Source organism: Salipiger sp. PrR007 (assembly GCF_010499845.1).
GTDB lineage: Bacteria > Pseudomonadota > Alphaproteobacteria > Rhodobacterales > Rhodobacteraceae > Salipiger > Salipiger pacificus_A.
Genome location: NZ_JAAGOZ010000024.1, coordinates 1 through 57,281, shown reverse-complemented (window position 1 = coordinate 57,281; position 57,281 = coordinate 1). Strand labels below are relative to the sequence as shown.

At 67.0% G+C, this 57,281-nt stretch carries 47 protein-coding genes and 2 pseudogenes (1 of these 49 running past the window's edge); 26 read left to right on the top strand and 23 right to left on the bottom strand.

The features are described from left to right. Window positions 1-458: the end of a tripartite tricarboxylate transporter permease gene (locus G0Q01_RS11760; RefSeq protein ID WP_108970380.1), read on the top strand. 1,048 nt of this gene lie to the left of the window's left edge; the window shows 458 of its 1,506 coding nt (coding positions 1,049-1,506); its start codon lies beyond the left edge, outside the window; its stop codon occupies window positions 456-458. Window positions 459-850: 392 nt separating this feature from the next. After that, entirely contained in the window at window positions 851-1,963 is a 1,113-nt protein-coding gene (locus G0Q01_RS11755) for a zinc-binding dehydrogenase (protein ID WP_164195853.1), read from the top strand. A gap of 213 nt (window positions 1,964-2,176) precedes the next feature. Here G0Q01_RS11755 and G0Q01_RS11750 read toward each other — a convergent pair whose 3' ends face one another. Next, a complete protein-coding gene (locus tag G0Q01_RS11750) occupies window positions 2,177-3,466 on the bottom strand; it encodes an O-acetylhomoserine aminocarboxypropyltransferase/cysteine synthase family protein (protein WP_164213389.1) in 1,290 nt (429 codons plus the stop codon). Between the two features lie 263 nt (window positions 3,467-3,729). Between G0Q01_RS11750 and G0Q01_RS11745 the strand changes: the two genes are divergently transcribed. The 4 genes from G0Q01_RS11745 (at window position 3,730) to G0Q01_RS11730 (ending at window position 8,371) form a co-directional block, all read left to right on the top strand. Further along, window positions 3,730-4,188 carry a (2Fe-2S)-binding protein gene (locus G0Q01_RS11745; RefSeq protein WP_108970377.1) on the top strand — a complete coding sequence of 153 codons (459 nt, stop codon included), beginning with the start codon at window positions 3,730-3,732 and terminating at the stop codon, window positions 4,186-4,188. Window positions 4,189-4,192: 4 nt separating this feature from the next. Further along, window positions 4,193-6,367: a xanthine dehydrogenase family protein molybdopterin-binding subunit gene (locus tag G0Q01_RS11740; protein WP_164195849.1), complete on the top strand. Its 2,175-nt coding sequence runs from the start codon at window positions 4,193-4,195 to the stop codon at window positions 6,365-6,367. A gap of 3 nt (window positions 6,368-6,370) precedes the next feature. After that, window positions 6,371-6,988 (top strand): Isoquinoline 1-oxidoreductase subunit, encoded by a 618-nt coding sequence (locus G0Q01_RS11735; protein WP_164213388.1) that lies wholly within the window; start codon window positions 6,371-6,373, stop codon window positions 6,986-6,988. Between the two features lie 366 nt (window positions 6,989-7,354). Then, window positions 7,355-8,371 carry a phosphatase PAP2 family protein gene (locus tag G0Q01_RS11730; RefSeq protein WP_164195845.1) on the top strand — a complete coding sequence of 339 codons (1,017 nt, stop codon included), beginning with the start codon at window positions 7,355-7,357 and terminating at the stop codon, window positions 8,369-8,371. Window positions 8,372-8,545: 174 nt separating this feature from the next. Here G0Q01_RS11730 and G0Q01_RS11725 read toward each other — a convergent pair whose 3' ends face one another. The 5 genes from G0Q01_RS11725 to coxB are packed head-to-tail and all read right to left on the bottom strand — an operon-like array spanning window position 8,546 to window position 14,167. Then, window positions 8,546-9,655, bottom strand: coding sequence for a c-type cytochrome (locus tag G0Q01_RS11725; RefSeq protein WP_235940081.1), 1,110 nt, complete (start codon window positions 9,653-9,655; stop codon window positions 8,546-8,548). Beyond that, window positions 9,652-10,230: a cytochrome c oxidase assembly protein gene (locus G0Q01_RS11720; RefSeq protein ID WP_164195843.1), complete on the bottom strand. Its 579-nt coding sequence runs from the start codon at window positions 10,228-10,230 to the stop codon at window positions 9,652-9,654. The genes G0Q01_RS11725 and G0Q01_RS11720 overlap by 4 nt, the downstream gene beginning before the upstream one ends. Further along, complete coding sequence (locus G0Q01_RS11715; RefSeq protein ID WP_164195840.1) at window positions 10,224-10,637, bottom strand: hypothetical protein; 414 nt, start codon at window positions 10,635-10,637, stop codon at window positions 10,224-10,226. The genes G0Q01_RS11720 and G0Q01_RS11715 overlap by 7 nt, the downstream gene beginning before the upstream one ends. Beyond that, on the bottom strand, window positions 10,637-13,192 hold the full coding sequence (ctaD, locus tag G0Q01_RS11710) for a cytochrome c oxidase subunit I (protein WP_164213387.1): 2,556 nt from the start codon (window positions 13,190-13,192) through the stop codon (window positions 10,637-10,639). The genes G0Q01_RS11715 and ctaD overlap by 1 nt, the downstream gene beginning before the upstream one ends. 15 nt (window positions 13,193-13,207) lie before the next feature. Beyond that, a complete protein-coding gene (gene coxB / locus G0Q01_RS11705) occupies window positions 13,208-14,167 on the bottom strand; it encodes a cytochrome c oxidase subunit II (protein ID WP_164195836.1) in 960 nt (319 codons plus the stop codon). Window positions 14,168-14,390: 223 nt separating this feature from the next. Here coxB and wrbA point away from each other — a divergent pair, with 223 nt between their 5' ends. After that, the gene (gene wrbA, locus G0Q01_RS11700; protein WP_108970369.1) at window positions 14,391-14,984 is read left to right on the top strand and encodes an NAD(P)H:quinone oxidoreductase type IV; all 594 of its coding nucleotides are present in this window, start codon (window positions 14,391-14,393) and stop codon (window positions 14,982-14,984) included. A 172-nt stretch (window positions 14,985-15,156) separates the two neighbouring features. On the opposite strand, the gene G0Q01_RS11695 is transcribed toward wrbA, so the two are convergent. The 3 genes from G0Q01_RS11695 to G0Q01_RS11685 are packed head-to-tail and all read right to left on the bottom strand — an operon-like array spanning window position 15,157 to window position 17,661. After that, window positions 15,157-15,258 carry a DUF2474 family protein gene (locus G0Q01_RS11695; RefSeq protein ID WP_108970368.1) on the bottom strand — a complete coding sequence of 34 codons (102 nt, stop codon included), beginning with the start codon at window positions 15,256-15,258 and terminating at the stop codon, window positions 15,157-15,159. Beyond that, window positions 15,258-16,265 (bottom strand): cytochrome d ubiquinol oxidase subunit II, encoded by a 1,008-nt coding sequence (gene cydB, locus G0Q01_RS11690; RefSeq protein ID WP_164195834.1) that lies wholly within the window; start codon window positions 16,263-16,265, stop codon window positions 15,258-15,260. Before cydB ends, G0Q01_RS11695 begins: the two co-directional genes overlap by 1 nt. Before the next feature lies 1 nt (window position 16,266). After that, window positions 16,267-17,661 carry a cytochrome ubiquinol oxidase subunit I gene (locus G0Q01_RS11685; RefSeq protein WP_164195832.1) on the bottom strand — a complete coding sequence of 465 codons (1,395 nt, stop codon included), beginning with the start codon at window positions 17,659-17,661 and terminating at the stop codon, window positions 16,267-16,269. A gap of 252 nt (window positions 17,662-17,913) precedes the next feature. On the opposite strand from G0Q01_RS11685, the gene G0Q01_RS11680 reads away from it, so the two are divergent. Beyond that, window positions 17,914-20,217, top strand: coding sequence for an FdhF/YdeP family oxidoreductase (locus G0Q01_RS11680; RefSeq protein WP_164213386.1), 2,304 nt, complete (start codon window positions 17,914-17,916; stop codon window positions 20,215-20,217). Beyond that, on the top strand, window positions 20,214-21,020 hold the full coding sequence (fdhD, locus tag G0Q01_RS11675) for a formate dehydrogenase accessory sulfurtransferase FdhD (RefSeq protein WP_164195827.1): 807 nt from the start codon (window positions 20,214-20,216) through the stop codon (window positions 21,018-21,020). Before G0Q01_RS11680 ends, fdhD begins: the two co-directional genes overlap by 4 nt. Before the next feature lie 23 nt (window positions 21,021-21,043). Here fdhD and G0Q01_RS11670 read toward each other — a convergent pair whose 3' ends face one another. After that, complete coding sequence (locus G0Q01_RS11670; RefSeq protein ID WP_164195825.1) at window positions 21,044-21,742, bottom strand: TetR/AcrR family transcriptional regulator; 699 nt, start codon at window positions 21,740-21,742, stop codon at window positions 21,044-21,046. Between the two features lie 107 nt (window positions 21,743-21,849). On the opposite strand from G0Q01_RS11670, the gene G0Q01_RS11665 reads away from it, so the two are divergent. Together G0Q01_RS11665 and G0Q01_RS11660 are read left to right on the top strand one after the other, a co-directional pair. Beyond that, window positions 21,850-23,028 (top strand): efflux RND transporter periplasmic adaptor subunit, encoded by a 1,179-nt coding sequence (locus tag G0Q01_RS11665; protein ID WP_164195822.1) that lies wholly within the window; start codon window positions 21,850-21,852, stop codon window positions 23,026-23,028. Next, window positions 23,025-26,153 carry an efflux RND transporter permease subunit gene (locus tag G0Q01_RS11660; protein ID WP_164213385.1) on the top strand — a complete coding sequence of 1,043 codons (3,129 nt, stop codon included), beginning with the start codon at window positions 23,025-23,027 and terminating at the stop codon, window positions 26,151-26,153. The genes G0Q01_RS11665 and G0Q01_RS11660 overlap by 4 nt, the downstream gene beginning before the upstream one ends. Before the next feature lie 98 nt (window positions 26,154-26,251). On the opposite strand, the gene G0Q01_RS11655 is transcribed toward G0Q01_RS11660, so the two are convergent. Further along, window positions 26,252-26,491 carry a hypothetical protein gene (locus G0Q01_RS11655; RefSeq protein ID WP_164195818.1) on the bottom strand — a complete coding sequence of 80 codons (240 nt, stop codon included), beginning with the start codon at window positions 26,489-26,491 and terminating at the stop codon, window positions 26,252-26,254. 208 nt (window positions 26,492-26,699) lie between these two features. Next, window positions 26,700-27,023, bottom strand: coding sequence for a hypothetical protein (locus G0Q01_RS11650; RefSeq protein WP_164195816.1), 324 nt, complete (start codon window positions 27,021-27,023; stop codon window positions 26,700-26,702). Window positions 27,024-27,100: 77 nt separating this feature from the next. Here G0Q01_RS11650 and G0Q01_RS11645 point away from each other — a divergent pair. Next, window positions 27,101-27,280, top strand: a pseudogene (locus G0Q01_RS11645) (CBS domain-containing protein); the annotation flags it as partial. A gap of 35 nt (window positions 27,281-27,315) precedes the next feature. Here the strand turns inward: G0Q01_RS11645 and G0Q01_RS11640 are convergent. Further along, window positions 27,316-27,786, bottom strand: coding sequence for an Lrp/AsnC family transcriptional regulator (locus G0Q01_RS11640; RefSeq protein ID WP_164195814.1), 471 nt, complete (start codon window positions 27,784-27,786; stop codon window positions 27,316-27,318). Window positions 27,787-27,913: 127 nt separating this feature from the next. On the opposite strand from G0Q01_RS11640, the gene G0Q01_RS11635 reads away from it, so the two are divergent. The 6 genes from G0Q01_RS11635 (at window position 27,914) to murJ (ending at window position 33,929) form a co-directional block, all read left to right on the top strand. Continuing rightward, complete coding sequence (locus tag G0Q01_RS11635; protein ID WP_108970357.1) at window positions 27,914-28,366, top strand: Rrf2 family transcriptional regulator; 453 nt, start codon at window positions 27,914-27,916, stop codon at window positions 28,364-28,366. A 422-nt stretch (window positions 28,367-28,788) separates the two neighbouring features. Further along, a complete protein-coding gene (locus G0Q01_RS11630; protein WP_164195811.1) occupies window positions 28,789-29,811 on the top strand; it encodes a sulfate ABC transporter substrate-binding protein in 1,023 nt (340 codons plus the stop codon). Continuing rightward, a complete protein-coding gene (cysT, locus tag G0Q01_RS11625; RefSeq protein WP_164195809.1) occupies window positions 29,808-30,644 on the top strand; it encodes a sulfate ABC transporter permease subunit CysT in 837 nt (278 codons plus the stop codon). Before G0Q01_RS11630 ends, cysT begins: the two co-directional genes overlap by 4 nt. Beyond that, on the top strand, window positions 30,637-31,509 hold the full coding sequence (gene cysW, locus G0Q01_RS11620; RefSeq protein WP_164195807.1) for a sulfate ABC transporter permease subunit CysW: 873 nt from the start codon (window positions 30,637-30,639) through the stop codon (window positions 31,507-31,509). Before cysT ends, cysW begins: the two co-directional genes overlap by 8 nt. 12 nt (window positions 31,510-31,521) lie before the next feature. Beyond that, complete coding sequence (locus G0Q01_RS11615) at window positions 31,522-32,301, top strand: sulfate/molybdate ABC transporter ATP-binding protein (protein ID WP_164195804.1); 780 nt, start codon at window positions 31,522-31,524, stop codon at window positions 32,299-32,301. A 104-nt stretch (window positions 32,302-32,405) separates the two neighbouring features. Continuing rightward, on the top strand, window positions 32,406-33,929 hold the full coding sequence (murJ, locus tag G0Q01_RS11610; RefSeq protein ID WP_164195802.1) for a murein biosynthesis integral membrane protein MurJ: 1,524 nt from the start codon (window positions 32,406-32,408) through the stop codon (window positions 33,927-33,929). A gap of 390 nt (window positions 33,930-34,319) precedes the next feature. On the opposite strand, the gene G0Q01_RS11605 is transcribed toward murJ, so the two are convergent. After that, window positions 34,320-35,279, bottom strand: coding sequence for a LysR family transcriptional regulator (locus G0Q01_RS11605; protein WP_203594990.1), 960 nt, complete (start codon window positions 35,277-35,279; stop codon window positions 34,320-34,322). Window positions 35,280-35,373: 94 nt separating this feature from the next. Here G0Q01_RS11605 and G0Q01_RS11600 point away from each other — a divergent pair, with 94 nt between their 5' ends. Beyond that, window positions 35,374-36,894 carry an aldehyde dehydrogenase family protein gene (locus G0Q01_RS11600; protein WP_164195800.1) on the top strand — a complete coding sequence of 507 codons (1,521 nt, stop codon included), beginning with the start codon at window positions 35,374-35,376 and terminating at the stop codon, window positions 36,892-36,894. 45 nt (window positions 36,895-36,939) lie between these two features. Here G0Q01_RS11600 and G0Q01_RS11595 read toward each other — a convergent pair whose 3' ends face one another. The 6 genes from G0Q01_RS11595 to G0Q01_RS11570 form a co-directional block, all read right to left on the bottom strand. After that, entirely contained in the window at window positions 36,940-38,223 is a 1,284-nt protein-coding gene (locus G0Q01_RS11595; RefSeq protein ID WP_164195798.1) for an FAD-binding oxidoreductase, read from the bottom strand. Between the two features lie 178 nt (window positions 38,224-38,401). Continuing rightward, window positions 38,402-40,114: a type I secretion protein gene (locus G0Q01_RS11590; protein WP_164195795.1), complete on the bottom strand. Its 1,713-nt coding sequence runs from the start codon at window positions 40,112-40,114 to the stop codon at window positions 38,402-38,404. A 397-nt stretch (window positions 40,115-40,511) separates the two neighbouring features. Further along, entirely contained in the window at window positions 40,512-41,609 is a 1,098-nt protein-coding gene (locus G0Q01_RS11585) for an ABC transporter ATP-binding protein (protein ID WP_108970348.1), read from the bottom strand. Window positions 41,610-41,614: 5 nt separating this feature from the next. Then, window positions 41,615-42,523 carry a carbohydrate ABC transporter permease gene (locus G0Q01_RS11580; RefSeq protein ID WP_164195793.1) on the bottom strand — a complete coding sequence of 303 codons (909 nt, stop codon included), beginning with the start codon at window positions 42,521-42,523 and terminating at the stop codon, window positions 41,615-41,617. Next, window positions 42,516-43,388 carry a carbohydrate ABC transporter permease gene (locus tag G0Q01_RS11575; RefSeq protein ID WP_095883539.1) on the bottom strand — a complete coding sequence of 291 codons (873 nt, stop codon included), beginning with the start codon at window positions 43,386-43,388 and terminating at the stop codon, window positions 42,516-42,518. The genes G0Q01_RS11580 and G0Q01_RS11575 overlap by 8 nt, the downstream gene beginning before the upstream one ends. A gap of 90 nt (window positions 43,389-43,478) precedes the next feature. Further along, window positions 43,479-44,723: an ABC transporter substrate-binding protein gene (locus tag G0Q01_RS11570; RefSeq protein ID WP_164195791.1), complete on the bottom strand. Its 1,245-nt coding sequence runs from the start codon at window positions 44,721-44,723 to the stop codon at window positions 43,479-43,481. A 213-nt stretch (window positions 44,724-44,936) separates the two neighbouring features. On the opposite strand from G0Q01_RS11570, the gene G0Q01_RS11565 reads away from it, so the two are divergent. From G0Q01_RS11565 to G0Q01_RS11535, 7 genes are all read left to right on the top strand, one after another. Then, the gene (locus G0Q01_RS11565) at window positions 44,937-45,671 is read left to right on the top strand and encodes a response regulator transcription factor (RefSeq protein WP_164195789.1); all 735 of its coding nucleotides are present in this window, start codon (window positions 44,937-44,939) and stop codon (window positions 45,669-45,671) included. Then, window positions 45,668-47,122 (top strand): HAMP domain-containing sensor histidine kinase, encoded by a 1,455-nt coding sequence (locus G0Q01_RS11560; RefSeq protein WP_164213384.1) that lies wholly within the window; start codon window positions 45,668-45,670, stop codon window positions 47,120-47,122. The genes G0Q01_RS11565 and G0Q01_RS11560 overlap by 4 nt, the downstream gene beginning before the upstream one ends. A 125-nt stretch (window positions 47,123-47,247) precedes the next feature. After that, window positions 47,248-47,589, top strand: coding sequence for a hypothetical protein (locus tag G0Q01_RS11555; protein WP_193989103.1), 342 nt, complete (start codon window positions 47,248-47,250; stop codon window positions 47,587-47,589). Then, window positions 47,586-49,787: a pyrroloquinoline quinone-dependent dehydrogenase gene (locus tag G0Q01_RS11550; protein ID WP_203594988.1), complete on the top strand. Its 2,202-nt coding sequence runs from the start codon at window positions 47,586-47,588 to the stop codon at window positions 49,785-49,787. The genes G0Q01_RS11555 and G0Q01_RS11550 overlap by 4 nt, the downstream gene beginning before the upstream one ends. 130 nt (window positions 49,788-49,917) lie before the next feature. Continuing rightward, window positions 49,918-51,006: a patatin-like phospholipase family protein gene (locus G0Q01_RS11545; protein ID WP_164213383.1), complete on the top strand. Its 1,089-nt coding sequence runs from the start codon at window positions 49,918-49,920 to the stop codon at window positions 51,004-51,006. A 205-nt stretch (window positions 51,007-51,211) separates the two neighbouring features. Further along, on the top strand, window positions 51,212-52,753 hold the full coding sequence (locus G0Q01_RS11540; RefSeq protein ID WP_164213382.1) for a phospholipase D family protein: 1,542 nt from the start codon (window positions 51,212-51,214) through the stop codon (window positions 52,751-52,753). 87 nt (window positions 52,754-52,840) lie between these two features. Continuing rightward, the gene (locus G0Q01_RS11535) at window positions 52,841-53,674 is read left to right on the top strand and encodes a 3-keto-5-aminohexanoate cleavage protein (RefSeq protein WP_164195781.1); all 834 of its coding nucleotides are present in this window, start codon (window positions 52,841-52,843) and stop codon (window positions 53,672-53,674) included. 4 nt (window positions 53,675-53,678) lie between these two features. On the opposite strand, the gene G0Q01_RS11530 is transcribed toward G0Q01_RS11535, so the two are convergent. The 3 genes and pseudogenes from G0Q01_RS11530 to G0Q01_RS27185 all read right to left on the bottom strand — a co-directional run. Next, a complete protein-coding gene (locus G0Q01_RS11530) occupies window positions 53,679-55,355 on the bottom strand; it encodes a BCCT family transporter (RefSeq protein ID WP_108970341.1) in 1,677 nt (558 codons plus the stop codon). Between the two features lie 159 nt (window positions 55,356-55,514). Further along, a complete protein-coding gene (locus tag G0Q01_RS11525) occupies window positions 55,515-56,978 on the bottom strand; it encodes an aldehyde dehydrogenase (RefSeq protein ID WP_164195780.1) in 1,464 nt (487 codons plus the stop codon). 221 nt (window positions 56,979-57,199) lie between these two features. After that, window positions 57,200-57,280 (bottom strand): annotated as a pseudogene (locus G0Q01_RS27185) (LysR family transcriptional regulator); the annotation flags it as partial. Between the last annotated feature and the right edge of the window lies 1 nt (window position 57,281).

The following is a 57,281-nucleotide window of genomic DNA, read 5'->3' as shown; positions in this document are numbered from 1 at the left end:
GCGACAACCCCGATGTCGTCTTCGGCTTCATGTGGCAGTTCCTGTTCGGCGCCATCCTGCTGGTGCTGCTCGGCGGCTCGCTGGCAACCAACAGCTTCGCGCGCCTGCTGAATCTGCCGCGACCGCTGCTCGGCTCGATCATCATCGTCCTCATGCTGATCGGCGTCTACTCGATCCACGGCCGCATGTTCGATGTCTACCTGATGCTGGGCTTCGGGGCCGTGGGCTGGGTCATGGACAAGCTGAAGTTCCCGCTGCCGCCGGTGGTGCTCGGCCTCATCCTTGGCGGCTTCGCCGAAGAGAACCTGCGCCTCGCCCTGCGGATCGGCCGCGGTGACTGGATGGTGCTGTTCAGCAACGTGACCAGCCTTGTCATCGTCGCCCTCACCGTCGCCGTCATCGTGGGACCGATCCTGAAGAAGAAGCTTGCGAAGTCCAAGACGCGAGACGCGACCTGACATCCACACGCGACAGAGACTCTGTGTCGAGGAGATACAGGTGAACCCCGGAACGAAGAGCGCACTACGTGGCGGCGCATCCGGCCACCCTCGCCCCTGAACAGGTCGCCGGGGCTCTGTGACACGAATTTGCGCAGGGTGGCGCTAACTGCCACCCTGCGCAACAAGCGATGCACCTCCTGGCCAAAGGAGGGGCTCGACCAATGAAGCACCCTGTTGTCACGGCGCTTGCCGCGCGCGTCCGCACCACCGCTGCAGCACGGGCCGCCGACTTGCCCGGAACCCGTTCCAGTCGTTCTGAGTAAGCAGATTGAGGCGGATGCAGAATTTTGGATGCGTCGGATTTGGCCCTATATCCACACCAGTCGATGAAACGCGAAGGAAGTCCGATCATGGCCACCACCGGAAAACAGCTGTTCACCACGCTTGAGGCGGACGGCACGCTCACCGTCGCGCTCGAGGACGTGTCGTTTGCCGACCTCACCCAAAACCAGGTGCTGGTGCGCATGGAAGCCGCGCCGATCAACCCCTCGGACCTCGCCATTCTCGTCGGCGGCGCCGACATGGAAAACGCAGATTACACGCCCGGCAAATTCGTGGCTCGGATGCCCGAGGCGGTGAATGCCGCGTCAAAGGCCCGTCACGGATTGAAACTGCCCGCTGGCAATGAAGGCGCCGGCACGGTCATCGCCGCTGGCGACAGTGATGCCGCGCAGGCGCTGATGGGGCAGCGCGTGTCCTGCGTGCCGGGCAACGCCTACAGCCAATATTGCCTCGCCGACGCGGACATGTGCCTCCCGCTGGGTGACCATACCGCCGAAGAGGGCGCCAGCGCCTTCGTCAATCCGATGACCGCGCTCGGCTTTGTGGAGACCGCCAGGGCCGACGGACAGAACGCCATCCTGCACACAGTCGGTGCCTCGAACCTTGGCCAGATGCTGACGCGCATTTGCGCAGAGGACGGCCTCGGGCTGGTGAACATCGTGCGAAAGAGCGATCAGGTGGAGCTGCTGAAGGGGCTTGGCGCCGAGCATGTGGTCAACTCCTCCGAGGAGGACTTCATGGACCGGCTGGCCGACGCCATTCGTGCGACGGGCGCCTTTTACGGCTTCGATCCCGTGGGCGGCGGCACGATGGTCGATACGGCCTTCCGGGCGATGGAGCGCGTCGCAAGGGAGCAGATGGCCGAGTATTCACGCTACGGATCGAACCAGCCGAAACGCATGTTCATCTACGGCCGCCTCGACACCAGCCCCACTGTCCTGACACCCAGCTACGGGTTCGGCTGGACGCTGTCGGGCTGGCTGCTGTTCCCGTTCCTGCAGTCGGTCGGGCCCGAGACCGTGGGCCGGATGCGTCAGCGCGTGCGTGACGACCTGACCGGCACCTTTGCGAGCAGCTACAAATCTCGGGTCACGCTTGAGGAAATGCTCACCAAGGATGCTGTGCTCGACTACCGCGAGATGCGCACGGGAGAGAAATATCTCGTCACGCCCTGGGCCTGACACATGAGCAAGAGCGGCGGCGCCCGGCAAAGGGCGGCGCCACAGGAGGTTACAGAAGGCCAAGCACATTCTTGGCCGCAACCTCCGACGATGCCGGTTCTGGCCGGGCACCAGACGGTCATTGGCGACGGCATGAGACTGCCGCTTGCCGATGGCGTCGAAGTGGGCCCCGAACTCGCGAAGCTTCGAGCTCGCTCCGACCTCAACAGGTCTTCACGCCGTCGCCGCAGCCAGCCCCTGGTCAAGATCGGCGATGATATCCGCGACATCTTCGATGCCGATCGAGATGCGCACCACATTCGGCGCGGCCCCGGCCTGCACCTGCTGCTCTTCCTCGAGCTGCCGGTGGGTCGTCGAGGCCGGGTGGATGATCAGGCTGCGCGTATCACCGAGGTTGGCGACGTGGCTGAACAGTTTCAAGCTGTCCACCAGTCTGACGCAGGCGTCGTAGCCGCCCTTGATCGCCACGGTGAACAATGCCCCGGCGCCCTTGGGCACGACGCGCTGTGCCCGATCATGCCAGGGGGAGGAGGGCAACCCTGCATAGGTCACCGCCTCGACGCGCGGATCCTTTTCGAGCCATTCCGCCACCGCCTGCGCGTTCTTCACATGACGCTCCATGCGCAGGCCGAGGGTCTCGATCCCCATCAGCGTGTAATGCGCGCCCTGCGGGTTCATCGTCATGCCGAGGTCGCGCAGCCCCACCGCGATGGAATGGAAGGTGAAGGCCATCGGCCCGAGCGCGGCGTGGAAGGTCAGCCCGTGATAGGCCGGCTCGGGCTGCGACAGCGAGGGGAACTTGTCAGAGGCCGACCAGTCGAACTTGCCCGAGTCCACCACGATGCCGCCGGTGACCGTGCCGTTGCCGGTCAAGTACTTGGTGGCCGAGTGCACGACCAGCGTCGCGCCGTGCTCGATCGGCTTGCAGAGCCACGGGGTGGCGGTGGTATTGTCGACAATGAGCGGGATGCCCGCCTCGTCCGCGATCTTGGCCATGGCCCCGAGGTCGGTGACGTAGCCGCCCGGGTTTGCGATCGTCTCGCAGAAAAGCGCGCGGGTGTTCTCGTCGATCGCGGCCTTCACCGCCTCCAGATCGTCGGTGTCGACAAATGTCGCGGACCAGCCAAAACGCCGGATCGTCTGGCTGAACTGCGTGATGGTGCCGCCGTAGAGTCGCGAGGACGAGACGATGTTGCAGCCCGGCGCCATCAGCGGGAAGAGCGCCATGATCTGCGCCGCGTGGCCCGAAGAGCAAGCGATGCCGCCGGCACCGCCCTCGAGCGCGGTGACCCGGTTCGCCAGCGCCGAGACAGTGGGATTGGTCAGCCGCGAGTAGATGTAGCCGACCTCTTCGAGGTTGAAGAGCCGGGCCGCATGATCCGCATCGCGGAATACGTAAGACGTGCCTTGGTAGATCGGCACCTGCCGCGCGCCGGTGGCGGCATCGGGCTCGGTGCCGGCATGCACGGCCAGCGTGTCGAAGCCGGGGGTCTTGTCTGTCATGGATTCACTCCTCCTTACCTCGCGGCACGTTAGGCAAGCCGCACGCCGGCTGCAATGACCCGAGCGGCGCGCCGCCCCGATCTCGGGTGCGGGCGGTTGCGCCGAGACCTCCTGGGTCGGCGACGTCCATCGCGACACGAGGTCCGCGGGCGAGCGACACGAGGATTTCGGCGACCCAGACATCGACACAGCGCATTGCGGCGCTATCTCCCCCTCCACAAACCACGCGCCACGCTACGCATGCGCAGCCAGGGAGGGAAGCCATGGTTTCGTTCGAACTCAACGGAAAAGATGTGTCCGTCGACGTGCCGGAGGAGACACCGCTCCTCTGGGTACTGCGCGATGAGTTGCAGATGACAGGCACCAAGTTTGGCTGCGGCATCGCCCAATGCGGGGCCTGCACGGTGATGATGAATGGCATGACCCGCAGGTCTTGCGTGACCCCTGTCTCCATGGTCGACGGTGCCTCGGTGACCACGATCGAAGGTATCGACGGCCCAGAAGCCGAGGCCGTGCAGGCAGCGTGGGAAGGGCTCGACGTGCCGCAATGCGGCTGGTGCCAGTCGGGACAGGTGATGAGCGCCACCGCGCTCCTACGCGAAGTGCCCAAACCCAGCGACGAGGACATCGACAACGCGATGGCCGGCAACATCTGCCGCTGTGCCACCTACGTCCGCATCCGCAAGGCGATCCATGACGCCGCGGACAAGCTGGAGGGATGAGACGATGACACAGGTGCTTTCCCGCCGCAGTTTCCTGGCCTCGTCCGCGGGGCTGGTGATCGGCATGACCCTGCCCCTTGCGGCCCGCGCACAGTCCGGGGCGGCCGCGGCCTTTCAGTCCGGGGCGACCGACGAAGCGAGCTTCGCCCCCAACGCCTTCGTGCGCGTCGCGCCCGATGACACCGTGACGGTGATCATCAAGCACATCGAGTTCGGCCAGGGCCCGTTCACCGGCCTCGCCACTCTGGTGGCCGAGGAGATGGACGCCGACTGGGGCCAGATGCGTGCCGAGAACGCCCCGGCCAACGACGAGCTCTACAAGAACCTTGCCTTCGGTATGCAGGGCACCGGCGGGTCGACCGCCATGGCCAACTCCTACATGCAGATGCGCAAGGCCGGCGCCGCTGCCCGCGCCATGCTGGTCGCCGCCGCGGCCGAGGAGTGGGGCGTGCCCGAAAGCGAGATCACTATCTCCAAGGGAGAGATCAGCCACGGCTCGGGCAAAAGCTCGGGTTTCGGCGCGCTGGCGGAGAAGGCTGCCGGGATGACTCCGCCGGAGGACCCGCCGGTGAAATCCGCAGACCAGTTCGTGCTGATCGGGACCGACCTGCCCAAGCTCGACACCAAGGCCAAATCGACTGGCACGGCGATCTTTACCATGGATGTCTACCGCGAGGGCATGCAGACCGTGGTCGTGGCGCATCCGAGCAAACTGGGGGCCACGGTTGCCTCCGTCGACGGCAGCGCGGCGCTCGAGGTTCCCGGGGTCGAGGCCGTGCGGCAGATCCCGCAGGGCGTCGCTGTCTACGCCCGATCCACCCACGCCGCGCTGAAGGGCCGTGAAGCGCTGAGCGTCGAATGGGATGAGAGCGGGGCGGAGACGCGCTCCTCCGCCGAGATCTTCGAGGCGTTCTCGAAAGCAGCGTCGGAGGGCGGCAAGGACGCCGAGATGCTCGGCGACGGGGTGACGGGCATCGACGGGTCCGCTGAGGTGATCGAGGCGGAATTCCGTTTCCCTTATCTCGCCCATGCCCCGATGGAGCCGCTCGACGGCGTCATCGAGGTCCGCGAGGACGGCGCCGAGGTCTGGATGGGCTCGCAGTTCCCCGCGCTCGACAAGCCGACCATTGTGCAGACGCTCGGACTTTCTCCCGAGAGCGTGCAGCTCAACGTGATGCTGGCGGGCGGCAGCTTTGGTCGCCGCGCGCAGGACACTGCGCATTTCGCCGCTGAACTCGCCGAAGTTGCCAAGGCCGCCGGGGCCCCCGGGAGCTTCAAACTGGTCTGGACCCGCGAGGACGATCTGCACGGCGGCTACTACCGTCCGCTTACCATCCACAAGATGCGCGCCGGCCTTGATGGCGACGGCAAGCTGACCGGCTGGGAAGACATCGTCGTCAACCAGTCGATCATGGCGGGGGGGCCGATGGCGCAGATGATGCAGGACGGGATGGACCCGACCTCCTACGAGGGGTCGACCAAGATGCCCTATGACCTCGGCAATCTGCGCGTTGGCTGGGCCCAGCAGGAAAGCCCTGTCTCGGTGCTCTGGTGGCGTTCGGTGGGGCATACGCACACCGGCTATGCCACCGAGGTGTTCCTCGACATGGTGCTCGAGGCGCAGGGCAAGGACCCGGTACAGGGGCGTCTCGACCTCATGCGCGAGGATGCGGCGCGCGACCGCGGCGTGCTCGAGAAGGTCGCCGAGATGGCGGGCTGGGATGGCACCAAGGTCAAGGGCGACAAGGCCTATGGCGTTGCCGTGCACGAGAGCTTCGAGACCTACGTGGCGCAGATCGCCGAGGTCTCGGACGCGGGCGGGCAGCCGCGCGTACACCGGGTCTGGTGTGCCGTTGACTGCGGCGTTGCGGTAAATCCGAACGTGATCCGCGCGCAGATGGAGGGCGGCATCGGCTTCGGCCTCGGCACGGTGCTCTTTGACGAGATCACCTTGGGCGAGGGCGGCGTGGTCCAGCAGTCGAACTTCGACAGCTACCGCATGCTGCGCATTCACGAAATGCCAGAGGTGATGGTCGAGATCATCGCTTCGGACGCCGAGCCCACGGGCGTCGGAGAGCCGGGCGTCCCGCCGATCGGACCCGCCGTCGCCAATGCTTGGCGGGCACTGACCGGCAAAGCGGTGACCGAACTGCCCTTCCTCAAGACCATGGAGGCCTGAGCCATGCGCAAAACGATCCTGATGGCGGCGCTGCTCGGCGCCGCACCCGCCCTTTTCGCCCTGCCCTCCCTTGCCGAGACGGTGAAAGGCCTGCGCACCGTGGACGAGTTCGATGGCATCGAGAACGAAACCGAACGCTCGGTGGCGCTCTTTACCGAGATGATGGCGGTGATCGAGCACCCGCGCTGCCTCAATTGCCACCCTGTCGGCGACAGCCCGCGGCAAGGCATGGACATGCATCCGCATGTGCCGCCAGTGGTGCGGGGGGATGCGGATTTTGGCGCGCCGGGCATGCGCTGTAACACCTGCCACGGCGAGGAGAACTTTGCCTTCACCACCGGCGAAGGCTCCATACCCGGGCATTCACCCTGGCAGCTCGCCCCGATCGAGATGGGCTGGGTTGGCAAGAGCGCCGCGGAAATCTGCGCGCAGCTCAAGGATCCGGAGCGCAACGGCGGGCGCAGCATGGAAGACCTGCATGAGCACAACGCCACGGACGGGCTTGTGGGCTGGGGATGGGAGCCGGGCGAAGGGCGCGAACCTGCCCCCGGTACGCAGGAGGTCTTCGGCCAACTGACGAAAGCGTGGATCGAGACCGGTTCGGCCTGCCCCGATGGCTGATCCTCTCCATCTGGGACTTGGATGGCACAACCAAGTAGGCACCTCCGCAGGAACGACGAAGGACCGGGTGGGGTTCGATCAACGTCCTGGAAGTATGCCAGCGTGGTCGAGTTGATGGGGTGCCCCGCGAACCGAATTCAACCGGAGGCGTGACCCAGGCCCAACGGCGTGGTTAGCTGCGTGCCATGGATGAAGCGGTCATGCTGGGCGGGGAAGTCTGTCTCGGAGCCGAAGTGGCGAGCAATCGCGCGTCGCTCATGGGTGTGCCTTTAATCTCGGTGCCTCTCGCCTAGATAGCTTTAAGCGATCAACTATTCCGACGAGAGCCATGTCCAATTTGCGCCAGCTTCCGAGGGGAGCAAGACCATGATCCCCGCCCTGGCCTTCTTTGCCTTCAGCGTCGGTTACGCGCTCTTTTCATTTCTGATTGCCGTGCTGTTTCGCGACGAGGTGATCGCCGATGTCCTCGGGACGGTGAGATCCGAGCCCGATGTCTCGCTCTGGTACGTGGGTGTGATCGCCCTTGCGTTGGCGTATTGGGCCCTACGCGCAGAGACCCGGCGCGGCGCGAGCCGAGGGAGGGCCGCCGCCAATGTTGCGCTGGTCTTCGGTGCCATCCTCGCCCTGCACCTCGGCTTCACGCTGTTCAAGACCACGATGCCGCAGATCGTGCCCTATTACGCGGATCCCTACCTCGCGCGGTTCGATGCCTGGTTGCATGGGGACACGGACCCTTGGACGGTCATCAACCGGCTCTTCGGCCCCGACATCATGCTGAGCCTCACCCCGCTCTATCACGGACCCTGGCTGATCGCCGCCTTCCTGTTCCCGGTGATCCTCGTGGCCTGTGACCACGATCACACGCGGGTCAAGCGCTATCTGGTGCTCTATTGCGCAAGCTGGATCGTCATTGGCAATATGATCGCCCTCGGCGGCATGTCCGTGGGGCCGGTGTTTTATGACCGGCTCTACGACAGCAACCGCTTTGCCATGCTGACCTGGACGCTGCGCTACGCAGGGGTGGACGGCTCCACGATGGGGGCGCTGCAGGATTACCTGTGGGAAATGTACTCGGCGGGGCGCGAGAGCTTTGGCACCGGGATCTCTGCCTTTGCCTCGGTGCATGTGTCGGTCGCCACGCTGGTCGCGCTCTATTGCGGCGAGCGTTCGGCGCTGTTGGCCTTTCCGGCGGCGCTGTTCTGCGCGGTCATCCTGCTGCTGTCGATCTGGAGCGGCTACCACTACGCCGTGGACGGATACTTCTCCATCGGCGTCATGGCGCTGCTCTGGGCCTACCTGCGCAAGCGCATGGAGCCGGAGGCAGGATCCCTCGGGCTCGGCGGCGGTGCGCTGGGGGGGCTCCAGCGAGTCCGCAAGGACTGACACCCGGAACAAGGCCCCGGCAGTTTCGCAACCCGCTTGGCCTGAGCCATGCAGGGCGGCGCAACCGGGGGGATGTTGATATATGTCATCGCCGGAGCGCGCGTGTCGCACGGAAGGCTGCAGCCAACTCGGGTGTTGCGATGCCGATGCGCCCGGTGAAAGCGGGTCTGCGCTCTACTCGCCCACCGTCCCCCGACCAAGCGTCGCGTAATAGGCGGCGAGATCAGCGACATCCGCATCCGTAAGGTTCCGCGCGGCCGCCTGCATGAGATGGGATCGCGGTGTGTCGGGCGCGGGACCGTCCCGGTAGAGATGCAGCCAGTTGACCAGCCAATAGCCGTCCTGTCCGGCGATCCGCGGGGTGTCGGTCCGCTTGGGTGAGACCCCGTCGGCGCCGCCCTCGTGGCAGGCGGCGCAGCTGGCGATATCTTCGTGCTCGTCGCCCCGCTGCGCCAGCTCGCGCCCCCGCTCGGCATCGCCGAACGGCAGCGCCCTCCCCTGCCAGTCGCCGCTCATCCCCGCGTAGCGTTCGGCGATCGCGGCGCGTGTCTCGGCGGCAAGTGGCGCGGCGAGCGGCTCCATGAAGCCGCTTTCGCGGTGGCCCCCGGCATAGGCGCCGAGCACCAGGTCCAGCCATTCGGCGGACTGGCCGGCCAGCTTCGGCGCCGTGCCGTCGCGGCCCAGCCCGTCCTCGCCGTGGCAGCGTGCGCAGGCCAGTTCCTGCGGAATGGCCCCGGGCAGACCCCCGAAGCGCACGCCTTCGCTTTCATAGCCCCCGGCGCGGCCAAAGGCTGCGTCCTCGTAAGCGGCACGGTCGAAGCTGTCGTAGTGCGACAGGAAGGCTGCCAGCGCCCAAGGCTCGTCGTCGCGGCCCTCGCCGGGCCAACTCGGCATGCCCGTATACTTGAAGCCATGCCGGGCGATCCACCAGAACTCCTTGAGCTCGAAGTCACCGGAGGTAAGCATCGGCGGCTCCGGGCGCATGCCCTTGACCACCGGGTTGCGCGCGATGCCCGGCGCGCCGTGGCAGGTCTGGCAACCGGTGGCGAAATGCCCGGCGCCGAGGCGGATCAGCGCCGGATCGTCGAGGTCGACGTGGCGCGGCACCTCCACCCGGTTCGCCCGCACCCGCACCGCGTTGCGCAGGTACTGGTGCAGCGTCTCTCCCACGCCCGGCAGATGCGGGACCGAGGCCGCGATATTGTAGGGCGCGAACCAGAAGAACGCCGCGCCCCCGACCGCCAGCGCGCCGATGCCCCCCGCGATCCAGCGTTTCAGTCTCATGCCTGCGTCTCCCCGAGTTCCAGAGCCTGCCCCAGCCGGCGCAATGCGGCAACGAGGTAGATCGCGCCCCCTGCCCCGGCCATCAGCGCCCCCGCCACCTGCTGCTCCTGCAGCGCCGAGAGGCCCAGGTGCCCTGCGCAGATGTCCCCGTAGAGCGTGCGCGGCGCGAGGCCGATCAGCGCGCCGAGCAGGGTCATGTGCATTGTCGTGGCCAGCAGCACCACAGCGCCCCCGAAACCGCCCGCCGCGCGCACCGTGGCCCAGAGCAATATCCCGGCGCCCAGAAAGCTGCCTTGCTCCAGAACGAGGCCAGTGGTGCTCAGCCGCGCCCATAGGTGCAACGCCGGAAGGTGCCAGACCCAGACCACGAGCATCTCGGCCACTGCGCCCAGCACCAGCGCCATGGCGCCCGACGGCAGGCGCAGGGCCGGGGCCCAGAGCGCCGGAACCACGGCAGTTACGCCCAGATGCAGCACCATGTGCAGCACCATCGACCCCGCCGCCAGCCCGGGCAGCGGCCCGAGCCAGAGAGCCGCCAGCAGGCCGAGCGCAAGGAGGCGGCGCGGGCTCAGCATTGGCCCAGCACCATGCCGGGGATCACGGTAAAGAGGATCGCCACCGCCGAGAGCACGCAGAGCAGCAGGGCCACGTGGCCGATGAATTTGTCGCGCGCCCGCTCCGAGCTTTCGGTGATCTCCTCGAAGATCACGAAGACGCCACCGTAGCGCCGGATCGCCAGCGCAGCCAGACCTGCGATCACGGCGATGCAGAGCGCCCCGAGCGCGGCGATGATCCAGCGTGGCTCGGCCAGCGGCGTGCCGCGCCCGAGCTTGGCGCACCAGATCGCGGCGACCCAGTAGCTCAGCAGGAAATGCGCCGCCCAGATCGAGGGCGCGGCGACGAGGATCCAGACAGAGCCCTGGTCGATCACCCGCGGCGCCTCGCCGGGCGGGACGGTCTTTTTCCCCTCGGACCGGGCCATCACACCACCCCCATCAGCATCGGGAAGAGCGCCAGCAGCGCGAAGATCACCACCGCCGTCAGCGCGAGGAAGTGGGTGAAGAGCGTCAAGTTCACGCAGTCCGCCCGGTAGCGCGGCGTGCAGCGCCCGCGCCAGATCCGCGCCGCCACATAAAGCCGCATCACCGCGTCGAGCAGTAGGTGCAGTCCCATCCACAGGATCAGCACCCAGACGGTGGCGTCAAAGGAGGTCTCGGTGGGGTTCAGTCCGGCGCTCCATGCCGCCCAGCACCACGCCCCGATCCCAAGCGCGGCAAGCGGCACGCCTCCCAGCAACAAGGCCATCGCCTGTCCCGTGCTGCCGCCCGCCAGACGCTCACGGGCCAGCAGGGCGGTTGCCCAGCCCACCAGCAGCAGTGCCAGACCCAGAAGCAGCCAGCCGAAACCCGGAAGTTTCGCCGCGCCCGGCAGGAAATTGGGCAGCGCGGTCCAGTAGAAGAAATAGCTGAACACCAGCCCCATGAAGGCGGTCATGTCGCCGGTCATGGTGATGAACACCGCCCACCAGCCGGGCGCGTTGTTGCCCTGCGCGTAGGTCGGCAGCACCAGCCCGCGCCCCGCCTCTTTCTCCGGCTTTTCGGGGATCTCCGAAGTGCCGGTCCAGAGCCACCAGAGCGTGAAGCCGACGAAGCCCGCGCCGAAGAGCAGCGTCAGCGTCCACAGGTGGAAGGTGGCGAGGATGAACACCGCGCCGAGGCAGAAGGCCGAACCGAGCGTCAGGTAGCTCGGCCCGCCGACCCGCTGCACGTAGAGCGGGCGCGCGTCGAGGATATCGGTGATGATGAGCTCGCGCTTGCCCTCTTCGGCGTCGGGCAGGAACCACTCGCCCCTGTCCATCTCGCCGAGCAGCTCCTTCTGCTCCCAGAGCGGATATCGGGTGTGGATATAGGGGATCGAGCGCACGCCCCAGGGCTTGTCGGGAACCTCGGCGCTCCATTCCATGGTGCCGGCGTTCCACAGGTTGCGCTCGACCAGCGGCGCCTTGCCGCGTGGCCAGAGCACGTTGACCGCCAGCACCACGAAGCCCGCCGCGAAGATGAAGGCCCCGATCGTGGAGACCATGTTCAGCACCGCCCAGCCGTCGGTCACGTCATAGGTCCAGACCCGCCGCGGCATGCCCATCACCCCGGTCCAGTGCATCGGCAGGAAGGCAAGGTTGAAGCCGCCGAACATCAGCCAGAAGCTCCAGCGCCCCAGCTTGTCGGACATCTTCTTCTGCGTGACGAAGGGGTACCAGTAATGCACCCCGGCAAAGAGCGGGAAGAGCATGCCGCCGATCAGCGTGTAATGGAGGTGCGCCACCACGAAGTAGCTGTCATGCGCTTGCCAGTCGAAGGGCACCAGCGCCACCATGACACCCGTCAGGCCTCCGAAAACAAAGATCGCCAGCGCGCCCCCGGCAAAGAGCATCGGCACGGAGCGGCGTACCTTGCTGACCAGCATGGTCGCGATGAAACAGAAGATCTGGATGCCCGTGGGCACCGCTACTGCTTCGGAGGCGGCCGAGAAGAAAGAGAGCGAGATCTCGGGCAGCCCGGTGGTGAACATGTGGTGCACCCAGAGCCCGAAGCTCAGGAAGGCGACCCCCACTGCCGAAAGCACGATCCACGAATGGCCCACCATGGGACGCTCTGCGAACGTCGGCAGGATGGTCGCGATGAGCGCGATGGAGGGCAGGAAGATGATGTAGACCTCGGGGTGGCCGAAGATCCAGAAAAGGTGCTGCCACAGAAGCGGGTCGCCGCCCCGGTCGGGGTCGAAGAAGGCCCAGCCAAAGGCCCGCTCCATCTCCAGCAGCAGGTCCCCGGCGATCAGCGGCGGGAAGGCAAAAAGGATCATCCCCGCCACCACCAGCACGTACCAGCAATAGAGCGGCACGAGGTTGAGCCGCATCCCCGGCGGGCGCGACTTGAGCACTCCGACGATCAGCTCGACGGCGGCGGCGATGGACGAAACCTCGATGAACGACAGGCCCAGCAGCCAGATGTCCGCCCCCAGCCCGCTGTAGTCCGGGTTGGACGACAGCGGCGCGTACATGAACCAGCCGCCGTCCGGGGCAACGCCGAAGAACACCGAGCCGCAGACGAAGATGCCGCCGATCAGGAAACACCAGTAGCCGAAGGCCGAGAGCCGCGGGAACGGCAGGTCCCGCGCGCCGAGGATCTCGGGCAGGATGAGGATCGCCACCGCCTCGAAAATCGGCACCGCGAAGAGAAACATCATCGCAGTGCCGTGCAGGGTGAAGAGCTGGTTGTAGAGGCTCTGCGACAGCAGATCGTTGTTCGGCACCGCCAGTTGGGCGCGCATCAGCAGAGCCAAGAACCCGGCGAAGGCGAAGAAGGCGAAGGAAGTCAGCAGGTACCATTTGCCCACCGACGAGTTGTTCACCGCCGAGATGCGCCGCCAGCCGGTCGGGGTCTGCCAGACCTTCATCAGGCGCGCGCGCTGCGCCTCGTCGCGCGCCGTGTCGTAGGGCTCGGCGGGGGGGAGCTTCGAGAGGTCGATCTCTTGGGTCATGCGCGGCGCGGTCCCTTATTCGAGGCTCATCAGGAAGCCGACGAGCGCATCCAGCCGCTCGCCTTGCAGGCCCGGATAGGCGGGCATGTCGATCTCGGGCTTCATTTCGTGGGTTTCGGTGATCCAGCGCGCCATGTTCTCCGGGGTCATCGCGTAGATGCCCGCCCCAAGCTTGTCGCGCGAGGCGAGATGGGTGAGATCCGGCCCGACCGCTCCCCGCGCCTCTGTGCCGCGGATGGCATGGCAGGCGCCGCAGCCTTCCTCGTCGAAGACGACGAAACCCCGATCGCCCTCGGCCACCTGCGCGGGCCGCGCTTCGTGTTCAAGCCACCGGGCAAAGTCATCGGGCTCCATCACCACGGCGTCAAAGCGCATCAGCGCATGCGCGCCGCCACAGAACTCGGCGCAGAGGCCGCCCCAGTTGCCGAGCTTTCGGGGGGTCAGCGCCAGCGTCGTCTCGCGGCCCGGGATCATGTCCATCTTGCCCCCCAGCGCCGGAACCCAGAACGAATGGATCACATCGTCGGCGGTCAGCTTGAAGAGGGACCGCTCGCCGAGCGGCAAGCGGATCTCGTTGGCGGTGGTCACCGGGCCCTCGGGCGTTTCGTAAATCACCCGCCACCACCAGCGCTCGCCGTCGACGCGCACCGTCAGCGCGCCGTCATCTGCGGTGATGTCGCGCAGGATCAGCAGCCCCCAGACCAGCAGGCCGCCGACGACAAGCACCGGCAGAACGACACCGCCCCAGACGATGAAACGCCGGGCCTCGCGCTCGCGGTGCGGCTTGGCCTCGGCACGGTGCGCATAGGTGGCCGCGCCGATCACCAGAGCCCAGATCACTCCCGCGCCCGTCAGGACCACCCAGAAAAGCGTCTCGACCGACCGCGCTTCCTCGCCGGCGCCGGCGAGCCAATTGTGGCGCCCCGAGCACCCGGCCAAAAATACCAGTGCCGCCGCCGCTGCCAATGCCCTCAAAGGTTTGCCCTGTCGCTGCAAAATTCTTGCTAAACGATTCAGGAGGCGAAGCGTTCCACGCCAGCCCTGCGAAAGTTACCTCGCGGCGCGGGCGCCCCACGCTCCCTCAGAGGCTTCGCGCGACAAACCCGCGATCTGCCCTATCATCATCCGGCAGGCGGACAGCACCCGCTTCAATTTTACCGGTATTCCCGAAACACCACCGTCGACAGGAGCAAGATCCGTGGCACACCCCAAGATTGCAGTCATCTTCTACTCAACCTATGGCACCAATCACCAGATCGCCCTCGCGGCGGCCGAGGCCGCCAAGGACGCCGGCGCCGAGGTCCGCCTCCTGCGCGTCGCCGAGACCGCACCCGAGGCCGTGGTGAACGGCCAGGATGCCTGGAAGGCGCAGGCCGAGAAGATGGCCGACATCCCCGTCGTCACGCCCGACGACATGGTCTGGGCCGATGGCTATTTCTTCAGCGCCCCAACGCGCTACGGCCAGTCCGCCTCGCAGCTGCGGGCTTTCATCGACACGCTCGGCGGGGTCTGGTCGGAGGGCAAGCTCGCGGGCAAGACGATCACCGCGACCACCAGCGCGCAGAACGTGCACGGCGGCCAAGAGGCGACCACGCTTGGCCTTTACACCACCGCGATGCATTGGGGAGCGATCATCGTGGCGCCGGGTTATACGAGCGACGTCATCTACGCCTCGGGCGGCAACCCCTACGGCTTCTCGACCGAAGCCGGCGCGTTTGACGAGACCGGCAAGGCCTCGGTCTCGCACCAGGCCAAGCGCCTGGTCGACATCACCGCGAAGCTGATCGCCTAACGCGCCTGCCTTGGGCCCTTGCGCACCGGGTTTCAGAACTTGGTGCGCAGGGAGAGGCCCGTCTCGCCCCCGTCTCGCCAAAGGCGCGTCCTCAGGCGTTCCGTGACAAATTCGTGGCGGTTGCTCGCCAATTCCTCTGGCGCGCGTGCCGGGTCGCTCGCCTCGCACCGGCTCAGTAGGGCAGCGCGAGCCGGATCAGCAGCGCCACGGCACCCACCGCGGCGATCCCCGCAAGCCAGAGCCCTACGAACCAGAGCAGCCTCCTGCCCCGCATCAGTGATAGCCCTCAGAGGGGTCGATCTTGCCGCGGAACACCCAGTAGGCGTAGGCGGTGTAGGCCAGGATGATCGGGATCAGGATCACTGTGCCCACGAGCGCGAAGGCAAGGCTGCTGTCGGGCGCCGCGGCCTCGACGATGGTCAGCGAGGGCGGGACGATCATCGGATAGAAGCTGATGCCGATGCCGATGAAGCCCAGCACGAAAAAGCCGAGCGCCGAGAAGAACGGCAGTCGGTCACCGCCGCCTCGCAGCCCCTTCCAGAGACCCGTCGCGCAAAGCAGCACCAGCACAGGTACGGCCACGGAGAAGACCAGCGAGCCGCCGCTGAACCAGCGCTGGAAGTAGACCTCGTCCTGCAGCGGCGTGAAGAGCGACACGAGGCCCAGAAAGACCAGCGTCGCCAGACCCAGCGGCTGCGCCACCCGGCGCATGCGGTCATGCACCCCGCCCTCGAGCTTCATCACGAGCCACGTGGCGCCGAGCAGCGCATAGCCCGTGGCCACCGCCAGCCCGGTGAGCAACGAGAAGGGCGAGAGCCAGTCCCACCAGCCGCCGGCGTAGCCGCGATCCACCACCTCGATGCCCTGCACCAGCCCACCGAGCGCCATGCCTTGCGAGAAGCCCGCCACCAGCGAGCCGCCGAAAAAGGCGAAGTCCCACAGCCGCTTCCAGCGTTTCGTGCGCCAACGGTACTCGAAAGCGACCCCTCGGAAGATCAGCGCGAGAAGCATCAGGATGATCGGCACGTAAAGCGCCGGCATGACCACCGCATAGGCCAGCGGGAAGACCGCGAAGAGCCCGCCGCCGCCCAGCACCAGCCAGGTTTCGTTGCCATCCCAGATCGGCGCGACCGAGTTCATCATCACGTCGCGCTCCTGCTCGGTCTTGGCGAGCGGGAACAGGATGCCGACCCCAAGATCGAACCCGTCGAGGATCACGTAGACCAGCACGGCAAAGGCGATGATCCCTGCCCAAATGAAGGAAAGCTCCAATCCGAGCATGTCAGTCGCTCCTCTCGCCGGGGGTCACTGCAGGGCCTGGCATGATCCCCGCCGTCCGGATCGGCCCGTCGCGCAGGCCGAGCCGCGGCGTATCGGGCGCCTTGCGCATCATCCGCAGCAGGTAAAAGGTGCCCGCTCCGAAGACGAAGAAATAGACGGTGACGAAGCCGATCAGCGAGGTGGTCAGAGCCGGCAGGTCCAACGGCGAATGACTCTCGGAGGTGCGCAGCAGGCCGTAGACCGTCCAGGGTTGGCGGCCGACCTCGGTGGTGATCCATCCCGCCAGCACCGCCACAAAACCCGCCGGACCGAGCGCCACGCAGGCGCGCAGCAACCAGGGATCGCTATAGAGCCGGCCTCGCCAGCGCGCCCAGAGCCCCCAGAGCGCCAGCCCGAGCATGGCAAAGCCGAGCGCCACCATCACCCGGAACGACCAGAACACGATCCAAACCGGCGGCTGATCCTCGACCGGGAATTCCGAGAGGGCCGGGATCTGCCCGTCCCAGCTGTGTGTCAGGATGAGCGAGCCCAGGTGCGGCACCTCGAGCGCATAGTCCAGCTTCTGGTTCTGTTGGTCCGGGATGGCAAAGAGCACCAGCGGCACGCCACCCTCGTGGCGCTCGAAGTGGCCCTCCATCGCGGCGATCTTCGCAGGCTGATGTTCGAGCGTGTTGAGCCCGTGCTGGTCGCCGGCGAAGATCTGCAGCGGCGCCACGAGCACCAGCATCCACATCGCCATCGACAGGCTCCGTTTCGACACCGTGTGGCCGGGCGTCTTAAGAAGCTGGTAGGCCGAGGCGCCGCCGACCACGAGCGCGGTGGTCAGATAGGCCGCCAGCACCATGTGCACCAACCTGTAGGGAAAGGAGGGGTTGAAGACGATCTGCCACCAGTCCTCGGGCACGAACTGGCCGTTCTCGGCGATCGAGAAGCCGGCCGGCGTGTGCATCCAGCTGTTCACCGCGAGGATCCAAGTGGCCGAGATCAGCGTCCCCAGCGCCACCATGCCGGTCGCCAGCATGTGCAGCCCGTCCCCCACCCGGCTACGGCCGAAGAGCATAATCCCCAAAAAGCCCGCCTCGAGGAAGAAGGCGGTCAGCACCTCGTAGGCCATCAACGGCCCGATCACCGGGCCGGCCTTGTCGGAAAACACCGACCAGTTGGTGCCGAACTGGTAGGACATGACGATGCCCGACACCACGCCCATGCCGAAGGCGACGGCGAAGATCTTCTTCCAGAAGTTGAACAGAGACAGATACCGCCCGTCCCGCGTCCACAGCCAGGCGCCGTTGAGCACCGCGAGATAGCTCGCCAGCCCGATCGAGAAGGCCGGGAAGATGATGTGGAACGACACCGTAAAGGCGAACTGGAGCCGGGCGAGAACTTCTGCGGTCATGGCAAATTCCGTCGAAGGTGTGGCTTTAGGTAGAGCTAGCCCCGCCCGCGCATCCGGCAAACAGCCGGACGATCTTCGGGCAATCGGCCGGTCCGGCCGGATCGCTCCGTGGTCGGTCTGCCCCATTGATGGAGACTACGGCACGGCAGCCGCTGCGGATCACCCGGAGGCTTCACGGAACCGGCACCGGCGGAACAATCCCCCCGACGCCCCGGTTGTCCCGAAGCCCCCACGGAGCAAAGGAGCGATGTCATGGACGAAAGAAATTCCTCTGCCGGCCACCGGGCCGACACCCAGGATCCGGACACGCCCTTCGACAGTCACCCGGCCGGCGGTTGGGGCTCACTGAAGGGTGTCGCCCGGATAGCTGGCGAAACCGGTGTCCCCACCGTGGCGACGAAGGTACTGGCCAAGCTCAATAAGCCGGGCGGGGTGATGTGCTCCTCCTGCGCCTGGGCCAAGCCGGCAAAGCCAAGCACCTTTGAATTTTGCGAAAACGGGGCAAAGGCGACCCTCTGGGAGCTTGACCGCAACCGCGCCGGGGCCGAGTTCTTCTCACAGCACACCCTCACCGAGTTGCGCGGCTGGCACGACCATGATCTGGAAAAGTCCGGCCGCCTGACCGAGCCGCTGCGCTACGATCCGGCGCAGGACCGCTATTTGCCGGTCCGCTGGGAGGAGGCGTTTGCCGAGATCGGTCGCGAGCTGCGTGGTATGGCCCCCGAAAAGGCAGTTTTCTATGCCTCCGGCCACGCGGGGCTCGAGGCCTCCTATCTCTACGCGCTTTTCGCCCGCGCCATGGGGCACCAGAACCTGCCGCAAAGCTCGAACATGTGCCACGAGACCACCAGCGTGAACCTCAAGACCTTCATCGGCACACCGGTCGGCACCTGCACGCTCGAGGATTTCGAGCATTGCGACACGATCTTCTTCTTCGGCCAGAACACCGGCACCAACAGCCCGCGCTTCCTGCACGTGCTGAAGGATGCGGTGAAGCGCGGCTGCCGTATTGTCACCTTCAACCCGGTACGCGAGCGCGGGCTGATCGAATTCGCCGACCCGCAGAGCCCGGCGCAGATGACCGTCGGCACACCGACGCGGATCTCCGAGCTTTATTACCAGTTGCGCCCGGGCGGAGACATCGCGGTGATCGCCGGTCTGATGAAATGCGTGCTCGAGGCCGAGGACGCCGCGCCCGGCACCGTGCTGGATCACGGATTCATCACGGAACATACAAGCGGCTTCCCGGAGACGCAGCAGGCCGTACGGGCCGCCAGTTGGGCTGAGATCGAGCGGCACTCAGGGCTGACCGAAGCGATGATCCGCGAGGCGGCGGAGGTGTATCTCTCGGCCAAGACCGCAATAGGCATCTACGGAATGGGCATGACGCAGCATGTCAACGGCTGGCTTAACCTGGGGATGCTGTGCAACCTGCTCCTCATGCGCGGCAATATCGGCAAGTTGGGCGCCGGCATCTCGCCGGTGCGCGGCCATTCCAACGTTCAGGGTCAGCGCACCGTCGGCATCGGCGAGAAATCGGCGCATATGCCAGCAGACAAGCTGCGCGCACTCTTCGGGATCGAAGCACCGACCCGCGAGGGAATGAACGCCGTCCACGCCTGCGAGGGCATCCTCGACGGCCGCGTCGAGGCGATGATCTCGCTCGGCGGCAACCTGATCCGCGCCCTGCCTGATCGGGCGCGCATGGAGGCCGCCTGGCCGCGCCTGCGCCTGACCGTGCATGTGGCCACCAAGCTCAACCGCTCTCACCTTGTGCCGGGCCAGGTCAGCTACATCCTCCCCTGCCTTGGCCGCACCGATCGCGACGTGCAGGCGACCGGCCCGCAGGCCGTCTCGATGGAGGATACCTTCTCGCATATCTACGGCTCGCTCGGCGGGGCCGAGCCACCGTCGGAGACGGTGCGCTCCGAGCTCGCCATCGTGGCGGGCATGGCCAAGGCGACGCTGCCCGAGAACCCGAAGCTGGACTGGGAGGGATGGACTGAAAACTACGATCTGGTGCGCGACCTGATCGCCCAGACCTTCCCTGACGACTTCGCCGACTTCAACGAGCGGTTGATGCAGCCCGGCGGCTTCTACCGTGGAAATCCCGCCCGCGATCGCATCTGGCACACCGAAAGCGGCAAGGCCGGGTTCACCGAGCCCACGACGCTCTCGGCGCTTGGCGAGGCGCCGACGGGGACAGAGGTGATGACGCTGATCACCCTGCGGTCGAACGACCAGTTCAACACCACGATTTACGGCTTTTCCGACCGGCTGCGCGGGCTGAGCGGCGGGCGCGAGATCGTCATGATCAACCGGCGCGAGATGGAGCGGCTCGGCCTTTCCGAGGGGCAGAAGGTGGCGCTGGTCACCGCCGTCGACGATGGCGTGGCCCGGCGGGTCGAGGACTTCAGGATCACCCCCTACGACCTTCCCGATGGCTGCATCGCGGGCTATTATCCCGAACTCAACCCGCTGGTGCCGCTGACCTACCACGAGAAAAATTCCCAGACCCCCGCCTACAAGGGCACACCCGTGAGGATCGTCGCGTGAGCCTGCACCAGAGCCTGACCGGCGAGGGGCCTGCGCTGCCGCCGCAGATCGGGGAAGCCCCCGTGGCGCTGACCTGCGACGGCAGCACGCTCGCGGTGATGATGGCGACCCCCGACGATCTGGAGGACTTCGCGCTCGGGTTCATGTTGACCGAGGGTATCCTCCAGCACCGTGGAGAGCTGCGCGAGCTCGAAATCCTGCACCACCCGAATGGCTTCGAGGCGCGCATGTGGCTGGCGCCAGAGGCGTCCCGTCGCGTGTTGAAGCGCCAGCGCGCCATGGTCGGGCCAGTGGGCTGCGGGCTCTGCGGCATAGACAGCCTTGCCAAGGTGGCGCGCGACCTGCCGAGCTTGCCCGATGGCCCCTGTTTCGACCCGGACGAGCTCGCCGCGGCGCCTGAACGGCTCCGCGCGCACCAGCCCTTGCACGATCGCACGCGCGCCTGCCATGCGGCGGGCTTTCTGGTGCCAGGCCGCGGCATCGTGATGGCCCGCGAAGACGTGGGACGGCACAACGCGCTCGACAAGCTGGCCGGCGCGCTGTGCCAGGCCGACCAGAACCCTGCGGAAGGCGCGGTGATCATCTCGTCGCGCGTGTCGACGGAGATGGTGCAGAAGACCATCGCGCTCGGCGCAACGGCTCTGGTCGCCCCCAGCGCCGCAACCGACTACGCGCTGCGCATCGCGCTGGACGCCGGCCTGACGCTCGTCGCCCGCGGCACAGGGCGGGCGCCGTGCTGTCTTAGCGGCGCGAGGAGGCTGGCGGGATGGACCAGCCCCCCCGCACGTCCTACCCTTCGGTGAGGCACGTGGGGCAGGCCGAGGGGTCAGAGGGACGTCAAGAACCCCTTGAATTCCTCGGCAGCGGGCATGCGCACCGGCGTCTCCGCGGCGCACCCGAGCAGCCGGTTGGTCATCCGCTCCTCGAGGCTCAGCCGGTCCTCGAGCATCGCCCGTCCCCCGGCGAAGTCGCCCGCTGCGCAGAGCTGGCGCGCCTGCCCGAGGACCACCCAGCGCATCCGCCACGCGTGCTGCAGCAAGCTCACGGTCATGTCGATGTCGATCACGTCGAAGGCCCTTTCCCGGACGCCCTCGGCGACGAGCCGTCGCAATAGCGGCGTGGCCCGCTGCCGGGTTTCCTCTTCGAGCTTGAGAAAGATCGACTCGTTCCCGGCCATCATCGCGATACGGATCACCGCCACGATCTTTTCGGCATGGTCGAGTTCCCAGCGGGTCGTGCCCCCGAGATAGGCGGTGAAGCGCGCGACCGCGCCGCCCGGGCTCCGCTCGTGGACCGCCTGGCCTGCTGCGGTGCACGCGTCGGTGAACCGCAGCAAAAGCGCCTCGAGGACGTCCTCCTTCGAGGTGAAGTGGTGGTAGAAGCCGCCCTTGGAGATCCCTGCCCCCTCGAGAAGAAGGGCCACGGTCACCTCTTCCCACGGGTGGGTGGACAGTAGCTCGGCCGCGACATCCAGGATCGCCGTGCGGCGGTCCCCTGCGGTCATTCTGGAACGTTTGGCGGTCACGATTACGTTCTCCGTCATCTGCGCCCTTGATTACAGACCGACGGTCGGTATGTAAAGGCGCGCAGACCGAGTTCCGATCACGCCCTCATGAGCGAAGGTGCACCAGCATGACCGACCGCCCCGACGCCGCGCCCCAAGGACCGGCGCTGCAGTTCGAAACCGACCGCGGCTCCTCGCGGCCGCTCTGGATCGCCATCGCACTGGTGGGGGCTCTCGTCGCCTGGATGGGCAGCGGCTTCCTCTTCCCCGGTGCCGAGCCAAAGAACGAGGCCGTCGCCAAGGAGCCGCTGCCACCCTCGGTGAGGGTCCGCCCCTCGCAGGCGGAGCCGGTCACGCTGAGCTACCGCGCCGAGGGTCAGGCGCTGCCCGATCGTGACACCGAGGTGATCGCCGAGACCGCGGGCACGGTGATCGAGGTGCCCTTCTCCAAGGGCGACCGAGTGGATCCGGGAGACATCCTCGCCCGCCTCGACTCGACCCGCGCCGAGGCCGCGCTGGCCCAGGCCAAGGAACAGCGCACCAATGCCCGGCGGGAATTCGACAATGCCGCGCAGCTTTTCGAGCGCGGCGTCGCCACCAACGACCGGCTGTCCGACGCCCGCGCCGCGCTGGCCGTCGCCGAGGCCGACGTGGCAAGCGCCGAGGAGGCCATCGGCAATCTCGTCGTCGAAGCCCCCTTCGCGGGGCGCATCGAGGCGCTGCCTGCCAGCGAGGGCGAATACGTGCAGGCCGGTGCCACCATCTCGCGCATCGTGGACAACGACCCGCTCACCGTTGCCATCCAGGTGCCGCAGCAGGCCTTGAGCCGGATCCGCGAGGGACAGAGCGCCGAGGTCAGTTTCATCACCGGCCAGACCCGCGAGGGGCGCGTCAGCTTCGTCGGTGCCGCCGCGGCCGCCGAGACCCGCACGTTCCTGACAGAGATCGAGGTCGCCAACCCCGGCGGCGAGGTGCCCGCGGGCATCTCGGCGCAGGTCACCATCCCCACCGGCGAGGCCAAGGCGCATCGCGTCGTTCCATCGATCATCTCGCTCGACGAGGCCGGTCAGATCGGGCTGAAGACCGTCGAGGACGGGCGCGTCGTTTTCCATCCGGTCCAGATCGTGAAGACGGAGATCGACAGCGTCTGGGTCACCGGGCTCGACGACGAAGCGACGCTCATCACCCTTGGACAGGGCTTCGTGCGCGACGGCGAGGACGTCCGCGCCGAGCGGGAGGAAAGCACAGGGCAAGGCTCCGCCGCCACTGCCGCCCTGCCGCTCGACCTCGCCGAGGACACCCAATGAACAGCCTGATCGACGCCGCCTTCTCCCGCGGCCGCGCGGTGATGATCCTGCTGGGGATGATCCTCGCCTTCGGCGCCGTGGCCTATGTCTCGATCCCCAAGGAGGCGAACCCCGAGGTTCCCCTGCCGCTCGTCTACGTCAGCACGACGCTCGACGGTATCAGCCCCTCGGACGCGGAGCGGCTGCTCATCGAGCCTATGGAGGCCGAGTTCGGCGCCATCGAGGGGCTCGAGAAGATGTCGGCCGAGGCCACCGAGGGCTTTGCCAGCGTGCAGCTCGAATTCGCCGCCGGCGGCGACATCGACGAGGCGCTCGACAAGGTACGTGAGGCCGCCGACACGGTGCAGAGCGACCTGCCCGAGGATGCGACCACGCTCAACGTCACCGAGATCAACACCGCGCTCTTCCCGATCATCACCGCCGTGCTGTCCGGCCCCCTGCCCGAGCGGACGCTGAACGACATCGCCGAGGCGGTGCAGGACAAGCTCGAGGCGCTGCCTGGCGTGCTCGAGGTGGACATCGGCGGCGCGCGCGAGGAATTCCTCGAGGTGCTGATCGATCCCACGGTCTTTCAGACCTACAACCTCAGCTTCGAGAGCCTGACCAGCCAGCTTCAGCGCAACAACCAGCTGATCGCGGCGGGCGCCATCGAGACCGGCGGCGGGCGCATCGTGCTGAAGGTGCCCGGCCTTATCGAGGATCTCGAGGATGTGATGGACATGCCGGTCAAGGTCGACGGCACCACCGTCGTCACCTTCGGCGATGTCGCCACGGTGCGCCGCACCTTCGAGGACCCCACCGGCTATGCGCGCATCGACGGCCAGCCCTCGCTCGCACTCGAGGTCACCAAGCGCTCGGGGGCCAACATCATCGACACGGTTGCGGCCAGCAAAGAGGTCATCGACGAGATGAGCGCCGACTGGCCGGATAGCCTGCGCGTGACCTACCTTCAGGATCAGTCCGAGCAGGTGAAGACGCTGCTTTCGGACCTCGAGGCCAACGTCATGGCCGCCATCATGCTGGTGATGATCGTCATCATCTTTGCGCTCGGTTTCCGCTCGGCGATCCTCGTTGGCCTGTCGATCCCCGGCGCCTTTCTTGCCGGTGTCGCGATCATCTGGGCGATGGGCTACACGATGAACATCGTCGTGCTCTTCGCGCTGATCCTCGTGGTGGGCATGCTGGTCGACGGCGCCATCGTCACGGTCGAACTGGCCGATCGCCGCCTGCAGGAGGGCGACAGCCCCAAGGCCGCCTACGCCCATGCCGCCAAACGCATGGCCTGGCCGATCATCGCCTCGACCGCCACCACCCTTTCGGTGTTCTTCCCGCTGCTGTTCTGGACCGGCCTCATCGGGCAGTTCATGAAGTACCTGCCGATCACGGTCATCCTGACCCTCGGGGCCTCGCTCTTCATGGCGCTGATCTTCATTCCGGTCCTCGGCGGCATGATCGGCCGCAACCAGCCGCAGACCGCGCGCGCCAAGGCGGCGCTGCACGCCGCCGAACGCGGCGACCCGCGGCAGATCGGTGGGCTCATCGGGGCTTATGTGCGACTGCTCGAACGCGCCATCCTGCGCCCCTGGACGACCATCGTCCTGGCGCTGGCGCTGCTGCTTGGCGGCTTCGCGCTTTACGGCCAGTTCGGGCGCGGCATCTCGTTCTTCCCGTCGGTCGAGCCCGAGTTCATGCAGGTGCAGGTGCGCGCCCGTGACAACCTGTCGATCTACGAGCGCGACGATCTGGTGCGCAAGGTCGAAGACCGGCTTGTCGGCACCGAGGGCATCGAGAGCGTCTACGCTCGCTCGACCATGAGCGCCGGAGGCGGCGAGGAGGACGTGATCGGCACGCTTCAGCTTGACCTCGTGGACTGGCAGGAGCGCCGGACCGCCGACGAGATCGGCGCCGAAATCCGTGACAAGATGGCCGATATTGCCGGCATCGACGTGCAGGTCGAGACAGAAAGCGGCGGACCCTCGAGCGGCAAGCCGGTGAACCTCAGGGTCTCGGCGAGCGACGCCTCGGAACAGAGCGCCTCGGTGGATGCCGTCCTGGCCGCGATGGAACGTGTCGGCGGCTTCACAGACGTCACCGACACCCGCCCTCTGCCCGGGGTCGAGGTGGCGATCAACGTCGACCGCGCCGAGGCGGCGCGCTTCGGGGCCGACGTCAGCCTGCTCGGCCAGGCGGTGCAGCTGCTCACCCAGGGCATCACCGTGACCGACTACCGGCCGCCGGACGCCGACGGCGAGCTCGACGTGCGCGTGCGCTTCCCCAACGACTCCCGCTCGCTGTCGGAACTGACGAACCTGCGTGTGCCGACCTCGGCGGGTCTCGTGCCGATCTCGAACTTCGTGACCTTCGAGCCAGTCGAGCGCGTCGGCGTCATCCGCCGGATCGACGAAAAGCGCGTCACCACCATCGAGGCGAACGTCGCGCCCGGGCTTTTGGTCAACGATCAGGTCACCGCCCTGCGCGCCGAGCTCGACAGGGCGGATCTACCCGAGAGCGCCAGTTACGACTTCGCCGGCGAAGCCGAGGATCAGCAGGAATCGATGATCTTCCTTGCGCTCGCCTTCGTTGCCGCCATCGTGCTGATGTTCCTGATCCTCGTGGTGCAGTTCAACAGCATCTACCAGTCCGCCGTGGTGATGAGCGCCATCGTCTTCTCGATCGGCGGCGTGCTGCTGGGGCTGGTCGTCACCGGGCGCCCCTTCGGCATCGTCATGGGCGGCGTCGGGGTGATCGCGCTGGCAGGCATCGTGGTGAACAACAACATCGTGCTGATCGATGCCTACAATGACCTGCGCAGGGCCGGGCTCTCGCCGCTCGAAGCCGCGCTGCGGACCGGCGCGCAACGCCTGCGCCCGGTGGTGCTCACCTCGGTCACCACGGCGCTCGGCCTGATGCCGATGGTGCTGGGGATGAACATCAACTTCATCGACCGCGAGATCGTCTTCGGCGCGCCCTCGACTCAGTATTGGACGGAACTGTCGAGCGCGATCGCCGGCGGGCTGGTGATTGCCACGGTGCTCACCCTCGTGGTGACCCCTGCGATGCTCATGCTGCGAGAGAAACCGGGTAGGCGCGCCTTGGGCACGCAGGCTGCGCAGCCTGCGGAGTGACGCCAAGCGACAGGGTGCCCTGGCACGATCAGTTCTCTCCTCCGGGACACGCCCGCCGTCCGGAGGCCTTGGCCAGAAAAATCCTCCTCCACCCCGAGCTAACCGGTCTTGGGGGGCTGTGTCTCGATCTCGACCTCCTTCTCGGCCGCCCTCCCCTCGGCCCCGCCCGACAGGGGGCAGGACAGGCCCGCGGGAGACTGTCGCGTCCGTGTGTTGATCAGGCTTTGATGCGCGCCACGGTTTGCCGCCAGCTCGGCGCATGCCCGCTCAGCATGAACGGCCTCAAGCGGCACCTTCGCCTTCAACTCGGCGCCGTAGGTCTTCCGTTTGACAGCCATGCTTTTCGGGCTCGACATCGTTGGCGGCAAGCTCGGCAAAATGTCGGAATTTCGGTGCCTTCCTAAACCCATAGCTAGCGCGCCGGATGCCCTGCACATGATCGACAGCGGAACGTCTCTTCGGCTTCGTCGACATCGCCTCGATCCGACTTTGGGTGCGCCAGTTCTCAGCCTGACCTAGGAAACAGAATTTTGTCGCGCGCTGACGTTAGGCCATCCCGCCATACCCCATGAATCCGACGGTCGGATTGCTCCCATCCGAGCCCACCCGGCATCGCCACGGGGCGCCGCTTGGACCGATCCGCATGTAGACCGAGCTTCTTGCGCCCGAGGATTGCGATCCCACGACCTTCAGCCTGCCCGAGGTTTCTGCCGCCAGCTTGGCCTTGCATGCCCCCACGGCCGCATCGCTCGCGGAAAAACTGCCCTCGACGAAGCCCTTGGTCAGTGGTTGAATCTGCGGGCCCTGAGCACAAGCGCCGAGGGCAATAACCGTGGCAACCATCGCGAACGTCCGGGTGTACTCGACCATCGGGGGGTCCTCCTTTCGGGGCAGTCGCGATCAGCTTGCGGCACGAAGGAGCCCGTCTCAAGGGGGGCTGGCGAACTCGTGTCCGCCCCCGATCCCGTGTGGGCGCCTCTTTGCCGGTCACCTCCGCGCTGCTCCCGATGATGGCGGATGGGGATGTCGATGCCATCCCGGTGCTGGAGAGCGAACGCATTGTCGGCATCGTCACGCGCACCGACCTCATCGCCGCGCTGGCACGCGAGGCGCTGAATTTGTGCTGAGATCGCCGTTGAAGTCGGGTAGCCGGCAAGGTGGCCTACGCAGTGATGGTGTCGATCGGCAGTACAGTCTGGGTCTTCAACCGCCGCAGCGCGAAGTTGGCGGAAATCTCGCGCACCGGAACTGCTTCGGTGATCTGCCGCCGCAGACGCTCGAAGCCGGACATGTCGCGAACCACGATGCGCAGGACGTAATCGTGACTCCCGGCAAGTTGATAGACCTCCATGACCTCCGGCAAACCGACCACGACACTTTCGAACAGTTTTTGCCACTCCGCGCTCTGCTCCGGTGCCGAAATGCTGACGAAGACGGTGAGACCGAGCCCAAGACGCTCGGGATCCACCAAAGCCACGCGTCCCCGGATCACACCGGTCTGCTCCAGTTTGCGCACGCGCTTCCAACAGGGGGTCTGTGACAACCCCACCATGTCCGCCAGCCGGGCGAGCGGAACCGTCGCGTCCCCCATCAGCGTTGCGACGATCTTGCGGTCGATGCGGTCGAGTCCCATCCGGATCCCTCCTGCGAGTCGGTTTACCGGATCAGCATGTCGCATTTTAACAATATGTCTACCGTCATTGTCGTGATTAAAGCAAAGACGACTTCTCCTGCCGTGAATTTGGTGTTTTACTGAGCGCATGATCACGCAGAAGACCAAATACGCTCTCAAGTCCCTCATGGCCCTCGGGGCGCTCGAACCGGGCACGGCGCTGACCATTGAGGAAGTCGCACAACGGTCGGGAGCGCCGAAGCGCTTTCTCGAGCACATCCTGCTCGATCTGCGGAAATCCGGATACCTCGGGGCCAAGCGGGGCCGCGCCGGAGGGTACTTCCTGATCCGCGAGCCCGCAAAAGTCTCGCTTGGCGAGTTGCTGCAACAGATCGACGGGCCCATCGCGCCCCTGCCCTGCCTCTCTCGCCGCGCCTATCAGCGCTGCGAGGATTGCGACGACGAGCAGAGCTGCCAGCTGCGCCGGGTCTTCGGCGAGGTGTTCTACAGCTACCTACTGCTGATCGAGTCGCTGACCCTTCAGGATCTGCTGAAAGATCCTGTAATGGCAGGGAAAACCTTCGGCACCGGCACGCCATAGGAGGCGGCGCAGGAAAGCGGATTGTCGCGGCAACCGATCGCCAGAGAATAAAGTTCTCTCACAGCGATGCAAGACGCCGAACCTCTTCTCTCGCAAATACGACTAACACGATGGATATTTAGGTTATTGGGCAAGCTGCCCAGCTCATCGTCGGGCGATCCCGCCCGTCCGAAAGGAGGACCCGAATGCCGACGTCCCTTCACTCCAGTCCTGCGCGGCGGGTGCATGTGACGCACCTCGTGACCCGCGAGTCCCGACTGCCGCTTCAGGTCGGCAGCCGCGCGCTGACCATGCGTGCCGGCGCCCCCGAAGTGGGCCGCCCGCGAGAGGATGCAAGGCCGCTGCCCCACGCAATGGCGTGTCCGCGTGACCCGTCCCGGCCAAGTGCCGGTCTGACATTCCCCTTGTGAGAGAGACCCGACATGAGCCTCGCCTTTCTTCGCACCCACGCGTCCCTGCTCGCCGCCGTGCTGGCCAGCGGCGCGGTCATGAGCCCCAGTCTCGCCGCCGCCGAGACCCGGCTGCTCAACGTCTCCTACGACCCCACGCGCGAATTCTACCGCGCCTACAACGCGCTATTCGCCGACTGGTGGCAGGCGCAGGGACACGAACCCGTCACCATCGAACAAAGCCACGGCGGATCAGGCGCGCAGGCGCGTGCGGTGATCGACGGGCTCGACGCGCAGGTGATGACACTCGCGCTCGCCTCGGACATCGACGCAATCGCCGAGCGTTCGGGGGTGCTGCCCAAGGACTGGCAGGCAAGCCTGCCGCATAATTCCGCGCCCTATACCTCGACCATCGTCTTCCTTGTCCGCCAGGGCAATCCCAAGGGCATCGCCGACTGGGACGACCTGATCCGCGACGACGTGCAGGTGGTCACCCCCAACCCCAAGACCTCGGGCGGGGCACGCTGGAATTTCCTCGCCGCCTGGGGCTGGGCGCTGACCCAGTCCGGCGGTAGCGAGGACAGCGCGCGGGACTACGTGACAGAGCTTTTCAAACACGTGCCGGTCCTCGACAGCGGCGCGCGCGGGGCGACCACCACGTTCACCCGACGCGGCGTCGGTGACGTGCTGCTGGCCTGGGAGAACGAGGCGTTTCTCGCGCTCGACGAGCTTGGCGCGGAGGCCTTCGAGATCGTCGTGCCCTCTGTTTCGATACTCGCCGAGCCGCCGGTGGCGCTTGTGCCTGGCAATATCAAGGATGACGCGCAGCGCGAGGTGGCGCAGGCCTATCTCGAGTATCTCTACAGCCCCGAGGCGCAGGCGCTGGCGCTCGCAAACTTCTACCGCGCCTGGGACAGCTCGCTGGCCGCGGATGACGAGATCGACCGCTTCCCCGACCTCGAGCTCGTCACGATCGCCGATTTCGGCGGCTGGACCGAGGCGCAGCCGCGCTTCTTCGGCGACGGCGGCATCTTCGACCAGATCTCCGCGGAGTGAGCCCGGTGCTGCGCGTCGCCTCGCCCCTGCCCGGCTTTGGCCTGGGCATGGGGATCCTGCTTGCCGCCCTGACCGGCGTGGTTCTGCTGCCGCTGGCGGCGCTTCTGGGTCAGGGCCTGCTCATGGGCCCGGCGGAGATCGCCGGTCACCTCGCCCCGGCACGGGTGCGCGCGGCGCTCCTGCTGTCGTTTCGTGCGGCGCTGGTCGCCTCGCTGTTCAACCTGGTCTTCGGGCTGGCGCTGGCCTGGGTGCTGACCCGCTATCGCTTTCCGGGGCGGCGGCTGATCGATGCGGCGGTGGACTTGCCCTTTGCCCTGCCGACGGCGGTGGCCGGGATCGCGCTGACCACGCTCTACGCGCCGAACGGCGTGTTTGGACAGGCGCTGGCGCCACTGGGGATCAGCGTCGCCTACACCGAGGCGGGCATCTGGCTGGCGCTGGTCTTCGTCGGGCTGCCCTTCGTGGTGCGCACCGTGCAGCCGGTGATCGACGAGATCGACTCGGAATGGGAGGAAGCCTCGGCCACGCTCGGCGCCTCGAGGCTGCGCACGCTGCGCAAAGTCGTCCTGCCGGTGCTGACGCCCTCGCTGATGACCGGCTTTGCGCTGGCGCTGGCCCGCTCGGTGGGCGAGTTCGGTTCGGTCATCTTCATCGCCGGCAACCTGCCAGGACAGACCGAGATCGCGCCGTTGCTGATCGTCATCCGGCTCGAGGAATACAACTACGACGCGGCTGCGGCCATCGGCCTCGCCATGCTCGGCATCTCCTTCGCGATGCTGCTCTTCATCAACGCCACACAGGTCTGGACCCGCAGGAGGATCGGCCATGTCTGACCCCGCCGCGCTTGACAGGCCCCAGCCCCTCCGCGCGACCACCGAGGGCCCGACCGTCCGCGCCCTGCTCACGCTGGGCGTGCTCGGCCTGACCCTGGTGCTGCTGATCGCGCCGCTTGCGGTGGTTTTCGCCGAGGCCCTGCGGGACGGGTTTGGCGCCGCCGGCGCCGCACTCACCGAGCCCGACGCGCTCTCGGCGATCCGCCTCACCCTCATGGTCGCCGCCGTCTCGGTGCCGCTCAACGCAGCGATCGGCCTCGCCGCCGCCTGGGCCATCGCCAAGTTCGACTTCCGTGGCAAGGCCGTTCTGATCACCCTCATCGATCTGCCCTTCTCCGTCTCGCCGGTGGTGGCGGGGCTGGCCCTCGTGCTGCTTTACGGATCGCACGGCTGGCTCGGCACTTGGCTGCAGGCGCATGACCTCAGGATCGTTTTCGCCTTCCCGGGCCTGCTGCTGGCGACGCTTTTCATCACCTTTCCCTTCGTTGCGCGCGAGCTTATCCCGGTGATGACCGAACAGGGCCGCGCCGAGGAAGAAGCAGCGCTGACGCTCGGCGCCTCGGGCTGGCACATGTTCCGCACCGTGACCCTGCCCAACGTCCGCTGGGCGCTGCTCTACGGCGTTCTGCTGTGCAATGCGCGCGCCATGGGAGAGTTCGGCGCGGTGGCGGTGATCTCGGGCAAGATCCGTGGCCAGACCACCACCATGCCGATCATGATCGAGATGCTCTACAACGAGTATCTCTCGGTCGCCGCCTTCTCGATGGCGGCGCTGCTGGCAGCGCTCGCACTGCTCACGCTCGCCCTGAAATCCCTGCTTGAATGGCGCCACGCGGACCAGCTGGCCGCCACCCGCCGTCACTGATCGGAGACTTCCATGCACATCGACATCGAAGAGATTTCCAAGAGTTTCGGCACGATGACCGCGCTGCACCCGGTGTCGCTCGCCATTCCCTCGGGCGCGATGGTCTCGCTGCTTGGCCCGTCAGGCTCGGGCAAGACCACGCTGCTGCGCATCCTGGCCGGGCTGGAACAGCCAAGCGCCGGGCGGGTGCTGCTTGACGGCGTGGACGCCACTGGCACCCCGGTGCAGCAGCGGCGCACCGGCTTCGTGTTCCAGAGCTACGCGCTCTTTCGCCACATGACAGTGTTCGAAAACATCGCCTACGGTCTGCGCGCCCGGCCGCGCCGCGCCCGCCCCGGCAGTGCCGAGATCGCCCGCCGCGTCGCGCGGCTGCTCGAGCTGATCCAACTGCCGCAGATCGCCGGGCGTTATCCCAGCCAGCTGTCGGGCGGCCAGCGCCAGCGGGTCGCGCTGGCGCGTGCGCTGGCACCCGAGCCGCGCATGCTGCTGCTCGACGAGCCCTTCGGAGCGCTCGACGCCAGGGTGCGCCGCGAGCTGCGCGCCGGGTTGCGCGAGATCCACGATGCAACGGGGCTTACCACCGTTTTCGTCACCCATGACCAGGAAGAAGCCCTGACCCTCGCCGACCGGGTCGCGGTCATGTCGATGGGCCGGATCGAACAGGTCGGAGCCCCCGCCGAGATCCGCAACCAGCCGGCCACCGAGTTCGTCCGGAGCTTCATCGAGCCGCCGGCCGGCGTCACACCGACACGCGCCACCGCGGTGCTCGACAGCGCCACTGTGCCGCGATAGCACAGGACCGACACCGCGGGCCGCGGGCCCGCGCGCAGGAGACGACACCCATGAGGTCCCATGCCTGATCCCGTATCTGGCCCCCGACCCGCAATGCCCGCTCGATGAGAAGCCCGCTCCTCCGAGGCATCCTATCGGTCGGCAGTTGGACGCTCGCCAGCCGTCTTGTCGGCTTCCTGCGTGACCTGATGATCGCCGCCTACCTCGGGACCGGGCCGGTGGCGCAAGCCTATCTCGTCGCTTTCAGCCTGCCCAACATGTTTCGCCGTTTCTTTGCCGAGGGAGCGTTCAACACCGCCTTCGTGCCGATGTTCGCGCGGCGCCTCGAGGCCCGCGACAACCCGCGCGGATTTGCCGAAGAGGCCTTTTCTGGTCTCTTTGCCGTGGTGTTTGCGGTCTCGCTGCTGGCGCATCTGGCGATGCCGTGGCTGGTGGCGCTGCAGGCCAGCGGCTTTCTCGGCGACGAGAGGTTCGATCTGGCGGTGGTCTACGGGCGCATCTGCTTTCCCTACATCCTGTTCATCTCGCTCACCGCGCTGCTTTCGGGCCTTCTGAATGCGGGAGGCCGCTTCGCCACCGCCGCCGCTGCACCCGTGGTGATGAACCTCGTCCTGATCACCGCGATGCTGCTGGCGGACCGGCGCGGCTGGGACATGGGCCTCGCGATGGCCTGGTCGACCCCGTTGTCGGGACTGGCGCAGCTGGCAATTGTCTGGTGGGCAGCCCGGCGCATGGGCTTCGCGCTGCGTCTGCGCCGCCCGCGGCTGAGTCCCGACATGCGCAGGCTGCTCGTGGTCGCCGCCCCGGCGGTGCTGGCGGGGGGCGTCGTGCAGGTGAACCTGCTGGTTGGGCGGCAGGTCGGCTCTTACTTCGAGCATGGCATCGCCTGGCTGACCAACGCCGACCGGCTCTATCAACTGCCATTGGGAGTCGTCGGGATCGCGATCGGCATCGTGCTGCTGCCCGAGATCACCCGCCGCCACAAGTCTGGCGACATCGCCGGCGCCCGCCATGCCTTCAACCGCGCGGCCGAGCTTGCCCTGGTTCTGACGCTGCCCGCCGCGGTGGCGCTGGTTGTCATCGCCGAGCCGCTGATCTCGGTGCTGTTCCGCCGCGGGGCGTTCCTTGAATCCGACGTCGGCCCGACCGCACTGGCGTTGGCGATCTACGGCGCGGGCCTGCCGGCCTTCGTGCTGCAAAAGGTGCTTCAGCCTCTCTACTTCGCGCGAGAGGACACCCGCAGCCCGTTCCGCTTTGCGCTATGGTCGATGGCAGTGAACGCCGCGCTGGCGCTTGGCCTCGCGCCGGTCATGGGATTTTCGGCCGCGGCGCTTGGTACGACGGTCGCGGGCTGGGTCATGGCGCTGCAGCTTTGGCGGGGCACCCGCAGCTTAGGCGCCGCCACGCGGGTTGATCAGCGGTTGCGGCAGCGACTGCCGCGGATCGGCATCGCCACGGCTGTCATGGCCGCCACGGTGGCGGGAGCTTGCGGAGGTTTCAGCGGCGCGCTCGAGGCGGACGGCCTTCGATACATTGCTCTCGGGGCCGTTATTCTGGTCGGCGCAGGCAGCTATCTCGGGACGTATTGGATGCTGGGCGGATTGCGCGGCAGCGGCTCGGAACTTTGAACCGATCACGAGCACGAACCGAGACGGGCTATGACGCCAGGCGCGCATGGCATCGCGACGACCGAGACCGATCTGTCGCGCGTCACGGAGCGCGCACACGGCGTCGGGCATAGCTGCATGGGGACGAGTAGTCCGGGAGGAGAGGAAGGGTGGCGACGACCCAAGGGAGGAGGAGAAGGGTCGTCGCCGATTTCCGAGGCTCAGGGAGGAGGAGGAGAGCCTCTAGAAAATTCCTCGGCACTGCGTGGTGCCGATGAGCTATTGATGCCATTTGCTGCGCCGCAGCACCACTGCCGAAAAAGAAGACCCGCCTTGCATCCGGCGCATGGCTCTGGCCCGCATGAGGCAACTCCGGGAGCCGGCTGTTTACAAACGTTTAATGAAAGCCCGTCACCCGACCAGCGGGCGGAAGGAAACCTGTCCCTGAAGCCAGTCCGCGAAGGCCGCAGCCTTGTCGCCCCGCCCTTCCGGCGCGACGATGTACCAAGCCTGCTCGGTGCTCAGCGGCGCGTCCAGCACGATGGTCAGCTCGCCGCGCTCCAGCTCCGCCTCGATCAGGTAACGGGGCAGTAGCGCGATGCCGAGCCCGGCCTTGACCGCCTCGATGCTGAGCGCGAATTCGTCGAACCAGTGGCCGCCTTGCGGATCGGCCCCGTCCAGCCCCAAGCTGGCAAACCACTCCGCCCACATGGTCGCGCGGCTGGTGACATGCAGCTTGGGCTGCGCCAGCAGCTCCCCCGCCCGTCCGATCCGAAGGTCCCGCAGCGCACCTCCGGCGACGGGCACCACGATCTCGCTGCACAGGTAGGTGCATTGCCCGCCCGGCCAGAGCGGCTGACCGAAGTGCAGCGCGAGATCGCATTGCCGGCTGCCAAGGTCGAAGACGCCAGGATTCGTGCTCACATCCACCCGCAGCCCCGGGTGCCGCGCCAGGAAATCAGGCAGCCGCGGCATGAGCCAGCGCGTGGCGAAGGTTGGCGGCGCGTTCAGCGCCAAGAGGCTCTGGCCTTGCGCCCCGGCGGTGGCATGGCGCATGGTGCTCTCGGCCATGCGCAGCAGGCGCTGCACCTCGGGCAACAGCTCCGCCCCGGCCTGGGTCAGCACCACCCGCCCCCGCAGACGGTCGAACAGCGGCTTGCCGATCTGCGCCTCGAGGTCCCGCACGTGCCGGCTGACCGCGCTTTGGGTCAGGGAAAGCGCCTCGCCCGCGCGGGTGAAATTGCCGTGCCGGGCGGCAAGCTCGAAGGTCTGCAGCACCTTCATGTCGGGAAGCAGGCGTCGTTGCAGGGGCACGTCGGTCCTCGGGTTGATGCGGCGGTCACGATAGGCCGCAGCAGCGGCGATCACCATGCCAAACCCGCATGGGGTCAGCCCGACTTGGCGTTATGCGCATCGGCTGTCCGCTTGCTAACCTTACGCCGACCCATCGCTCCCGGAGGCCCCCATGCTGAGCAAACCCCTGCCCACCCTCACCGCCGAAACGCTCGAAAGCTGCGGCGTCGCCGCCGCGCTTGACGTGGACGGCGGCTTGCAGGTTGTCTCCCCGGTGACTGGCGACGTCGTCGCCACGGTCGCAACCCACAGCGCGGAAGACGCGGCCAGGGCGATCAACATCGCCGCACAGGCCTTCCGGGCCTGGCGCCTCGTGCCCGCCCCGCGCCGCGGGGAGCTCGTGCGGCTCTACGCCGAGGAACTGCGCAAATCCAAGGAAGCGCTCGGCCGCATGGTCTCGATCGAGGCGGGCAAGTCGCCTTCCGAGGGGCTGGGCGAAGTGCAGGAAATGATCGACATCTGCGACTTCGCTGTCGGCCTCTCTCGCCAGCTCTACGGCCTGACCATCGCCACCGAACGCCCCGGCCACCGCATGATGGAGACCTGGCACCCGCTCGGCGTGGTCGGCATCATCACCGCCTTCAATTTCCCCTGCGCGCCCTGGTGCTGGAACGCCGCGCTGGCGCTGGTCTGCGGCGACCCGGTACTCTGGAAACCGTCCGAGAAGACCCCGCTGACCGCGCTCGCCTGCCAGGCGGTACTGGAGCGTGCCCTTGCCCGCTTCGGCGACGCGCCCGAGGGGCTGAGCCAGGTGTTGATCGGCGGGCCGGAGCTGGGCGAGGCGCTGGTGGACAGCCCGAAGGTGGCGCTGATCTCGGCCACCGGCTCAACCCGCATGGGCCGCGTCGTCGGGCCAAAAGTGGCGGCCCGCTTCGGCAAGTGCATCCTCGAGCTTGGCGGCAACAACGCGGGGATCGTCTGCCCCTCGGCCGACATGGACATGGCCCTGCGCGCCATCGCCTTCGGCGCCATGGGTACGGCGGGACAACGGTGCACCACCATGCGCCGGCTCTTCGTGCACGACAGCATCTACGACCAGCTCGTCCCCGCGCTGCGCAAAGCCTACGCCAGCGTTACCGTCGGCAACCCGCTGGACAGCGGCGCGCTGGTCGGGCCGCTGATCGACAAGGCCGCTTTCGAGAGCATGCAGACCGCCCTGCAGGAAGCGGCGGAACTTGGTGGCACCGTGCACGGCGGAGCGCGCGCGCCGGTCGAAGGCGCGGCCGCCTACTACGTGAAACCCGCGCTGGTCGAGATGCCCGAGCAGGCCGGCCCGGTGCTGCGCGAGACCTTCGCGCCGATCCTCTATGTGATGAAATACAGCGATCTCGACGAGGCGCTGGAGCATCACAACGACGTCGGCGGCGGGCTCAGCTCGTCGATCTTTACCACCGACCTGCGCGAGATGGAGACCTTCCTCTCGGCCCGCGGCTCGGACTGCGGCATCGCCAACGTCAACATCGGCACCTCGGGCGCCGAGATCGGCGGGGCCTTCGGCGGCGAAAAGGAAACCGGTGGCGGGCGCGAGAGTGGCTCGGATGCCTGGCGCGCCTACATGCGGCGGGCGACCAACACGATCAACTACTCCTCGGAGCTGCCACTGGCGCAGGGCGTCGTCTTCGACATCGGCTGATCGGGGGGCGCCGGGCGTGCAACCCCCGGCGCTTTGTCGTGCGGCCTACCCTAGGAACCCCGGCTTGAGGGCATGGGTCAGCGTCGCGCCAGCCTCGTAGTAGGCACTGCGCAGACCGGTGAAGCGCTCGACATAGCTGTCGATCGGCGCAACCGGCAGCGCGTCCTCGCGCCCTTCGAGAAGCGCCTCGGCGGCGGCGGTGCCAAAGACCGTCCCCGGCGCGATGCCCCGGCCCGAGTAGCCGAAGACTGAGAGCGCCGAGGGGCCGAAACGCACCACCTTGGGCACATGGTCCCGGGTCATCGCGATGCGCCCCTGCCAGGCGTGCTCGAAGGGCACATCCGCCAGTTCGGGATAGACCTGCGCCAGTTTGCGTCGCGCCCATCCCGCGTGAAGACCGCCGCCGAGCCCCTCCGCATCCCCCATGCCTCCGAGGATCAGCCGCCCGGCGTGATCGACGCGGAAAGAGGACATCACGAGCGCCGTATCCCAACATCCCTCGCCCCCCGCCAGAATGCGCGCGCGCAGATCGTTCGGCAGCGGCGCGGTGGCAAACTGGCTGTAATGCACCGCGACGTAGGACGGGCGGAAGGGCTCCGAGAACCCCTCGTGATAGGCATTGGTGGCCATCAGCACGGCCCCGGCCCGGACCCGGCGCCCGCCCGCGCGGATCTCCCAGCCCTCGCCGGAGCGCGACAGCTCGGTGACCTGCGTGCGCCCGTGAAGTCTTGCACCCGCCGCCTGCGCGGCCCGTGCCAATCCGCGGCAATAGGCCAGCGGCTGCACCGTGCCCGCCCGCGGGTCGAGCAACGCGCCAGCGAAAGCGTCGGATCCGGTCCGCCGCACGGTCTCGGCGGTGTCGAGGAGCTGCACCGGCGCGCCGACCCGATTGCCCTGCCGATGGCGCGAAGCGAGATCCTCCGCCCCCGAGGCTGCATGCGCGAGATGCAGCGTGCCATTCCGCGTCGCCTCGCAGGAGATTCCCTCGCGCTCGATCAGACCGAAGACCCGCGCCGGAGCCCCGCCGAGCACGTCGATCAGCCGCCGCCCCGCCGCCTCGCCCATCTGCGCGAGGATCTCGTCCGGCGGCAGCCAGAGCCCGGCGTTGACCAACCCGACGTTCCGCCCCGAGCCACCATGGCCGATCTCCCGCCCCTCGAGCAGTGCCACGCTGGCGCCGAGCCGCGCCGCCTCGAGTGCCGCCGCACAGCCGGTGAAGCCGCCGCCAATCACCGCCAGGTCGACGTCGAGATCATTCTCGAGCGGGGGCGCCAAGACCTCTTCGGAGGCGCTCGCGTGCCAGAGGTTGCCCTTCGGGAAGTCTTCCATGTTTTCAGCCCAGTCCTCGCGGCCTCTCTGGCCGCGAGGACAGTCTTGGTCAGAGCCTCCGCCGCCGTCCAGTGCCGTTTGCGCATGGACCGACACGTGCGGCGCATGGTGGCCGGGCTGGCACGGGCCACGCGCCGGGCTCCCGGGGAAGTTGGCGTCCAGAGGAAAAGGCGGGCGTTCAGGCGGCGAGGAGCCCGGCCAATGGCAAAAGCGCGAGGAGAATGCCGAGCTCCCCCCAGCCGCCGTCCTCGTCCGAACCCTCCTCGTCTTCGGCGGGCCGCGTGTCTTCGGCTTCGGCCAGATCGATCAGGGGCATCCCCGTGCCGAGCGAACTGCCGCCCTCCACGGTGTCGATCCCGGCAAGGACCGGGGCGAAGGCCTCGGTCGGAGCCACGTCCCGGATCACGACCTGGAGGATCTCTTGGGGCGCGAGGGCGACCTCGAGCAGCCCGTCTACGTAGAGCACCTCCGGGTCGAGCGCCTCGAGCTGCGGCGCGGCGGCCGCATCGCCGGGACGCGCTCCCCCGGAGACGCCGAGCAGGGTGATCTCCATGCCGCCGAAACCCGTGAGAAGGCCCGACAGATCGAGATCGGTGACGCTGGCCTCCCCAATCTGCGAAATCACGTAGAGCACAAGATCGCCCTCCCCCGCAAAGCCATGCACGGCAAGCGCGGCATCCCCCGTCTCGGTGCCGCTGGCGTCGCGGGGGGCGAAGTCGAGCAGGGCCTTGCCGGGGATCGCCCCGGCCATCATGGCGAACATCTCTCCGGGCACGGTGCTGGCCGTGTAGGTGACCCCTGTCGAGAGCGCATTCGCGGTGTTCTGGATCAGCGGCCAGACGTGGGCCTGCTCGACCCCGGCCTCGACGAACTCTTCGACGATCTCCAGCATCTCCTGCGCCTGCAGCAGCCCGTAGTCCGACCTCGCATCAAGGTTTTCCGAGGACTTGAGGTTCCACTCCGTGACATGGATCTCGAGATGTCCGAACCCCTCCTGCGCCAGCCAGGTGTCGTGGATCGTGTCAAGATTGTAGGACCGGCTGTCCTCGGTCCCGCGGGCGTACACATGGGCGATGACGCCATCGAGCGCCGCCTGCTGCGCTTCGGTCTCAAAGCCCATGCGGACCAGCGCGTTGGTCACCTCGGACCAGTTCACCTCGCCATTGCCGCGGATATTGGCGGCGCCGAGCCCGGCTCCCGGATAGGTCTGCGCCAAATCGGCAATGATGTCCTCGGCCTCCCAGCCCGCGTAGCCGTCGGAAATCTTCGAGACCCCGTAGTTCTGGCCCATCTGTGCCAGCACGCGGATCTCGCTGGTGTCGAGGTCCATCACCTCGGCCACGAGCGCCAGTTCGTCGGCGATGATCTCGGCCATACGCGCCGCCAGACGGCCGTATTCCACCGCCGTCATCTCGCCCGAGCCCCAGTATTCGTTGCCGATCTCAAGCGCCGCGATCTCGGCATCGCCGTAAACGCCGGAGACGAGGTCGTGCACGAAGTCGCGGAGTGCTTCCTCTTCGATCTGCGGCAGGCGGTTGCCGGACGCGTCCAGCGCCTCCGACAGCTGGTCGCGGGTCGGCAGCACGACGGTCACCGCGTGGCCCGCCTCCCCCGCATAGGTCATGAAGTCCGACAGCGGGATAAAGGGTATCTGCTCCCCCGTCTCGGCGTGGCTGGCGGTGGCGGCATCGGGGGTGGCAAGGTCGAAATAGTATTCGGTGAGCGAGCCGCCCGGGTAGCGCAGCCCCGTGACGTTGAGCGCCGCGATGGCCTCCGCATAGGAGCCTTCGCCGGTCATCGCCGTGCGCGGTGCGAGGATATTGCCGCCAAAGAGCGCCGCGCCGGCGGGCGCGCCGCTCGCGGTGATCTCGGTGGGCAGGGCAAGGGGCATGCCGTCCTCCGGGTGGCGGCGCGGGGGGAGCGGGAAACCGGGAAACTGGCGCTGGACCGGCCGGAGCCGGGCACAAAAAGGCTCTGGCGGAGCCACAAGAGGCCCGCCATGCAGCACTCGTCTCAGGCGTCGAAACAGGGAAGGCCGCGATATCCGCGGCGCGGTCGTGATCGGAAATATCGGAATGAAAGCGCTTACGCGGCGCGAAACCCACCAGCGCCTGCCCTCGACGGTAGATGGGCACCCCCGTCCGCGCAAGCGTGTTCACCCGGTGGACGAGGGGATGGGCGAGGACCTGCCGCAGGCGCGTCAGGCGGGCCGGCAAAAAAAGGCGCGGCGACAGGGGTCTGCCGCCGCGCCTGTGATGCGCAAGGTGCCGGGCGGACCCGGCGCCCGCTCAGAGGATGCGCTCGCCGGTGCCGGGATTGAAGTAGGACACCTTGCCGAGATCGAAGGCGAAGGTATGCGCTGCCCCCGGGGCCGCCGCGGTCTCGGCATGGAGCCGCGCGGTGATCTGCTTGCCGCCAAGCGTCGTCATCACGTAGGTGTCCGCGCCCGCGGGCTCGACGATCTCGACCTTGCACTGCGCCTGCTGCACCGTCTCGCCCGAGCGGTAACCGGGCTCCGAGATGTCCTCGGGGCGCAGGCCGAGGATCACGTCCTCGGGCAGGTTCGTCGCGCGGGTGTCCGTGAGCACGACGGGCTCGGCGCCTTCACGGGCGATCTCGAGCTTGGTGCCATTGCCGTTGGCGCGGGCCTTGGCGGGGATCAGGTTCATCGCCGGCGAGCCCATGAAGTCCGCGACGAAGAGGTTGGCGGGTTTGTTGTAGATCTCGGCCGGGGTGCCGATCTGCTGGATCACGCCACCCTTCATCACGACGATCTTCGTGGCCAGGGTCATCGCCTCGATCTGGTCGTGTGTGACATAGACCATCGAGGCGCCGAGCCGCTGGTGCAGCGACTTGATCTCGGTGCGCATCTCGACCCGCAGCTTGGCGTCGAGGTTCGACAGCGGCTCGTCGAAGAGGAAGAGCTTGGGATCGCGCACCAGCGCCCGGCCCATCGCCACGCGCTGCCGCTGACCGCCCGAAAGCTGGCCGGGACGGCGCTTCAGCAGCGGCTCGATCTGCAGCTGGCGGGCCACCTCGGCGAGCTTGCGGTCCTGGGTCGCCTGATCGACGCCGCGCACCTTCATGCCGAAGGTGATGTTCTTGGCGACGCTCATCGTCGGGTAGAGCGCGTAGGACTGGAACACCATGGCGATGTCGCGGTCCTTGGGCGAGACATGGGTCATGTCCTCGCCGCCGATCTTCAGCGTGCCGCCGGTGATCGGTTCGAGCCCGGCGATGCAGTTGAGCAGCGTGGACTTGCCGCAGCCCGAAGGGCCGACGAGCACGAGGAAATCGCCCGGCTCGATCGAGACGTTGATGTCCTTGAGGATCTCGGTCGCGCCGTAGTTCTTGTAGAGATGCTGGATATCGAGGATCGGAGCCATGGGGATCATCCTTTGACGGATCCGGCGGTCAGACCGCGGATGAAGTATTTGCCGGCGACGACGTAGACGAGGAGGGTCGGCAGCGCGGCGATGATCGCGGCGGCCATGTCGACGTTGTATTCCTTCACGCCCGTCGTCGAGTTGACGATGTTGTTGAGCGCCACGGTCACCGGCTGGGTGCCGGCCGAGCTGAAGGAGACACCGAAGAGGAAGTCGTTCCAGATCTGGGTGAACTGCCAGATCACGCTGACTACGATGATCGGGATGCTGAGCGGCAGGAAGATCGACCAGAAGATGCGCAGGAAGCCCGCGCCGTCGACCTTGGCCGCTTTCACCAGCTCCTGCGGGATCGTGACGTAATAGTTGCGGAAGAACAGCGTGGTGAAACCGATGCCGTAGATCACGTGCACGAAGACCAGACCGGGGATCGTGCCTGCGAGGCCCATCAGCCCGAGCAGGCGCGCCATGGGCAGCAGCACCACCTGGAAGGGGATGAAGCAGCCGAAGAGCATCAGCGCGAAGATGATGTTGGCGCCCTTGAAGCGCCATTGCGCGATCACGTAGCCGTTCACCGCCCCAAGCAGGGTCGAGATCAGCACGCCGGGCACGGCGATCAGCACCGAGTTCCAGAAGTAGGGACGCACCCCCTCGCACTGGATGCCGGTGCAAGCACCGGACCAGGCCTTGGCCCAGGCGTCGAAGGTCACCTCGCGCGGCAGCGCCACGAGATCTCCGGTGCGGATCTCCTCAAGGCTTTTCAGCGAGGTGGTGAGCATCACGAAGAGCGGCATCAGGTAGTAGACCGCGAAGAGTCCGAGGATCAGGTAGAGCCCCCAGCGCAGCGCGGTCTTCAGGCCGGTGCCCTGCGAGCGGGCCGCCGCCGCGGCAGCGGGCGTTGCGGAGACATCAGTCATTTTTCGCCCTCAGTTCGGAGTAGAGATAGGGCACAACGATGATAAAGATCACCATCATCATGATCATTGCCGAGCTTGCCGCCTGGCCGACGTCGCCACGCGAGAAGGCCATCGCGTACATGTAGGTGGCCGGAAGGTCGGTGGCATAGCCGGGGCCGCCGCCGGTCAGCGCGATGACGAGGTCGAAGCTCTTGATGGCAAGGTGCGCGAGCACGATGAAAGCCGACAGGAAGATCGGGGCCATCGAGGGAATGATGATCGCGGTATAGACCCGCCAGGTCGGGATGCCGTCGATCTGCGCCGCGCGGATGATCTCGGTGTCGACCGAGCGCAGACCCGCGAGGAAGAGCGCCATGACGAAGCCCGAACTTTGCCAGATCGCCGCCATCACCACCGTGTAGATGGCCATGTCCGGGTTCACCAGCCAGTCGAACTTGAAGTTCTCGAACCCCCAGCCCTGCACCATGGCCTGCACGCCGAGGCCCGGGTTCAGGATCCATTTCCACGCAGTGCCGGTGACGATCATCGACAGCGCCATGGGGTAGAGGTAAATCGTGCGGATCGCGCCCTCGACGCGGATCTGCTGGTCGAGCAGGATCGCAAGGATCAGCCCCAGCACCAGCGAGATGACGATGAACATCCCCCCGAAGATGTAGAGGTTGTTCATTGCCGTGTCCCAGCGCGGGGAGGCAAAGAGCCGGTCGTATTGAATGAAGCCGTCGATCTCGTAGCGCGGCATCAGCTTGGAGCGGGTGAGCGACACCCAGGCAGTCCAGCCGATGAAGCCGTAGACGAAAATCAGGACCGCGATGAAGCTGGGCGCCAGCACGATCTTCGGCAAATGGGTTTCGAACCATTTGGCCATGGTGTTCTCCTATGACGGGCCCGCCCCGGTGAGAGACGGGCCCGCTTGAGTTTGGTCAAAGATCGTATGATCCAAGACCGGGAACGGGGATTACATCGAGTTCGCGACAGCGTCCGCGAGCATCTTCACCGCATCCTCGGAGCTCATGTCCGAGTTGAAATGCGCCGTCACCACATCGGTGATCGCGCCGGACTGCGCGCCGCGCAGGGCCATGCCGTGGGCGTAGGAAGGCAGCAGCGAGCCGTTCTCGGCGCTGGCCTTCATGTCCTCGGAGGATTTGACCGCGCAGTCGTCGAACTCGTCGAGCGCGACGTCGGTACGGACCGGGATCGAGCCCTTGTTGAGGTTGAACACCTTCTGGAAGTTCGGCCCGACGATCAGCTTGGCCAGCAGCTCCTGCCCGGCTTTCTTGTCGTCGCCGTCGACGTCGAACATCGCGAAGCTGTCAACGTTGTAGAGATAGCCCTCGCCCGGGGTCGCGGCGCAGAGGAAGTCCTCGCCCGGCACCTTGCCAGCGGCAAGGAATTCGCCCTTGGCCCAGTCGCCCATGATCTGGAAGGCGGCTTCGCCGTTCATCACCATCGCGGTGGCGAGGTTCCAGTCACGGCCCGAGAAGTTGTCGTCGACGTAGCCGCGCATGGTGCGCATCTGGTCGAAGACCTGCACCATCGTGTCCGAGGTCAGCGCCTCCTGATCGAGGTCAACCAGCGCCTTCTGGAAGAACTCGGGGCCGCCGAGACCAAGCACGACGGTCTCGAAGACGGTGGCGTCCTGCCAGGACTGGCCGCCGTGCGCCAGCGGGATCACGCCCGCCGCCTGCAGCTTCTCGGCCGCGGCGTTGAACTCGTCCCAGGTGGTCGGCATCTCGATGCCGTTGGCGTCCAGAACCGACTTGTTGGCCCAGATCCAGTCCACTCGGTGCACGTTCACCGGCGCGGCGCACCAGGTGCCCTCGCACTTCATGTGCTCGGCGATCTGCGCGGGCAGCACGTCGGCCCAGCCCTCGGCGTCGGCGACCGAGGAGATGTCGGCGAGAACACCCTCTTCGTACCACTCCTGGATCGCCGGACCCTTGAGCTGCACGGCGGTCGGCGCGTTGCCCGACAGCACGCGAGCGCGCAGCGCGGTCATCGCCGCATCGCCGCCACCGCCGGCCACCGGCATGTCAGTCCAGGTGCCGCCGTTTTCCGAGAACTCTTCCTGCAGAACGGCAACGGCCTTGGCCTCGCCACCGGCGGTCCACCAGTGCAGAACTTCGGCTTGCGGCTCGGCATGGGCGACGCCGGCAACCGTCAGGGCGAGCGCAGAGATCGCCGCTTTTGCGGTGTATGTCATATCGGTATTCCTCCCGTTCGTGCTGCTTTCCCAAGCAGCGTGTGGCGAAAACCCTGCGTTTTCGCGGCGCGGGTTCGCAAGGGCTTACCCCACGCCGCCGCGCAGCATCCCTTCAGAATTCCGGGCGATCTGTTACAGGCTGTTACAGCACGATTGCAAAGCCCGCCAGCGGAGGCAAAAACTCCGCGCCGGGACAGCCGCGAGGAGACGCCAGTGACCATCTCGAGACTGCTCGTCGTGGACGATGATTCCGAGATGCGCGAGATGATGATCCAGTTCCTGCAAAGGCAGGGCTTCATCGCGCATGGGGCGCAGAACATGGCCGAGATCGCTGCGGCGATGGAGGCGGGGCGCATCGACCTCATCCTGCTCGACGTGATGCTTGGCGACGAGAGCGGCATCGAGATATGCGCCCGACTGCGGCGCGAGCAGGACGTGCCGATCATCATGGTCTCGGCGCTCTCGGCCGATCACCAGCGCATGGCGGGCTACGAGGTTGGCGCGGACGACTATATCGCTAAACCCTTCAACCCCGAGCTCATGGTGGCGCAGGTGCGCGCGGTGCTGGCCCGCACTCGCCGCACCGCCTCGCTGGCGCACCGCCGCCGCACGCAGGCGTTCCGCTTCGCCGGCTGGCGCTACGACGCCAAGCGCGCCGAGGTCACCTCGCCCGAGGGTTTCCAGGTGCCGCTGTCGCGGCGCGAAACCATGCTGCTGCAGGCGCTGCTGGCCAATCCTTTCATCCCGCTCACTCGCGAGGAGATCGCCGCGGCGCTCGACGTCACCGGGGAGGGCGGCACCGAGGACGCCCGGGGCCGCGCCATCGACGTGCTCGTCGGGCGGCTGCGCTCGAAGATCGAGAAGACGCCGAAAGACCCGAAGATGCTGCGCACCGAGCGCGGGGTGGGCTACGTATTCGCGGTGGATGTGACCACCGAGGAGACATGACGGAGGGCGTGGGCTCCGGCGGCCCGAGCCTGCGCCTCTCGGGCACGCTGCTGATCCTCGCCGCGGCGTTGGCAGGGGTGGTGATCACCGGCATGTGGAGCCTGTCGCAGACCCGTTGGACGGCGCATCTCGACCGCGCCGAGCGGGCGGGGCTCCTGCTCTATGGCGCCCTGACGCGGGGACTGGCTCCGCCCGAGGGTGTCAGCCTCGCCCCGTTGGACCCCGCCGATGCCGCACGCGCTGAAGAGGGCAACTTCGCGCAGGTCTCTGCCCTGCCAAGGCCCGCCTATGTCACCCTCGCGCCGATCCTGCCCGATGGCACCGGCGGCCCCGGGCTGCAAGTCGCGGTGGTCTCGGACGGGCTGCAATACCGCGTCGCCGAGCTGCCCTCGCGCCCCGGCCAGCGCCCCGAGGAGACGCTTGGGCAACTCACCCGGCTGATGGCGCGCTACTGCAGCCACCCGCAGATCATCGCCCGCCCCGACGCCGGAGATTGGCAGCGCGTCGAAGCGCCGGGGGTCTGGGGCTGCGAGGCCGCCCCTGCCGATCTGCGCCTGCCCGCCATCGTCCTGTCGTTGCTGGCGCTCGGGGTGATCTTCACGCTGGTCACGAATACAGCCGCCCGCTTCACCGAGTTCGCCGCGGCGCTCGCCGCGCGCCGTCGCCTCGGCGGGCCGGAAAGCTACGAGGCCACCGGCCCCACCGAGCTGCGCGCCATCGTCGGCGCGGTCAATACCTACCTCGAGGCCGAACGCGAGCAGCTCGCCAAGCGCGCGGTGGTGCTCTCGGGGGTCAGCCACGACCTCGGAACGCCTGCGACCCGGCTGCGCCTGCGCTCGGCGCTGATCGAGGACAACGAACTGCGCGGAAAATTCGAGGCCGACATCGACCGCATGACCGCGATCATCGAAAGCGCGCTGACCTACACCCGCGCCGAACTCAACGTCGAAGCCCCGCGCGAGCTGTCGCTCTCGGCGCTGGTCGAGGCGCTGGTGGACGACTACCGCGACATGGGCCAGCCGGTAAGTCTCGGTGCGGTAGAGCCCATCGTGCTGCGCGGCGGGCAATCGCTCTTCACCGCGCGGCGCGGGGCGCAGGTGGTGGGGGGCGCGCATCGGGTCATCGTCACCGCCCGCCCCGTCTCGATCCAGCGCGCGGTGTCGAACCTCGTGGACAATGCGCTGAAATACGGTCGCAGCGCCCGGCTGCACCTCGAGGCCAGTGCCGAAACCGCGACGATCATCGTCGAGGATGAGAGCGGCATGCGCTCCACCGAGGAGATCGAGGCGCTCATGGCCCCCTTTCGCCGCGGTGCGAACGCGCGCTCGAGCGACGGCATCGGTCTGGGGCTCAGCATCGTGTCCACCATCGCGATGATGCACGGCGGGGAGTTGCGTTTCGAGACCGCGCCGCATGGGCTGCGCGCGCTCTTCACCATCCGGCGCGGTTGAACCCCCCGCACTGAATTCGCGCGAAAATTTGCCTGTTCCGGATTGCGCGCTACTCCTTGAAGGGACGCGGCCGCGAGCCTTCCCTGCAGCGTGGCCCGCCGTTGAAACCAAACGGGAACCTCGCCATGTCCTATCGAACCGGCCTGACCGTCATGATGGTCTCGGCGCTGGTCGCGCTCGGCTGCGGCCTCTACGCCTATTTCACCCCTCTCACCGGCGTGACCGGGGTTTGGGGACCTCTCGCCGCCGCTTTCGGCGCGCTCTGTCTTCTGCTCGGCGCGGCGCTGATGATCCGCGCCCGTGCCCGCGGCCTGCGCGTCCTGCTGCTTGTGTTGCTCGCGCTCGGCCTGCTGCTCACCGCCATCGCCGCCTTGCTGATGCATCAATGGGTGATGCTCGCCGCTCTGGCGGTCTGCGCGCTTGGTTGGATCGCCGCGCTCTCCGGCCCGGAAGGAACCTACGCATGACCTCTCTTCTCCGCAGCACCGCCCTGCTCGCCCTGCTCACTGGCCCCGCCTTCGCCCAGCAGGCAGACACGCCGACGCCCCCGGCACAGCCCGAAAGCGCCGCGCCGGAAACCGAGGCCCCCGAGACCCCGCCGCCCGGCGCGACCGCGACCGAAGAGGGCAGCGAGACTGGCGTCTCGACGGAGGAAGGCCCCGCCCGCGATGCCGTGAGCCCCGAAGCGCAAGGCGCCGAGGCCCCCGCTGCCGAGGCTCCGGCCGCCGAGGCGCAGGACGACAGCGCCCCCGAACCCAACGCTGAAACCATCAATGTCGAGGTGCCCGCCGCACGCCCGTCGTCCGACGCCAAGGTGCCGACCCCCGGCACCGGATGGCCGAGCTTCCACGGGCAGGTTTCGGGCGCGAAATACTCGCCGCTCGACCAGATCACCCCCGAGAACGTCGGTGACATGGAACTGGCCTGGCGGGTCGAGACCGGCGATGTCTCGGACGGCTCGGGCGATCTGCCCGCGACCGTCTGGTCCGCGACACCGATCTACGCCAATGACACGCTCTACATCGGCACGCCCTTCTACCGCGTGCTGGCGCTCGATCCGGGCACGGGCGAAGAAAAATGGTCCTTCGACAGCAAATCAACCCTCGAGGCGCTCACCCAGCCCGCGCTTAAAAACCGCGGGGTCGCCTATTGGGAGGCCGACGATCCACAGGAGGGCGCGGCCTGCCAGAAGATCGTCTACCTCGGCACCATGGACGCGCGGCTCTTCGCCATGGACGCGGACACCGGCGCGCTCTGCGAGGATTTCGCCGATGGCGGCGTGCTCGACGTCAACCAGTGGAACACGGTCAACGACCGCTGGCCGCTGTCGCTGCTGCAGCCGCCGACCATCGTCGGCGACCATGTGATCATCGGCTGGGCCGGCAATGACTGGGACTGGGCCGAGGCGCCTCCGGGCTCGGTATTCTCGGTCAATGCGCAGTCGGGCGAGCTGGAATGGACCTTCGACACCATCCCCGAGGACATCCGCGCCAAGACCGGCACCGCCAACGTCTGGACCGCGATGAGCGCCGACGAGGAACGCGGCATCGTCTACCTGCCCGTGGCCTCGCCCTCGCCCAACTACTGGGGCGGCAACCGCACCGAGGACATCCCCTATGCCACCTCGACCACCGCGCTCGACGTCGACACCGGCGAAGTGATCTGGTCGCGGCAGTGGGTGCATCACGACATCTGGGACTATGACATCAACTCAGCCCCGACGCTGATGGACATCACCGTGAACGGCGAGGAGATCCCGGCGCTGATGCAGGCCACCAAGATGGGCTTTCTCTTCGTGGTCAACCGCGAGACCGGCGAGGACATCTGGCCGATCGAGGAACGCCCCGTCCCCGCGGGGACGATCGAGAGCGAGCGTTACGCGCCGACCCAGCCCTTCCCCACGATCCCCAAGCCGCTGCTCGACCAGTCGCGCCTGCCGGACGTGTGGAAACTGGCCGATCTCGCCTCCTTCGGAGAATGTTCGGAGCTTTGGAGCAAGCTGACCTACGACGGCATGTACACCGCGCCCACCACTGAGGGTGAAGGCGCCGGGGCCTACCCGAACTCGGCGGGCGTGGTGCAATGGGGCGGCGTCGGCTACGATCCCGAGCACCAGATCGCCGTGGTGAACCTCAGCCATGTGGTGCAATACATCAAGCTGTGGTCGCGCGAGGATTACGAGGCCGAGAACGGCGAAGCCGGGGTCGGAGAAAGCGGCTTCCACCCGCAGACCGGCGCACCTTACGGCATGTCGCTGAAGACCGCGATGAACCGCTGGGGAATGCCGTGCTGGGAGCCTCCCTTCGGCGAGTTGATGGCGCTCGACATGACCACAGGCGAGACGCTCTGGCGCAAGCCCTTCGGCATGTCGCAGCGCTATGGCTTCTACATGCCCGAGGCCTGGGGTTCGCCGACCATCGGTGGCCCGGCGATCACCGCCGGCGGGCTGATCTTCATCGGCGGGACGATGGACGGCATGGTGCGTGCCTACAACCTGCAGAGCGGCGAGGAGCTTTGGAGCGACCTGACCGAGGCGCCCTCGGTCTCGAACCCGGCCATCTACGAGCACGACGGGCAGGAATACGTCGCCTTCATCTCGGGCGGCAACTCGATCCTGAAGCCGTCGGTGGGCGACATGATTTCGGTCTACCGCCTGCCGCTCTGAGCCCTTTCCCCGAAAATGCCTGTCGGCGCCACGCCGCCGACAGGCCCCCCAAGGCTCTGGAGCCACACCCCCTTCCGCGCTATGCTGCAACGCAGAATTTCTCCACTTTTCGGAGGCTTTTTGCTTTTCCATGACGACTTCACAATCACATGATTCCAGCAAGATAATACTCGACGTCGCACTGCAGGGCGGTGGCGCGCACGGGGCCTTCACATGGGGCGTCCTCGACGCGCTCCTGGAAGAGGAACGCATTGAAATCGGCGCCCTTTCGGGCGCCAGCGCCGGGGCTATGAACGCCATCGTCGCGGCCTCGGGCATCGCCACCGGCGGACGCGAGGGCGGGCGCGCCGCGTTGCGCCGCTTCTGGACCTCGGTCAATGCCGCGGCGCGCGAGGCGACGCCGGTCTTTCATATGCTCGAAACCTTCCCCGGGCTCTTCGCCGCCTCCGCCGCCTGGTGGCAGGTGGTCAGCGGCGGGCAGGTCACCGTCTCTTCGCGCCCCTGGCAGGGACGCGGCGCCCAGATGGCGCTCCGCCAACTCATCGCTGACCAAGTGGACTTCGAGGCGCTGAGGCGCGCCGATGCGCCCCGGCTCTTCGTGTCGGCGACCAATGCCCGCAGCGGCGGCGCGCGCATCTTTCGCAACGATGAGATCAGCCCCGACGTCGCCATCGCCTCGGCCTGTCTGCCGATGAGTTTTCCGCCGGTGACCATCGACGGGGTCGATTACTGGGACGGCGGCTACTCCTCCAACCCGCCCGTCGCCGCCCTCGTGCGTTTCACCCCGCAGGCAGACCTGCTGCTGGTCACCATCAATCCCGCCCGCCGCGCCTTCACGGCGCGCTCGCCCGAAGAGATCACCCAGAGGGTCAGCGAGATGGTCTTCAACCAGGCGCTGCTTACCGAACTCCGTGCCATCGCCATCATCCAGGACGCGCTGGTCGAGCATATGAAGTCACATGAGGGCGACAGCGGCTCGGACTTGCTAAGCGACCTGCACGAGCTGCGCTTCCACGAGATCCACGACGAGGCGAGCCTCTCCGAGCTCGATCCCCATACCAAGATGTACCCAACCCTCGACATGCTGCTCGAGTTGCATGAAACCGGGCGCGCCGCCGCGCAGGGCTGGCTGACGGACAACTTCGAGCATCTCGGCAAGCGGGGCACCGCGAAACTCAAGGAGCGCTACCTGAGCGACATGCTGCAGACCGGAGCCTGACTCGCTTCTGCCTGACTCGCTTCTGAAGGTAACGCTCGACGCAAGCGCCTGTTTCGCGCTAGGATTTCACCCAAGCGACGGCAAAGACCCGCGACGGAAGGGAAGACGGCGGCGCGCAGGCACCGGTCGGAGGGTCCGGTCGGCAGTCGGAATTTGCGCGGCGCACAGCCTTGCCGGACGGGTCCGATTGATGTGGGTGCGTCCGATGCGTTTTCTTGAAGTCCTTCTTTTTATCGCTCTTTTGCTTGTCACCTTCGTCTTCGGGATGAAGCTGATCTTCCCCCTGCCCAAGCAGAATTTTGCGGAAAGACAGCTCCGGCTGCCGCCCGACACCGAGGGCGAGCTTGGCAGGATCATCGCCCCGATCGTTGCCGCACACCCTGGGGAGAGCGGGGTGCTGCCGCTTGCCGACGGGCGCGACGCTTTTGCCGCGCGGATGCTGCTGGCGCGGGCGGCGCAGCAGTCGATCGATGCGCAGTATTACATTTGGCAGGACGACACGACCGGGCTGATCCTGCTCGACGAATTGCGGGCCGCCGCGGATCGCGGCGTGCGGGTGCGGCTGCTGGTGGACGACAACGGCATTCCTGGCCTCGATGCGCTGCTCGCCGAACTCGACTCCCTGCCAAGCGCCGACGTGCGCATCTTCAACCCTTTCACCCTGCGCGCGCCCAAGCTCGCCTCCTACCTCTTCGATTTCAGCCGGTTGAACCGGCGGATGCATAACAAGTCGATGACCGTCGATGGGGCGGCCACCGTAGTCGGAGGGCGGAACATCGGCGATATCTACTTCGAATACGGCGATGGGACGCATTTCTTCGACGTTGACGCGCTGGCGCTGGGACCGATCGTCAGCGACGTCTCGGCCTCGTTCGACCGCTACTGGAACAGCGCCTCGGCCTATGATGCGGACCTGCTGCTGGATCCGTTTGTCAGCCCGGCGCTGGCCGAGGCGGGCAAGGCGGCGCGCGGCACCTCGGTCGGCAACGGCTATCTGAAGGTGGTGACCGAGAGCCAGCTCGTCTCGGGGCTGAAGGGCGGGGCGCTGAACCTCGAATGGGGCAAGGCCGAGTTGCTCGTCGACGATCCCGCGAAGGGGCTGGGCCGGGCGCCCGCCAAGAGCAAGATCGTCGAACGGCTGTTCGAGCTGCTCGGCGAGGTGGAGAGTAGCCTCGATCTCGTCTCTGCCTATTTCATTCCCGGCGAACGCGGCACCGAGGCGCTGACCGACCTCGCCCGCAAGGGCGCGCGCGTCCGGGTGCTGACCAACGCGCTGGAGGCCACCGACGTGATGCCGGTGCATGCCGCCTACATGGGCTATCGCGCGCCCCTGCTCGAAAGCGGTGTCACCCTCTACGAGCTGCGCGCCATGCGCGAGGAGCACGTGAGGCGCTCGCTGCCAGAGGTGCTCTCGGGCTCGGCCTCGGGGCTGCATGCCAAGGTCTTCGGGCTGGACGGCAAGCGGGCCTTCATCGGCTCGTTCAACCTCGACCCGCGCTCGGCGCAGATCAACACCGAGATGGGCATCCTGATCGACAGCCCGACCATCGCGGCCTCGCTTTCCGAGCAGCTCGACACGCCCCGCTACGCCTATCACGTCACGCTGGATGACGCAGGAGCGCTTGTGTGGTCCAACACCCCCGAGGTCGGCCCGCCGCTGGTCTTTCAGCACGAGCCGAACACCGGCCCGCTGAAACGCGCGCTGACCCATGTCGTCGGCTGGCTGCCGTTGGAATGGATGCTCTGAGCGGGCGGTTGCGGCGGACGCCGGGTTGCGACATCTTTCTGCCGAGGTGCCGCGCGGCACCGCAACGAAGCGACGGAGCCTCCCGCCATGACACAGCCCTGCATCATCTGCGTTGCCATCACCGGCTCGCTGCCCACCAAGGCGGACAACCCCGCCGTGCCGATCACCGTGGCCGAGCAGGTCGAGTCCACGCAGGAAGCCTTCGAGGCCGGCGCCACCATCGCCCATTGCCACGTACGCGACGACGACGGAAAACCGACCTCCGACCCCGAGCGTTTCGCCGCGCTGAAGGAGGGGATCGAGAAACACTGCCCCGGGATGATCGTACAACTTTCCACCGGTGGTCGCTCGGGCGCGGGCAGGACCCGCGGCGGCATGCTGCCGCTGAAGCCGGACATGGCCTCGCTCTCGGTGGGATCGAACAACTTCCCCACGCGCGTCTACGAGAACCCGCCGGATCTTGTGGACTGGCTGGCGGCAGAGATGAAGACCTACGGCATCAAGCCCGAGATCGAGGCTTTCGACCTGTCTCACATCTACCAGGCCAAGGCGATGGCGGACCGCGGTGCGCTGGTCGGCACGCCCTACGTGCAGTTCGTCATGGGGGTGAAGAACTCCATGCCCGCGGTGAAGCGGGTGTTCGATTACTACGTGGAGACCGTGAAGGTTCTTTTCGGCGAGGATACGCCGTGGTGCGCCGCCGGGATCGGGCGACACCAGATCGAGCTCAACGACTGGGCGGCTGCCGCGGGCGGCCACCTGCGGACCGGGCTCGAGGACAACATCCGCCTCGACAGGGATACGCTGGCGCCCTCGAACGCCGCGCTGGTCCAGCGAGCGGCGGAGGTGGCGCAGAAGCACGGCCGCAGTATCGCCACCCCCGCCGAGGCGCGCGCGCTGCTGGGGCTGCGCGCCGCCTGACCGCTCACTCCGCCGCGGTGGGCTCCGGCCGGAGCCCGCCGGACGTGCTCTCCTCGCTCACCGGGCCGTGGCCGAACTCCTCGAGGCCCGGCCGCGTACCGATGGAGATGTGCTCGATGTCCTCGGCGTTGAAGCCGCGGATGATCGCCGGGATCATCATGCTCACCAGCACGAAGATCGGCAGGCCCACGACGGTGATCACCTGCTGCAGCGCGGTCAGACCCGCATCGCCCGCCAGCAGGATCAGCATCGCCGCAACGACTCCCTCTGCCGCGCCCCAGAACACCCGCTGATGCACCGGACCCGGCGTCGCGCTGCCGGTGCAGAGCATGTCCACCACCAGCGAAGCCGAGTCCGAGGAGGTGGCGAAAAAGATCGCCACGATCACCACCGCAAAGCCCTGGATGAAGGTGGTGAAGGGAAAATGCTCGAAGAAGGCGAACATCGCCAGCGGCACGCTGTCGGCAACGGCGCGGCTGATTTCGCCAGCACTATCGCCCATGGCTGCGCGCGCCGCGAGGCCGAGCCCGTCGAAGTCCATCGCCTGCCAGCCGAAAATGGCAAACCAGATCAGCGTGAAGAGCGACGGGGCCAGCAGCACGCCGAAGACGAACTCCCGCACCGTGCGCCCGCGCGAGATGCGCGCCACGAAGAGCCCGATGAAAGGCGACCAGGTGACCGTCCAGGCCCAGTAGAACACCGTCCACGATCCCTGCCAGCCCCATCCGTCGGTGCTCGGGTTCTCGTTGGCCAGCATGTCGTTCCAGAATGCCAGACGCGGCAGATTGGTCAAATAGAGCCCGAAGGTCTCGACGATGCCGCGCAGCAGGAAGAGTGTCGAGCCGCAGACCAGCACGAAGATCATCAGCGCCACCGCCATGGCGATGTTGAGGTTCGAGAGCATCTTCACGCCCTTGTCGAGCCCCGCGACGATCGAGCCCACGGCCACCACGGTCAACACTGTCAGGATCGCCACCTTGACGAAGGCCCCGTCGCCAGTGCCGAAGAGCGCGTCGAGCCCCGCGGCGATCTGGCTCGAGCCGAGACCGAGCGACACCGCCACGCCGAAGAGCGTGCCGAGGATCGAGGCGATGTCGATGGCCTTGCCGATGGGGCCGTGAATGCCCTCACCCAGCAACGGATAGAAGACCGAACTCACCCGCACCGGCAGGTCGTAGCGGTTGATGAAATAGGCGAAGGCCAGCCCCGGCAGCGTGAAGATCGTCCAGGTGTGCAGCCCGAGGTGGTAGATGGCAATCGATATGGCGTCGCGTGCTGCCTCTTCGGTGTAGGGCTCTACCCCCGGCAGAGGCGGCGTCGAGAAATGGCTGATAGGCTCGGCGACGCCCCAGAACATCAGCACCGTGCCGATGCCGCCGGCAAAGAGCATGGTGAACCATGACAGGTTGGAATAGACCGGCCGCTCGCCTTTGCGCCCGAGCCGGATGTGGCCGTGGCGCGACATGGCTGCCCAGATCAGGAAGCCCAGCCAGACGTTCACCCCCAGCACGAAGAACCAGCCGAGGTTGGTCACGATCCAGCTGCGGCCGGTGGCAAAGGCATCGCCGATAGCTTCGGGGAAGATCACCAGCGCGAGAACGAAGACGATGGTGAAACCGGCAGAGATGAAAAAGATCGTCGGATCGGTGCGCAGTCCGAGGCGGCGGGCAAGCTGTTCCAAGGGCTCAAACCTATGTGTAATTCCGTGTGGGCTCCGTTTCCGAACCAACGGGTTCCGCATTGGTTCCCAAATTTGCTGCCCGGCGCTCGGCGGAGCCGGCCAGAAAAACGCCGGCCCCGCGAGGGACCGGCGGTCTTCGTTTCATCGGGATGAGGCCTCTCAGAGGTCGATCAGCACCGTTTTCGTGCGGCGGTTGGCGAGATACGCCTCGCGGCCCAGATCCTTGCCGAGGCCGCTCGCCTTCCAACCGCCCGTCGGCAGAATATGGTCCCGGGTGCGGCCGTAGCGGTTGACCCAGACCGTGCCCGCCTCGAGATCGCGTGTCAGGCGCAGCGCGCGCGACAGGTCGCGGGTGAAGAGCCCCGCCGCCAACCCGTAGGTCGGATGGCTCGCCAGCTTCATCGCCTGCTCCTCGGTCTCGAAGGTCTGGAAGGTAGCCACGGGGCCGAAGATTTCCTCGCGGACAGCCGGGTTGGTTTCGTCCACGCCGCCGATCAGCGTCGGACGGTAGAAGGAGCCCGCATGCTCGAAACGCCCGCCGCCGCAGATGAGCTCGCCGCCCTGATCGGTCGCCGCCTGCACGAGGCTGTCGATGCGTTGCAGCTGTTTCTCCGAAATGATCGGCGAGAAACCTGCCTCGGCGCTGTGGGTCTCCAACGGGGTGATCTTGGCAAACCTCTCCGAGAGCTTGGCCGCCAGTTCATCCGCGACGCTGGCCTCGACGATCATCCGCGAGCCGGCAACGCAGAACTGCCCGGCGTTGGGGATGATCCCGGTGACCAGCGCGTCGGCGGTCACGTCGAGATCGGCGTCGGCGAAAACCACCATCGGGCTCTTGCCGCCCAGCTCCAGCGTCATCGGCTTGATACCGCAGCGCGCGATATTCTCCATGATCGCGGCCCCGGCGCGGGTCGAGCCGGTAAACGAGACCTTATCGATGCCCGGATGACCGGTGATCGCCGCGCCGGTGGTCGGCCCGTCGCCCAGCACCACGTTGATCAGCCCCGCCGGGATCCCCGCCTTCACCGCCAGTTCGGCGAGATAGAGCGTGGTGTAGGGGGTCATCTCGGAGGGCTTCAGCACCACCGCGTTGCCCGCCGAGAGCGCCGGACCGAGCTTCCAGGCGGCCATCGAGATCGGGAAGTTCCACGGGGTGATCGCGCCGATCACGCCATAAGGATGATCCGAGATGAAGCCGAACTGGCTGTCGGCCGTGGGCACCAGCGTGCCCGCCTCCTTGTCGGCGAACTCGGCAAAGAACTTGATCTGCTCGGCGGTGACCATCACGTCCCCGGCCAGCGCCGCGGCATAGGGGCGCGACGAACATATCGCCTCGAGCTTGGCCAGCGTCTCGGCCTCGCGTTCGATCAGCTCGGCCCAGGCGTAGAGGGCGCGCAGCCGGGCGCGCGGCTGCAGCCCGGCCCAGCCCGAGGTCTCGAGCGCCTTGCGCGCCGTCCTCACCGCGCGATCGACCAGCGCCGCGTCGGCGCAGGGGATGGCGCCGAGCAGCTTGCCGGTCGAGGGCGAGCGCAGCTCGAGCGCGTCCTCACCCGAGACATAGTCTCCGCCGATGAAGTGCTGGTTCGGCAGGGTCAGCCTGTCGGGATCGAAAGCGAACGTCATGGGGTACCTCGTGTTGGTCTCGCGTGGGTCGTCTCGCCAAGGCCCCTCCCGCGCAGCATTGCTGCGCCGCGGGGCGCGTTTGCGACCGAAGCTTCTGCGCCAGTCTTAGCGAGGAGAAATTTCGCTGGCCAGCGCCGCCACGGCCACCGCGCCGCAAGCGGCGTGCCGCACCTCGGGTAAGGCTAGATTTCCGGGCAGTTTTTCCCGGTTCTCGGCCCGCAGGTCCCCGCCGGTGAGATTCGCAGGTCGCGGCCCGCGGCGGACATGCTGCCCAACTCGTAGACACGGACGAAGGTGCGGATA

Coding starts and splice junctions, on each gene's coding strand:
- G0Q01_RS11605 (WP_203594990.1), bottom strand. CDS start 35,279: ATGGTGATCGCCGCTGCTGCGGCCTATCGTGACCGCCGCATCAACCCG.
- G0Q01_RS11735 (WP_164213388.1), top strand. CDS start 6,371: ATGCGCAAAACGATCCTGATGGCGGCGCTGCTCGGCGCCGCACCCGCC.
- G0Q01_RS11745 (WP_108970377.1), top strand. CDS start 3,730: ATGGTTTCGTTCGAACTCAACGGAAAAGATGTGTCCGTCGACGTGCCG.
- G0Q01_RS11740 (WP_164195849.1), top strand. CDS start 4,193: ATGACACAGGTGCTTTCCCGCCGCAGTTTCCTGGCCTCGTCCGCGGGG.
- G0Q01_RS11660 (WP_164213385.1), top strand. CDS start 23,025: ATGAACAGCCTGATCGACGCCGCCTTCTCCCGCGGCCGCGCGGTGATG.
- G0Q01_RS11640 (WP_164195814.1), bottom strand. CDS start 27,786: ATGGGACTCGACCGCATCGACCGCAAGATCGTCGCAACGCTGATGGGG.
- G0Q01_RS11590 (WP_164195795.1), bottom strand. CDS start 40,114: ATGCCCCTTGCCCTGCCCACCGAGATCACCGCGAGCGGCGCGCCCGCC.
- G0Q01_RS11580 (WP_164195793.1), bottom strand. CDS start 42,523: ATGACTGATGTCTCCGCAACGCCCGCTGCCGCGGCGGCGGCCCGCTCG.
- G0Q01_RS11665 (WP_164195822.1), top strand. CDS start 21,850: ATGACCGACCGCCCCGACGCCGCGCCCCAAGGACCGGCGCTGCAGTTC.
- G0Q01_RS11570 (WP_164195791.1), bottom strand. CDS start 44,723: ATGACATACACCGCAAAAGCGGCGATCTCTGCGCTCGCCCTGACGGTT.
- G0Q01_RS11545 (WP_164213383.1), top strand. CDS start 49,918: ATGACGACTTCACAATCACATGATTCCAGCAAGATAATACTCGACGTC.
- G0Q01_RS11535 (WP_164195781.1), top strand. CDS start 52,841: ATGACACAGCCCTGCATCATCTGCGTTGCCATCACCGGCTCGCTGCCC.
- G0Q01_RS11595 (WP_164195798.1), bottom strand. CDS start 38,223: ATGGAAGACTTCCCGAAGGGCAACCTCTGGCACGCGAGCGCCTCCGAA.
- G0Q01_RS11715 (WP_164195840.1), bottom strand. CDS start 10,637: ATGGCCCGGTCCGAGGGGAAAAAGACCGTCCCGCCCGGCGAGGCGCCG.
- cydB (WP_164195834.1), bottom strand. CDS start 16,265: ATGCTCGGATTGGAGCTTTCCTTCATTTGGGCAGGGATCATCGCCTTT.
- murJ (WP_164195802.1), top strand. CDS start 32,406: ATGAGAAGCCCGCTCCTCCGAGGCATCCTATCGGTCGGCAGTTGGACG.
- cysW (WP_164195807.1), top strand. CDS start 30,637: ATGTCTGACCCCGCCGCGCTTGACAGGCCCCAGCCCCTCCGCGCGACC.
- G0Q01_RS11575 (WP_095883539.1), bottom strand. CDS start 43,388: ATGGCCAAATGGTTCGAAACCCATTTGCCGAAGATCGTGCTGGCGCCC.
- G0Q01_RS11555 (WP_193989103.1), top strand. CDS start 47,248: ATGTCCTATCGAACCGGCCTGACCGTCATGATGGTCTCGGCGCTGGTC.
- G0Q01_RS11635 (WP_108970357.1), top strand. CDS start 27,914: ATGATCACGCAGAAGACCAAATACGCTCTCAAGTCCCTCATGGCCCTC.
- G0Q01_RS11655 (WP_164195818.1), bottom strand. CDS start 26,491: ATGGCTGTCAAACGGAAGACCTACGGCGCCGAGTTGAAGGCGAAGGTG.
- G0Q01_RS11680 (WP_164213386.1), top strand. CDS start 17,914: ATGGACGAAAGAAATTCCTCTGCCGGCCACCGGGCCGACACCCAGGAT.
- G0Q01_RS11730 (WP_164195845.1), top strand. CDS start 7,355: ATGATCCCCGCCCTGGCCTTCTTTGCCTTCAGCGTCGGTTACGCGCTC.
- G0Q01_RS11630 (WP_164195811.1), top strand. CDS start 28,789: ATGAGCCTCGCCTTTCTTCGCACCCACGCGTCCCTGCTCGCCGCCGTG.
- G0Q01_RS11550 (WP_203594988.1), top strand. CDS start 47,586: ATGACCTCTCTTCTCCGCAGCACCGCCCTGCTCGCCCTGCTCACTGGC.
- G0Q01_RS11650 (WP_164195816.1), bottom strand. CDS start 27,023: ATGGTCGAGTACACCCGGACGTTCGCGATGGTTGCCACGGTTATTGCC.
- ctaD (WP_164213387.1), bottom strand. CDS start 13,192: ATGACCCAAGAGATCGACCTCTCGAAGCTCCCCCCCGCCGAGCCCTAC.
- G0Q01_RS11720 (WP_164195843.1), bottom strand. CDS start 10,230: ATGCTGAGCCCGCGCCGCCTCCTTGCGCTCGGCCTGCTGGCGGCTCTC.
- G0Q01_RS11585 (WP_108970348.1), bottom strand. CDS start 41,609: ATGGCTCCGATCCTCGATATCCAGCATCTCTACAAGAACTACGGCGCG.
- G0Q01_RS11725 (WP_235940081.1), bottom strand. CDS start 9,655: ATGAGACTGAAACGCTGGATCGCGGGGGGCATCGGCGCGCTGGCGGTC.
- G0Q01_RS11525 (WP_164195780.1), bottom strand. CDS start 56,978: ATGACGTTCGCTTTCGATCCCGACAGGCTGACCCTGCCGAACCAGCAC.
- G0Q01_RS11750 (WP_164213389.1), bottom strand. CDS start 3,466: ATGACAGACAAGACCCCCGGCTTCGACACGCTGGCCGTGCATGCCGGC.
- G0Q01_RS11695 (WP_108970368.1), bottom strand. CDS start 15,258: ATGCGGGGCAGGAGGCTGCTCTGGTTCGTAGGGCTCTGGCTTGCGGGG.
- G0Q01_RS11600 (WP_164195800.1), top strand. CDS start 35,374: ATGCTGAGCAAACCCCTGCCCACCCTCACCGCCGAAACGCTCGAAAGC.
- G0Q01_RS11540 (WP_164213382.1), top strand. CDS start 51,212: ATGCGTTTTCTTGAAGTCCTTCTTTTTATCGCTCTTTTGCTTGTCACC.
- G0Q01_RS11560 (WP_164213384.1), top strand. CDS start 45,668: ATGACGGAGGGCGTGGGCTCCGGCGGCCCGAGCCTGCGCCTCTCGGGC.
- G0Q01_RS11755 (WP_164195853.1), top strand. CDS start 851: ATGGCCACCACCGGAAAACAGCTGTTCACCACGCTTGAGGCGGACGGC.
- G0Q01_RS11615 (WP_164195804.1), top strand. CDS start 31,522: ATGCACATCGACATCGAAGAGATTTCCAAGAGTTTCGGCACGATGACC.
- G0Q01_RS11685 (WP_164195832.1), bottom strand. CDS start 17,661: ATGACCGCAGAAGTTCTCGCCCGGCTCCAGTTCGCCTTTACGGTGTCG.